Genomic DNA, 56,849 nt, shown 5'->3' on the forward strand with positions numbered 1-56,849 from the left:
CAACCATATAATGGCGAAAATGACTAACTTACGGTTTGCTTGGTGATGTCAAATTTAATAAATTTCAATAAAATCAATAATTTATGTAGTTGGCTTGGTTTTTGCTGAAAGTAAGCTGAGTGCCGAGACGAGCACACATTACGATAACTAAAAAATGCGGAGAATAATGATGAAACTGAACAAGCTTGCAATGACTGGGCTAGCAGGTTTAATGGCAATTTCGTTAAGCGGTTGTATCGTGGTTAGCGAACGTGGCTGGAGCGAAGGTGAAGCTCAGTACGATCATCAACAAGTTGAGCGTGACAATCGCCAGATGATTAGCAATCTAACGATGAATGCACGTTTAGACGACGTGCGTACGCGCATGGGGACTCCCGATTTTAACGAGCGTTGGAGTGAGAACGGCGATGACTATCAGGTGCTTTTCTACCGCACACAACGTCTTCATGCCGACGGCTTGACCACTAAAGATGAGTGTACTCCGATTGTATTTGTGAATGGTGAGCTTGCGGGAACCGGTCAAGTGGCACTCGACAAGGTGATGTAATCGGAGTAGGTTGGTGTTAGCACACTGTTTAACGGGAGAGCTGCTATGCCAACCGAAGTTGCCGTATCGACACAGGACGTTGAGCTTGTTGAACTGGATGTTTGCCAGCTCAATAGCGTAGCGTCCTTATTGTTTCAAACCTACCAAAATGATGCGCTGATGCAGCGGATTTTCCAAGTAGAAAAAGCCGATTATGCAAAGCGTCTAAGAGCTGCAATAAGGGAAGAGTTGATCGCCCAATGGGACAACGACCAGCCGATTATCGCGGCAATGCACGACGACGCGCTATTGGGCGTCGTCTGTCTGTCTAAAGTCGAACAGCAATTTGGTCCTGCAAGCCGTTGGAACTGGTACATTTCGATGCTACTGACAGCGGGCTGGGTAAGCACGCGTTACGTACTCGAGAAAGAACGCCAAATAAAATCACTATTAAAAGAGCAGCCGTGCTATTTGCTCTCTTTTATTGGTGTAGCAGAGCAGTACCAACACCAGGGAATAGGGCGATTGCTTTGCCAGGCGGCGGTGCAGGAAGCGGTCGAGCGCGGTGCGGTCAAGCAGTTAGCAGTATTTACATCTGACCAGCAACAGCAGGCATTTTTTAACCGGTGTGGGTTTTCGCAACAGCACGCACTTGACGTCCATGACGTACCCGGCGCACTGTTGACCCTGAGTGTTGATTAATGCGGTTCACGAAACGGTGGCAGATCGACGGCGATCAGCTGACTGTTATGTAGAGTCAATGTGCCCTCATAACGTGATGTACCGTCGCTGCTAAAGCCCATGACAAATGTGCTACGCCAGCCGGGCTGGCGCCCCTTGAATGACCAGCGTGTGTTGACCTTTTCTAGGTCTAACATCTGCAAACCTTGCTGTTTGCAGTACCACATGGCGTGTTGGTAAGCGTGCTCAGTCTGTCGGCGGTGTTGCCAAAATAGCCAAGCAACACACAACAGCATGAGAAATAAGAGAGCATCAAAAAGTGTGATCATGAAGCCTGCTGCGCCTTAAGCTGTAACAACTGTTGTTTAACGTCTGCTGATAATTCATCTTGCGCTATCTTTCTTAATACCAACGGGCGCAACTCGGGCAATGACACGGCATCCTCAAATAAGGCTTGAAACCATGCTTGCTCGAGCGCCGCAATGCGTTGCAAATAACGCCCAAGCACCGCGTCATTCTGCAATGCTGGCCACAGCCTTGCACCAATAACTGTCAGGGTGTTGGCGTCTAGCGGCTGTTCAAGTTGCTCGAATAGTCGCTTCTGTAATCGTTTGTCGTCGCTTACGCTCGCCAGCGCGCGCAGTGCGTACAAGGCCTGTGTGGTATCGGAGTGGCTCAGTTGCTCGATAAAGAAATCACGTAGTTTGGCCGGGATGAGGTGCTGCTCGAGTGCTTCGCACAAGTAACGTTGCACTGTGGGGGCATAATCGGTGTAACCTTTAGCGATTGCTTCGGCAAGTTGCGGTAAATTCATCAGACGTGCCGCACAGTCATGCAAACCTTGAACGCCAATGTGCTGCCAGTCATCATGTTTACCCATCAAGTACTCAGCCGTCGTATCAAAATACTGGCTCGGAGCCGCTTGGCGTTGCGATGAAATATGCGCATGCAGTGCCGCTCGTTGTGTTTCGCTTGGGGTAAATAAATAAGGGTTATGCTTAAGTTGCTCTTCCTGTTCCTCGGTGAGAGCATCGGTTATTTGTTGACCGAGTGCTGATACGACATACTCCAAGTATTGATCGCGCGCAGCGACATTAAGCAAACCGCGCTCATCAAGTGGAAATTTCAGAAACCAAAGGTAGTCGTGTTGGGGCTGCTTTTTATGACGGAACAAGATGGCGAGGTGTGCATGACGCGCAAGTGGATACGGATGCGGCTGTTGCTGGTGTTCAATAGCTGCAAAGGTATCCAGCGGAATTTCGCTAAGCCGACGACCAAGGTCAAATACCTGATACTCGGTATCGCCTGCTGCTAAAAAATCACCAATTGTTGCTATCTTATCAGTCACTAAACTTCTCCGTGCTTGAATTTCATTCAAATTTCAATCAGTATTGTCGCCATTATATCGGTTATCAAACCTAAAGTGGTAATGGAGTCTCCGATGGAGCAGTATCAAAAAGCGGCCCGACTACTCGATCGCATCGAGCGAGAGCTTAATAGTTTGGGTCTCTGGCAATCTGATCAGCCGCCCGTTGAGGCGCTCGATAGCCAGCAACCGTTCGCTATGGACACCTTGGAATTTCACCAATGGCTTCAATTCATCATGATACCGCGAATGTGGTCATTGATCGATGCAAAACAGCCGCTACCCGACTCAATAGCAGTCAGTCCAATGGCGGCGCATTCTTATCGCAATGCGATTGAACAACATGAGCAACTCATCGAATTAGTCCGCGAGTTTGATGTCCTGTTAAGCGGAACCGATCCGCTTCAAGACGATGTCTGAGCCCCCCGTTTTAACGATCGTCTATCAAGACGAGTATCTCGTAGTGATTGATAAGCCCAGTGGCTTATTGGTGCACCGTAGTTGGATAGCCTCAGATGCACAGCAGTTCGCGATGCAGATACTGCGCGACCAGATTGGCCAGCGTGTGTTTCCCGTCCATCGTTTAGACCGTCCGACCTCTGGGCTGCTGGTTTTCGCGCTGTCGTCGGAAGTGGCAAGAGCACTTAATGAGCAATTTGCTGAACGCGAGATAAAAAAGGTATATCACGCAGTCGTACGGGGTTATGTGGATGATGCTGGCATCATCGATTACGCGTTAAAGGAAGAACACGATAAGATAGCGGATAAGCAAGCACAAGCCGACAAACCAGCGCAGGAAGCGGTTACTGAGTACCAATGCAAGGCGCGGGTAGAGCTGCCTTTCAAAGTCAGTAAAAAACATGACACCAGTCGTTACTCGTTAGTGAAGCTGATGCCTAAAACAGGACGAAAACATCAGTTGCGTCGGCATATGTCGCATATTCGACATCCAATTATAGGCGACACACGGCATGGGGAGGGGCGTCATAATCGCTTCTTCCGTGACCACTTTGATTGCCATCGATTAATGTTGGCTGCCACCGAGATTGAGTTTACGCACCCCGTGACGGGTGAGACGTTAAACTTAGCGATTGACGTACCTGAGATACTCAAACGCCCGTTCCAAGCGTAACGGGCGTTTGCTGTTTTAAGGCAAGTTATTCAGCACTACGTAATAGTGCGTTGATACCGACTTTAGCACGTGTTTTGGCGTCAACACGTTTAACAATAATCGCTGCATATAGGCTATGAGAGCCGTCCGCAGAAGGCAATGCACCAGGCACAACAACGGCACCTGCAGGTACGCGACCGTATAGGATCTTATCGTTTTCGCGGTCATAGATACGCGTGCTTTGACCAATGTAAACACCCATCGAAATAACCGCGCCTTCTTCGACAATAACGCCTTCAACGATCTCAGAGCGCGCACCGATAAAGCAGTTATCCTCGATAATCGTCGGGTTCGCTTGAAGAGGTTCAAGCACACCGCCGATACCGACACCACCTGACAAATGTACGTTTTTACCAATTTGAGCACATGATCCTACCGTCGCCCAGGTATCAACCATGCTGCCGTCACCTACGTAGGCACCGATGTTTACGTAACTCGGCATGACAACCACGTTGCGTCCGATGAAAGCGCCTTTACGAACCATCGCAGGGGGAACAACGCGCATGCCTTCTGCGCGGAATCGAGCACTGTCGTAATCGGCAAATTTTGCGGGTACTTTGTCCCAAAAGCGAGTTTCGCCGCCTTCAATCAGGTCGTTATCGTTTAAACGAAATGACAGCAATACTGCCTTTTTGAGCCACTGATGAACAACCCACTCACCGGATATCTTCTCTGCGACGCGCAGTTCACCTCGGTCAATTTCATCAATGATGTAACGTACGACTTCGCGTAGCTCGTCGTCATCGGTGCGCGGTGAAATTTGATCGCGCTGCTCAAATGCATCGTTAATTAACTTTTTGTACTTTTCAAACGACATGGTTGCCTCGTTATCCATCTAAATCATTAATAATCTGTTGTTTAAGCGCCAATTTTTGCTCGTCCGAAAGAGCTTCTCCTCGGTTTGACGAGACAATAAATAAGTCTTCTGCTTGCTCACCTATGGTGGTAATTTTCGCCGCCAATAGGCTTACATCAAGGCGCTGTAAAATCGCCGCAAGTCGAGCCACAAGACCCGGTCTATCGAGCGCAACAAGTTCAAACGTGGTGCGTCCTCGATGCTTCACAGGCAAGAAGTTAACTTGTGTTTTGACACTAAAATTCTTTAACCGACGTGACAATGGCCGATTGTTTTTTGGCACAGTTCGTCGCTTATGCAAAACATCAAGGAGGTGTTGTTTAACTTCCTCAATCCGACGTGCTTCGGTGAGTGGCTTGCCATTGCGCTGTAGCAATACAAACGTATCCATCACAAAGCCATCGCGTGTCGCCAATATCTGTGCATCCAAAATATTGAGCTGCTGGCTATCAAGTACGCCGGCCACGGCCGCAAACAAATGCCCTTCGTCATGGTGATAAACAAATAATTCGGTTGTTCCGTAATTGTTTTCATCACCAATCAAAATCAGTGGAAGTTCATCATCCCTGAGCTGCAATATGTGTTGGGAGTGCCAACTAATTTGCTCAGCGGTATGCCGGAAAAAGTAGTCAGCCGTAAAGCGTCCCCACAACGCCAAAATGGCTTGTTTTTCGTAACCACCACTCAGCAATAAGGCCATTGCATTCGCTTTATTCTGCTGGATTTTATCACGAACGTCGAGTGTAGGTTTACTACTGTTTTGTTCTAATAAATAACGTGTAGCGTTATACAACTCTTCTAACAGGGTGGCTTTCCAGTTGTTCCATAATGAGTGATTGGTGGCACGAATATCGGCGACGGTAAGACAATATAAAAAGTCCAGCCGCTCGACCGTATCAACGATATTGGCGAACTCTTGTACTACCTCAGGATCATGGATGTCGCGTTTCTGTGCTGTCACTGACATGGTCAAGTGATGTTCGACGAGCCAGCTAATCAGATCGCTGTCATCTTGGCTGTAGCGATGTTGCAAGCAAAAGTTGCTGGCGTCCATCGCGCCCAGTTCGGAATGGTCGCCGCCACGACCCTTCGCGATATCGTGGAAAATCCCAGCTAAATATAAGCAGTGCCGACGAGTCATTTGCGCAACGCGTTCTTCGCAGAGCGGAAACTGACCCGCAAACTCGGGATCAGAAAAGCGATATAAATTGCGTACTAAACGAAAGGTATGCTCATCAACAGTGTACGCATGAAATAAGTCAAATTGCATTTGCCCAACTATCTGTTGCCATTGTGGCAGATAGCTGGCAATAACCCCGTGGTGGTGCATTAACGTGAAAGCACGTCCACAACCTGCTGGGTGTTCAATGAGGCGTTTAAACCAAAAGCGACAATCAGCATCATAGCTTAGCGGCTCGTTAAGCTGAGCACGCGCGTTGCGTAACTGACGAATGGTATGCGAATGAATACCCTCTATTTCAGGGTGCTCAGCAATGATAACAAACGCTCGAATTAACTGACTGTGATCGTTGAATACTTCATCGTGGCGGGCGCTGAGTAACTGTTGATTGATAGCAAAATGCTCGTCGATATCAACGGTATGATGCAGATCTTGAGGGCTCAAAATCGCCTGCTGAAAAAATTGCAGCAACATTTGATTCAATTCACTCACGCGCAATACGACTTTAAAGTAATCCTTCATCATCAGCTCAACGGAATGTTTTCCTTCATTGCCGTAGCCAAGACGTACTGCAACACCGGGCTGAAAATCAAATAGTAAGCGATCTTCGCGCTTGCCCACCTCAAGGTGTAGGGCAAACCGAATACGCCATAACCAGTTCATGCACTCGCGTAGCTCAACAAACTCATCGGCTGTCATGTACCCAAATTCGACTAAGCTCTCGTCAGAATGGGTTTGGAAATGACGTTTAGCAATCCAGCCAATGGTTTGAATATCGCGCAGACCACCGGGACTGGATTTAATGTTGGGCTCAAGGTTGTAAGATGTGCCGTGATACTGCTGATGACGTTGTTTTTGTTCGTCGAGTTTGGCTTGATAGAAGTCACGACTCGACCACGGGAACTCCGATAACAACTGTTGTTCGTATTCACGAATAAGCGCGTCGTCACCGGTGATAGGGCGACTTTCAATTAAGTTGGTCGCGGTCGTAATATCCTCGGCAGCGGCACTCAAACATTGCGCGACTGTACGCACAGAATGCCCGACATCGAGATGTAAATCCCATAAGAAAGTGACGAACTCTGATACGGCGCAGCGAGCCAGAGTGTCCTCGCAATCCACTAGAATAAGCAGATCAATGTCGGAGCCAGGATGAAGGGTATGGCGTCCATAGCCGCCGACGGCAATCAATGCCATCGGCTCATTGGTAAATTCAAATCGCTGCCAGAGCTCAGCAAGTAGTTGGTCAAAAAACTGTGCGCGGTGGTGAATGAGCTCGTCAATATCGGCGGTGACAAAGTGACCTTCGGACCAGCGATGATAATGCGCAATTAAATCGCGGTAGGCGCCCGCCTCAAATGGCATATTTGAGGCAGGCCAGTGTGCGTAAAAGTCCGCTTGCTCAGTGTTCATGTGGATTAGTCGCTGTGATGAATGACACGCGGCAAATCGGTTTCTTCCTCACGTAAGGTTAGTACCTCGACGCCATCTTCAGTAACGAGTAGGGTGTGTTCCCACTGCGCGCTAAGACTGCGGTCTTTGGTGAGGACCGTCCAACCATCTTTCATCAATTTGGTATGGCGTTTACCAGCGTTCAACATCGGCTCTATGGTAAAGCACATGCCTGGCTCCAATACTTCACCCGTACCTGCTTTGCCATAATGAAGTATTTGTGGCTCTTCATGAAATACTGCACCGATACCGTGACCACAGTATTCACGCACGATCGAGTAGTTGTGCTGTTCGGCAAATTTTTGGATGACTTCTGCAAAATCGCCCAGCCGGATACCGGGTTTGACCATTTTTATGGCGCGGTAAAGTGATTCTTGTGTCGTGCGAACCAGACGGTCAGCAAGAATGGATGGTTTACCCACCATAAACATTTTTGATGTATCGCCGTGATAGCCGTCTAGTTTCACCGTGACATCAATGTTCATGATGTCACCTTCTTTTAGTTTCTTCGGTCCTGGAATGCCGTGACACACACAATGGTTGACCGAAGTACAAATCGATTTAGGGAAACCGTGATAATTCAGTGGCGCTGGATAGGCGTTGTGCGCGACGATATAGTCGTGACAAATTTTATCGAGCTCTTCTGTGGTGACACCCGGTTTGACGTGTTCACCAATCATTTCTAATACGCTGGCAGCTAAACGTCCAGCAGCGCGCATTTTTTCGATTTCTTCCGGCGTTTTTATCGATATACTCATTAAATACGGTCTCTTAAATTTGCTACTTTTTTCATCGTTCACGCAGTCTACCAATTTACGCGGCGCTTAGCCATGCTCGGATGCGGATCAGCGGCACCCAATTTACTGCTTTTTAATTGCAGCATGGCTGGGGATATGGTATAAAATGCGCGCTTTTTAAAAGCAAAATTCACTTTAAATTTAAACCACACATATATCGACACATATCACGGGGTGCCCAATCGGGTCGTGCTATGGGGTATATGGAGGCTTAACCCCTACAAAAGGAAAAGTATTATGGCAAACGTGTCAATGCGTGACATGCTGAAAGCTGGTGTCCACTTCGGTCACCAAACTCGTTTCTGGAACCCAAAAATGAAACCATTCATTTTTGGCGCTCGCAACAAGATCCACATCATCAACCTTGAAAAAACTGTGCCTATGTTCAACGACGCGTTGAGCTACATGCAGCACGTTGCTTCAAACAAAGGTAAAATCTTGTTCGTTGGTACTAAGCGTGCAGCCGCTGAGCCTGTAAAGGAAGCAGCATTGAACTGTGGTCAGTACTTCGTAAACCACCGTTGGTTAGGTGGTATGTTGACTAACTGGAAAACCGTTCGTCAATCAATCAAGCGTTTGAAAGATCTTGAAACCATGAGCCAAGACGGTACTTTCGACAAGCTAACCAAGAAAGAAGCGTTGGTTAATACCCGCGAAATGGAAAAGCTTGAAAAAGGCCTTGGCGGTATCAAAAACATGGGTGGCTTGCCTGACGTATTGTTCGTAATCGACGCTGATCACGAGCACATCGCTATTAAAGAAGCTAACAACTTGGGTATCCCTGTTGTTTCTGTTGTTGATACTAACTCAGATCCAGATGGCGTTGACTACGTTATCCCAGGTAACGATGATGCAATCCGCGCAGTACAATTGTATTTAAATGCTGCTGCTGACGCGATCAAAGAAGCTAAATCAGCGCCAGTAGAAGCAAAAGACGCTGACGATTTTGTTGAAGCTACCGAATAATTGAGGATCTAACCATGGCAATTACTGCTGCTCAGGTAAAAGAACTTCGCGAGCGCACTGGCGCTGGTATGATGGACTGCAAAAAAGCATTGCAAGAAGTTGGCGGCGACATGGAAGCTGCGATCGAGCTAATGCGTAAAAGCGGTCAAGCAAAAGCGGCTAAGAAAGCAGGTCGTGTTGCAGCTGAAGGTGTTATCTTAGTTAAATCAGAAGGTAACCAAGCGACATTAGTTGAGCTTAACTGCGAAACTGATTTCGTTGCACGTGACGACAGCTTCTTGGCATTTGGCGAGAAAGTTATCAACGTGGCTTTCGCTAACAAAGAAAACGATGTTGAACAGTTGAAATCAGCTGACATCGGCGGCGAAACTGTTGATAAAACACGTGAAGACCTTATTGCTAAAATCGGCGAGAACATGAACGTACGTCGTGTTCAGACGATTGAAGAAGGTAACACTGTTGCTACTTATACCCACGGCGCACGTATCGGTGTAGCTGTTGCATTGAATGGCGGCGATGAAGACTTAGCTCGTGACTTGTGTATGCACGTTGCGGCGAGCAATCCTCAGTTCGTTAAGCCAGAAGATGTTGATGCTGAAGTCGTTGAGAAAGAACGTTCTATTCAGGTTGATATCGCTATGCAAAGCGGCAAGCCTAAAGAAATCGCTGAGAAAATGGTCGAAGGTCGTATGCGTAAATTTACCGGCGAAATCAGCTTGACTGGTCAGCCGTTCGTAAAAGACCCATCAATGACTGTTGGCGAATTGCTCAAGCAAGCGGGTGCTGATGTAGTCACATTCGTACGCTTTGAAGTGGGCGAAGGTATTGAGCGTAAAGAAGAAGATTTTGCTTCTGAAGTACAAGCTCAAGTGGCGGCGGCAAGCAAAGGTTAATTCTTTGTGCCAGGGTCCACAACCCCAATGTGAGTAATAGAAACCGCGTCTTGAGCGTTCAGGACGCGGTTTTTTTTGAAAAATGGATAGTGAGAGGCAAGCATGAGTACCCACCCAAAACCAGCATATCGACGTATTCTTTTAAAACTCAGCGGTGAAGCGCTAATGGGCGATGAGCCTTTTGGTATCGACGCTAAAGTTCTGGATCGCATGGCTCAGGAGATCAAAGAGCTCGTTGAACTCGGGATCCAAGTGGGATTAGTCATCGGGGGTGGTAATTTATTCCGGGGCGAAGGACTTGCGAAAGCTGGAATGAACCGAGTGGTTGGTGACCACATGGGAATGCTTGCAACAGTAATGAATGGTTTGGCAATGCGCGATGCGTTACACCGTGCCTTTGTCAATGCACGTTTGATGTCTGCGATTGAGCTAACAGGCGTCTGTGACAGCTATAATTGGGCTGAAGCGATCAGCCTGCTAAAATCCGGCCGTGTTGTTATTTTCTCAGCGGGTACGGGCAATCCATTCTTTACTACTGACTCTGCCGCGTGTTTACGTGGTATTGAGATCGAGGCTGACGTGGTATTAAAAGGTACCAAAGTGGACGGTGTGTATTCTGACGATCCGGTCAGTAATCCAGACGCAACGTTGTATCGCCATATTAATTATCAAGATGTGCTTCAGCAACAGCTAAAAGTGATGGATTTAGCCGCCTTTACATTGGCTCGCGATCATGAGTTACCGATTCGTGTTTTCAACATGAATAAGCCCGGTGCACTGAGATCCGTGATTCTAGGCGAAGAAGAAGGTACACTAATTAGCAAAGACGCTGAATAATCGAAATAGAAAGGGTAAAACAGTGATTAACGATATTATTAAAGACGCAAAAGAGCGTATGGAAAAAAGCGTAGAGTCGCTTCGCAGTCAAATGTCTAAAGTGCGCACAGGGCGCGCGCACCCGAGCATTCTTGATAGTGTCATGGTGAACTACTATGGCGTCGATACGCCACTTAAACAGCTCGCTAACATTACGACGGAAGATTCACGTACGTTGGCATTGACGCTGTTTGATAAGTCATCAACACAAGCCGTAGAAAAGGCAATTCTTACCTCTGATTTGGGTTTGAACCCTGCATCTGCAGGTGCGGTTATCCGTATCCCATTGCCGCCGCTGACCGAGGAACGTCGTCGTGACTTGGTTAAAATCGTGCGTGCAGAAGCGGAGCAAGCGCGTGTTGCAGTGCGCAACATCCGTCGTGATGCCAACAATGATTTAAAAGAACTGTTGAAAGAGAAAGAAATCACCGAGGACGAGGAACACTCGGCAGAGGACGATGTCCAAAAGCTAACCGACACATACGTTAAAAAGATCGATGAGTCGTTAAAAGCAAAAGAACAGGACTTAATGGAAGTTTAATTTCATTTCGTGCTCTAAATGACGCCGTGTAGTATCTATGCGGCGTTTTAATTATTGGCGGACAGCATGAAGCAATCTCCAACAATACAACAAGTCGTGCCCAAGCATGTCGCTATTATCATGGACGGTAATGGGCGTTGGGCAAAACAACAGGGTAAACGTCGAACCTTTGGACATAAAAAGGGCGCCGAAGCGGTAAGAAATACGGTGAGTTTTGCCCGCCGTAATGGGGTCGAGTCACTCACTTTGTTTGCGTTTAGCAGTGAGAATTGGAATCGGCCCGCGACAGAAGTTTCATTATTGATGGAATTATTCGTCAATGTACTAAAAAAAGAAGCTGACAAACTCAAACAAAATGATATTAAGCTTCAAATTATTGGCGATAAATCACAGTTTTCGAACCGTTTACGTAAACACATCGATAAAGCAGAGGCCATGACTGAAGCATGCCAAGGCATGACCTTAAATGTTGCCGCAAACTACGGTGGACAATGGGATATTGTACAAGCATCGAGGAAACTGGCTGATGCTGTTGCGAGTGGCGAACTCACCGCATCGCAAATTGATGAGAGTACATTCGAGCGTTATTTATGTTTAGCGAATCAACCCAAGCCTGACCTGCTGATTCGCACAGGTGGGGAGCAAAGGGTCAGTAATTTTTTGCTATGGCAAATAGCGTATGCAGAATTTTATTTCACCCCGATATTATGGCCCGACTTTGACGATCAGGCATTTGCCAATGCCATTGCTGAATTCGCGCGACGTGAGCGCCGTTATGGCCTGACCAGTGAACAAATCGAGCAGCTCGTTGAAACGATGAACGCGCGTGTAGAGGACTGAATTTTTGCTTAAACAACGAATTTTAACAGCCGTTATACTAATACCTGTCGCGCTGTATGCGGTGTTTTTATTGCCGCTGTGGGGCTTTTCCTTATTCATTCAAGCGGTACTGATGCTCGGAGCCTGGGAATGGGCGCCATTAATGGGTTTGACTAAGATCCGTTCACGTATCGCTTATACCGCAACAATTGGTGTGATTATAGGTGCGCTGAGCTTAGCAGTACCTTTCGATCATTTGTGGCAAGCCGGCACCCTGAATGACGTCATTTACACGACTATTGCGGCGGGTGGCGTTTGGTGGGTGTGTGCGCTCGCTCTGGTGGTGAACTATCCATCGAGTCGCCGCATGTGGTCAAGAACACGCTCGATAGTTGGCTTGTTCGGTATGTTGATTTTTATCCCCACGTGGGCAGCGCTGGTTACGGTACGCTCAATTAATATAGACGTTCAACCATACTTTGGCGGCTGGGTCGTCCTGTTTATCTTATTATTAGTTTGGGCGGCAGACGTGGGCGCTTACTTTGCCGGCGTTCGTTATGGCCGCAATAAGATGATGCCATCAGTGAGCCCAGGTAAGACAATGGAAGGTTTATGTGGCGGTGTTACCTTGGCGTTCATCGTGATGATGGTGGTGTCGCATTGGACGCAAATTCCCGCAGATCAATTTACCGGTTATTATCTAACGGGGCTATTTACGGTCGTGGCGTCTGTATTTGGTGATTTAAACGAGAGTATGTTTAAACGCAGCGCAGGTGTTAAGGACAGCGGCTCTATTTTACCGGGTCATGGTGGCATCTTAGATCGTATCGACAGTCTAACGGCCGCTGTGCCTGTATTTACGCTCGCGTACTTGGAGTTTTTACGTTAGCTATGAGCCAATCGATTACAATTTTGGGCGCAACGGGTTCTATTGGTAAAAGTACGCTCGATGTGATTGCGCGTCACCCTGAAAGTTATTCTTTATTTGCGGTGACGGCTAACGGCAATGTCAGTGCGATGGTCGATATTGTTAACCGCTATCAACCACAATACGCCGTGATGGTTGAAGATAACGCCGCTGAGCAATTGCGCGCACAGTTACCTGCTGACACTCGCACTCAAGTGTTAGGCGGTGCTAATGCATTAACCGAAGTGAGTGAATGTAACGAGGTCGACGTGGTGATGGCAGCGATTGTCGGCGCCGCAGGGTTGACGCCAACGCTCGCAGCAATTAATCAAGGCAAACGTGTTTTACTTGCCAACAAAGAAGCGCTGGTGGTGAGTGGTGAGCTGTTTATCAACGCGGCTCGTCAAAGTGGAGCGCAGATTCTCCCCGTTGATTCGGAACATAATGCGATATTCCAGTGCCTACCTGATCTTGCGCAGCAGCAAGTAGGGCATATGCAGTTGACCGATCACGGTATCGATAAATTGCTGTTGACGGGGTCTGGCGGGCCTTTTCGACACACGCCTATTGAGCAGTTAGCGCAGCAAACCCCTGAACAAGCGTGCAAGCATCCCAACTGGTCGATGGGACAAAAAATATCTGTTGATTCGGCGACGATGTTGAACAAGGGATTAGAGTACATTGAGGCGCGTTGGTTGTTTAATTGCCAACGCGACCAACTGGATATCGTGATCCATCCTCAAAGCGTTATTCATTCAATGGTTCAGTACATTGATGGTTCTGTGATTGCGCAAATGGGAGAACCGGATATGCGTACACCCATCGCTCACGTTTTAGGTTTTCCTGATCGTATTCGCAGTGGTGTAAAAGGGCTCGACTTCATGGCACTGGGCGAATTGAGTTTTATGCCAGTCGATTTTACTCGATACCCTTGCTTGAAATTAGCGATTGATAGCTGCTGGCACGGACAGTCGGCTACCACCATATTGAATGCGGCGAACGAAGTCGCTGTTGCCGCTTTTTTGAATGGTCAGATTCGTTTTACTGACATTGCTGAAGTCTGTGATGCAGCTCTACAGAATTTAAACTCGGTTCATGTAGATTCAGTCGAGGCACTCATGACAATTGATGCGCAAGCCCGTCGGGCCGCATCACAACGCGTGGAGCAAGTTGTTTATGCTTGATTGGTTATGGTACGCCGCTTCATTTGTGGTCACCCTGGGCATTTTAGTGTCATTTCATGAATTTGGACACTTTTGGGTGGCACGTCGTTGTGGTGTAAAGGTACTCACCTATTCGGTTGGCTTTGGTAAGGCTATCTGGTCACGGGTGGCACGTGATGGGACCCGTTATCAGGTGGGGATTATTCCGTTAGGTGGCTATGTACGGATGCTCGACGAACGCGTTGATGAAGTCAGCGAACAAGATAAATCGGTTTCGTTTAACGCGCAGTCGGTGTACAAGCGATTTGCGATCGTAGCGGCGGGACCCATTGCTAATTTTATTCTGGCCGTTGCCGTATTATGGCTGATGTTTGGTATTGGTGTCCCGACGGTTAAGCCTATTATTGGTGACGTTGAGCCAGGTTCGATCGCTTCACAAGCATCCTTTGTCGAAGGCAGTGAAATTGTTAAGGTCGACAGCGTAGAGGCGTACGATTGGCAACAGGTCCAACTGGGTTTAATGAGTGCGATTGGTAACGATCAGTTGTCGATCACCGTGCGTAGCCCTGATGGTGAATTACAGCAAAAGACACTAAATATCCAAGATTGGCAGTTCGATCCCGAGACGGAAACCACGTTCGGTAGCTTAGGCATTCAAGTTTATCGACCGAACGTTTCGACGACCTTGGCGCAGGTTGTTGATGATTCACCAGCGCAGCAAGCAGGTCTGCAAACGGGTGATAAAGTATTGGAACTTAACGGACAGGCGTTAGAGAGTTGGCAGACGTTGACTAGCACTATAGCGCAGTCAGCCGGTGTCGAGTTAAGATTAACCATAGAACGCAACGGCGTTACGCAAAAAATAACTGTTATCCCCGGTGAACGCGAACGTGGTTCTGATGTCATAGGTTACCTAGGCATCGCCCCAGAGGTAGGAGAGTTACCCCAGGGCTATGTGTTCAACCATCAATATGGTATTGTCGGTGGTTTAGTGAAAGGCGCTGAGCAGACATGGGAGCTCATGGTTGTTAGCGTCAAAATGATTGGAAAATTAATCACGGGCGATGTGTCCGTTAAAAATCTCGCTGGTCCTCTAAGTATAGCTGAGGGTGCTGGCGTCAGTGCAAGTAGCGGGTTCGTTTACTTTCTCAGCTTCCTTGCTCTGTTAAGTGTAAATTTAGGGATAATCAATCTGGTACCTTTACCCATGCTTGATGGGGGTCATTTGGCGTTCTTTATCGCTGAGTGGGTGAGAGGAAAGCCGGTGTCTGATAAAGTTCAGGACATCTGTTATCGGATTGGTGGTGCGTTAGTGTTTGCATTAATGATAGTCGCCATAAGTAATGACATCATGCGCTTCGCATTCTAATTCAAAGTCAACAATAAGTAGCTAGTTATAATGACGTTTAAAAAGCTGTTAGTGAGTGCCATGGTTGCAGCGGCGGTTTCGCCCGCAGCGCAAGCACAAGATGAATTTGTTGTCCAAGATATCGAAGTTAAAGGTCTACAACGTGTGGCACTAGGTGCTGCGTTGACCTACATTCCTGTTCGGGTTGGCGATGAAGTGTCTGAACTGCAAATTCGCAGTGCGATCAAGTCACTTTATTCTTCCACTCACTTTGATTATATCGAAGCGGTGCGTGATAACGGCACCCTGATCTTTCGTGTAAGCGAGCGTCCGACGATTGCTCAAATTACATTTGAAGGTAACAGTGATATTAAGGACGAGCAGTTAGAACAGAGCCTACAAGATAACAATATCGTTGAAGGCGAGCCGCTAGACCGTACAACGATCTCTGGTATCGAAAAGGGTCTTGAAGACTTTTACCAAAGTGTCGGTAAATACAATGCGGATGTTGATCTTGAGGTCATCGAGCTGCCACGTAACCGTGTCGAGTTGCGCATGAACTTCGAAGAGGGCGATGCGGCTGAGATTGCGCAAATCAATATCGTAGGTAATAAAGCCTTTCCTGACGAGTTACTGCTGGATACGTTTGAGTTGAGTGATGATTTACCTTGGTGGAATATTATTGGCGAAAAACGTTATCAAAAAGAGCAGTTGAGCGGTGACTTAGAGACACTCGAGTCCTATTATCGCGACCGTGGTTATCTTCAGTTCCAGATCGAGTCTGTACAAGTCTCCGTAACGCCTGATAAAGCCGGTGTTTACATTACGATTAATGTGAAAGAAGGTGAGAAATATTACGTCAGCGAAACCGATGTCATTGGCGATCTTAAAGGTCACGACGACATCGTTAAGCGCTTGACGACGATTAAGGAAGGCGCACTTTATAATGCTGCGCAAGTGACTTATATCGAAGACCTGGTGAGTCGTTTTTTCGGTGGCTATGGCTATGCGTACCCAGAAGTCCAAGCGATGCCTGAACGCAATGATGAAGATAAAACGGTTAAATTAACCTTCTCAGTTAATCCGGGTAACCGTGTCTATGTGCGTCGCATTGCCTTTGAGGGTAATTCAACGACTCAGGACGAAGTGTTACGCCGCGAAATGCGTCAGCTTGAAGGGGCTTGGTTGTCCGATAATAAAGTTGAACAAGGTAAGGTGCGTCTTGAGCGACTTGGTTTCTTTGAGACGGTTGAATCATCGACAGAAAAAGTAGATGGCGAAGCCGACCAAGTGGATGTCACATACAAGGTGAAAGAGCAGCCTTCAGGCTCATTTAACGCGGGTATTGGTTACGGCGACTATTCAGGTTTGCAGCTAAACGCAGGCGTTCAGCAGAATAACTTCCTAGGTACCGGTAACCGCGCCGGTATTAATATCTCGACGAGCCGCTTCCAGAAGAACTTCAGCGTGTCTTACACCGACCCATACTTTACGACTAACGGCGTTTCGTTGTCGGGGCAATTGTTCTTGAGCGAGTTCGACGCAGGTCGTGCCGAAAACCTTATACGCTATAATCAACGCACCTATGGTGTAGGTACGAATATTGGCTTCTCTGTCGATGAAATTAACAGCTTCAACTTTGGTGTGGGTTACAAGCGCCAAGAAGTGACCAATGTCGATGGCTACGAACAGATTCGTAAGTTCTATCAAGCATTCCTTGATCCAGAAAGTCCTGATTCGGGAGTCGGTTTTGACATTTATGACTTTACCGCAGGCTGGTCACGTGTAACGCTAAATAGAGGTACTTTCCCGAGCGCGGGGTCATCACAACGTGCGTCATTTGAAATTTCTGCACCATTTAGTGATATTCAGTACTTCCGTCTAGGGTATGATTTTAAATATTATTGGCCGCTGTCCGACGATCAGCAGTGGACGTTACTGACTCGCTTCAACGTCGGTTACGGCAATGGTTATGGCGACGATGATTTCGGTAATGATTACTTGTTACCGTTCTGGGAGTCGTTCCGTGTTGGTGGACAAGGTGACTTACGTGGCTTTGAACCAAACACTGTAGGCCCACGTGCTATCTACAGTTATGCGGATCAAGTGTCGACACCACCTGATTGGACAGGTTTGCCGGGCGGTTATCCAGCAGGTTCTAACGCCGAATCCATTACGGTGAGCCGCTTTGCCGTAGGTGGTAACGCGAAAGTAGTCGGTGGTGTTGAGCTTATCGTGCCGACGCCGTTTATTGATGAAGGCATGCGCAATAGTGTTCGCACAAGTGTTTTTGTCGATGTAGGCACCGTGTGGGATACAGAGTTTGACTACGATAAGTACAAAGGCTTAGATTTAATAGGTCAGAGTCAACCACTCAGTGACTACAGTGATCCGGGCGACTTCCGAGTATCGGCGGGTGTTTCGGTACAATGGATTTCACCGATGGGACCTTTGACTTTTTCGTTAGGTCGAGCGCTTAAAGAAGTCGAAGGTGATGAAACTCAGGTATTCTCGTTCAACATCGGTACAACATTCTGATAAAGTATCGGTGTAGACTGTTCAACGCGTAGTATGCGCACCAAAAGAACAACAAATTTTTTGAGGAGTTAATTTTGAAAAAGCTATTTAAAACAACCGTTGCAGCGTTAGCTGTATCAAGTGCAATGTTCGCGGGTGCAGCAAGTGCCCAGCAGAAAATCGGCGTTGTCGATATGATGCAGGTGTTCCAACAACTGCCACAGCGTGAGCAAATTTCTCAGCAGTTGCAAACTGAGTTTCAAGATCGCTTCGAAGAAATGCGTCAATTGGAACAAAAAATCCAAGAATTACGCCAGAAGCAAGAGCGTGATGCGTCGGTAATGTCAGCTGACGAGAAAACGCAATTGAACCGTGAACTTGAGCAGTTAGTTGCTGAAGCACAGCTTAAAAGCAAAGCGTTGCAAGAAGACACTCGTCGTCGTCAATCAGAAGAGCGTGATGAGCTGTTAGGCAAGGTACAAAATGCAATCAACTCAGTTGCAGAAGCAGGGGATTACGACTTGGTTCTACAAAGCAACGCGGTTGCGTTCATGAAGTCAGATAATGACCTGTCTGCAAAAGTTGTCGAAGAAATGAGTAGTAACTCGGGTAACTAATTAATGACAGAATACTCTTTGAAGCAGTTAGCAGAGTATGTTGATGGTGAGGTTCGCGGCGACGCGAACCTTGTTGTTACTGGGGTAGGTACTTTACAGTCCGCATCGACGGCGCAGATTGCGTTTTTAGCGAATAGCCGCTACAAAAACCAGCTTGAGACAAGTCAGGCCGGTGCGGTGATCCTTTCTCCCAAAGATGCCGAAGACATGCCCGCCATCAATGCTATTGTGGTAAGCAATCCGTATGCAGCGTTTGCGAAGGTCGCTCAGCGTCTAGATACAACACCAGCGCCTGCTAAAGGTATCGCTGAAACTGCAAAGGTACACCCAAGTGCTGAGTTGGGTGAAAACGTTGCGTTGGGCGAATATGTTGTAATCGAAGCGGGTGCTGTCATTGGTGATAATGTCGCGATTGGCGCGCATACCCACATCGGTCCTGAAGTGAACGTGGGGGCCGGTACCAAGGTCTGGTCAGGGGTTCATATTTATCACCGTTGTGTCATCGGTGCTCAATGTAATATCCACTCAGGTGCGATTATTGGCGCCGACGGGTTTGGCTGGGCACCCGAAAATGGTCGCTGGTTAAAAATCCCTCAAATTGGTCGCGTAATTATTGGTGATAATGTTGAGATTGGTGCGAGTACGACCGTCGATAGAGGTGCGCTCGATGATACTGTCATCAGTAACGGCTGTATCATTGACAACCAATGTCAAATTGCCCATAACGTATTCATTGATGAGAATACCGCCATTGCCGGATGTACGGTGCTGGCAGGTAGTTGCCGTATTGGTAAGCGTTGTATGATTGGTGGCGCCTCTGCAATAAATGGCCATATCAGTATTTGTGATGACGTGCAAATCATGGGATTTGCGATGGTCATTAAAGAAATTACCGAACCCGGTGTCTATGCCTCAGGTATTCCGGCGACTCACCACCGTGAGTGGCGCAGAAATGGCGCGCGTTATCGTCAATTAGATGACCTGTTTAAGCGTGTAAAAGGCATTGAGCAAGAGCTGCAAAAAATTAAGTAAAGGGAGAGGATGTTGAAAGCCACTGATTCTGGATTTGATATTCAAGGTGTACTCGACTTACTACCGCACCGGTATCCATTCTTACTGGTCGATCGTGTTATTTCGTGTGACTGCGAGAAAGAAATTCACGCACTTAAAAATGTGAGTTTTAATGAACCCATGTTTAACGGCCACTTTCCAGGTAACCCTATTTTTCCAGGGGTGTTGTTGCTAGAGGGCTTAGCGCAAGCCGCAGGTCTATTGGGTTTCCGTATCACCGAACAAAAGTCGACTGCCAACGATCTTTACTTATTTGCGGGTATCGATAATGCGCGTTTTAAACGCCAAGTGGTGCCGGGTGATACGATTCACTATCACGTCACGTTTGAAAAAGAGCGTCGTGGTATTTGGAAATTCTCGGGTCGTGCTGAAGTCGATGGCGAGCTGGCTGCGAGCGCCGATATTATTTGTGCGAGAAGGGAAGTCTAGTGATTCACGAAACGGCTATTATCGATCCGTCTGCCAAATTAGGTAACAATGTCTCCGTTGGACCTTGGACGATTATCGGTGCCAACGTCGAGATCGGCGACGACTGTGACATTCGCTCCCATGTTGTCATTAAAGGTCCAACAAAAATTGGCGCGCGCAACACCATTTATCAGTTCGCTAGCGTCGGAGAGGACTGCCAAGACAAGAAATACGCGGGTGAGCCAACGCGTTTGGAAATTGGCGACGATAATGTCATTCGCGAGTCGGTTACTATTCACCGAGGCACCATTCAAGATGAGGGTGTAACGCGTATTGGCGATCGTAACTTGCTCATGGCGTACGTACATGTTGCGCACGACTGCGTGATTGGCAACGACAATATTTTTGCCAACTTAGTGACCTTGGCGGGTCATGTCCATGTAGGCGACCAAGTGATTCTTGGTGGTTTAACGGGTGTGCATCAATTTTGTAAAATCGGTTCGCATGCTTTTGCAGCAGTGAACTCAATCGTGGTGCAAGATATTCCGCCGTTTGTGATGGCGCAAGGGCACAACGCGCGCCCCCGTACCATCAATTCTGAAGGTTTGAAACGTCGACAATTTAGCGAACCAGAAATTCGTAATATTCGCCGCGCTTATAAACTGCTTTATCGGTCGAGCTTAACGGTCGAAGAAGCATTACAACAGATTGCTGCGCTTGAAGAACCTAAGTTGACAGGCTTTATCGAGTTCATCGCGAACTCTCAACGAGGCATTATTCGACCCTAATGGATAACGTACAAACGCCGGTTAAAGTGGCCTTAGTGGCAGGTGAGCACTCGGGCGATATTTTAGGGGCAGGTGTTATGGTAGCGCTTAAATCGCGCTACCCACACATTGAATTCGTTGGGGTCGGCGGTCCTTTAATGGAACAACAAGGGCTGTCATCGTTTTTCCCGATGGAAGACCTGGCGATCATGGGGTTGGCAGAGGTCGTTCGTCACCTACCCAAACTGCTTAAGCATCGCAAGCGTTTAGTAGAGTTTCTGCAGCAACAAAAGCCCGATGTATTCATCGGCATTGATGCGCCTGATTTTAATCTCACTGTTGAAAAGCGCCTTAAAGCATCAGGTATTAAGACGATACACTACGTCAGTCCTTCGGTATGGGCGTGGCGTAAGGGTCGTATCAAAGGTATTAAGCAGGCGGTAGACCATGTTTTATGCTTACTGCCGTTCGAAAAGCAGTTTTATGACGCGCATCATCTGCCCGCTACCTTTGTGGGTCATCCGTTAGCCGACGCGATTCCACGTCAGACCGATAAAGCCGATGCGCGAGCGCTATTGAACTTGCCGATAGCGGGGCAATATATTGGCGTGCTGCCAGGTAGTAGAAAGGGTGAACTTGCACGCATGGCACCGGTATTTCTGCAGGTGTGTAAAGCGCTAAAGAAAGATCGCCCAGATCTTAAATTTATCGCCCCCATGGTGAATCAGGCACGCGCCGATGAGTTCACTGCTCTTGTTGCTGAAGCCAATATGCAAGCTGATGTCGAGATTTGTGTGGGGCGCAGTCGTGACGTGATGAGTGCGTGCGATTACTTGCTGCTGACATCCGGCACCGTTGCGCTCGAAGCGCTATTAATTAAGCGACCTATGGTTGTTGCGTATCGTTTTACTTGGTTGTCTTATCAAGTCATAAAGCGGCTTTTTCACGCACCATTTTTCTCTCTACCTAACCTACTTGCTGGACGTGCAATCGTACCTGAGCTTGCGCAAACCGATGCCAGCGTTGAACGCATTACAGCGCATATGACGCAATTGTTATCCGAGGATAATCACGCATTGATCGAGCAATTCGATACGATCCACCAACAGCTTGACCAGTCTGCGAGCGAGGTTGCAGCAGATGTCGTGGTTAACATTCTAAAAAATTGAATGTAATAGCGGAAATTATGCGCTAATAATCCTAAAAAATATGATCTACTATAAATCCAATTCAATCACTTGGAGATGAATCATGGGTTTATTAGTCGAAGGTAAATGGCACGACAAATGGTACGACACCAAAAAGCACGGTGGTCGTTTTGTTCGCAGCGAGTCACAATTCCGCAATCACATTGAGCAGGGCGGGCAGTTTCCGCCTGAGTCGGGCCGTTATCATCTATACGTTTCCTACGCGTGTCCATGGGCGCACCGAGCACTCATTTTTAGAAAGCTAAAGGGCTTAGAGTCGCATATTGACGTTTCTGTAGTGCACCCGCTGATGCTGGAAAATGGCTGGGAGTTCTCAGATGCACCGCTTAACGACCCGCTTTATCAGTCGGATTTCATGTACCAATTGTATTTAAAGGCTGATCCGAACTATTCAGGGCGAGTCACCGTGCCTGTGTTATGGGACAAGAAGACTGAAACCATCGTAAATAATGAATCGGCAGAGATTATTCGCATTTTTAATTCGGCATTTAATGAATTAACAGGCAATGACTTGGATTTTTATCCCGAACCGCTGCGTGAAGAGATTGATTCAGTGAATGAGCGGGTTTACCACGATATCAATAATGGTGTGTATAAATGCGGTTTTGCGACAGAGCAAACGGCTTATGAAGAAGCGTTTAAGGCATTATTTGACGCATTAGATTGGGTAGAAGAGCGTCTGCAGCATCAAGACTACCTTGTGGGCGATCAGTTGACCGAGGCGGATTGGCGATTATTTACTACGTTAGTGCGGTTTGACGCGGTGTACTTTGGTCACTTTAAAACAAATAAATACCGCATTCATGACTACCCTAAGATGAGTGGGTATCTTAGCCGCTTGTTCAATCACCCAGGCGTCGCAGACACGGTCGTCATGGATCATATTAAACGCCATTACTATGGCAGCCACAAAACCATTAATCCCACGCAGATTGTGCCGGTGGGACCTGAGTTATCATTTTAGGAGTGGGTATGAGTATCGTAAAACGCGTTAAAGGCGTAGCAGCGCAAGATGGTGCTGGCGTTAAACTGTCGCGCATCATCAATCAGCCTGCATTTAAGCATCAAGACCCGTTCTTGATGCTTGATGAGTTTCGTTCTGATAATCCGGATGATTACATTGCCGGTTTCCCGCCGCATCCGCACCGTGGTTTTTGTACCCTGACCTACATGTTGGCTGGCCAAATGGCACACGAGGATTCGGTTGGTAACAAAGGGTTAGTGGGTGCCGGCGGCGTGCAGTGGATGAAAGCGGCTCGAGGCATCATTCATGCAGAAATGCCCAAGCAAACCGATGGCTTAATGTGGGGCTTCCAGCTTTGGATAAACTTGCCCGCAAAACATAAAATGGATGATCCAGAGTGGTACGATTATAAAGCGAACGTCATTCCAGAGGTGCCGTTAGAGCATAGTACTTTGCGGCTGATTGCGGGTCACTATGGTGAGCACCAAGGACCTGTCTCGTTGCCTGAACAACGCTTTTTTATCGCTGATCTGCGCTTTAATCAAGCGGGCGAGGAGCACATCGAATTGGCGCAGCATACCACCCAACTACTGTATGTTTACCAAGGTACGATAACGCTCGACGGTAAACGCGTTGAACGCGGTGAGCTCGTGGTGTGGGACAGCGAAACGTCCAACATCTCTGTCACGGGCGAGCAAGACAGTGGTGTGATGCTGTTATTAGGTGATGCGATTGGTGAGTCGATCAGCCAATACGGGCCTTTTGTGATGAATACACCACAAGAAATCGAGCAAGCGATTCGCGATTACCAACAAGGCACGTTAACCAAGGCCTAGCTCAGGTTGAACCGCGCGGTCTGTTTGATTAAGTGCTGGTAGCGCGCTGCATGTGAGCTCGAAAGAGCCATCCCTTGCAGCGTGCGCAAACACGACAAGCACTCTTTTTTGAGGAAACCAATTTCATTGTCAGAGTTTGCTTCCGCACAATAACGAACAGCGGCTTGAATAAAGTTAAGTGCTGCGCCACTGTTTAACGGAGCCATTTTCAAGGCTTCTCTGAAGCTATTAAGGGCCTCTTTGTAATGCCTATCCTCATACTCGCGAATTCCTTGTTCGTGCATATCACGAAATTGGGCACGTCTTCCCTCAGAGCGGGAAACACGGTCACGCAGCAAGCGCTGGGTGTATTCGTCGACAGAAAACAACTCTTGATATTGCTGCATGATGTCATCGGCTTTTTCAAACTCACCTAAATCCATCAAAATCGCTACTACATCAAAGCTTATTTCTTCTGGTAGTTTATTCCCGGCTGCTAAGTCATCGCCAACAACATGATTGAGACGGCTCTGTGCTTCCCGAAGACGACCATTAAAGGAATCAATCCGTGACAGGAGAATAGATTCGATCGTTTCAAAAGAGACATCTGAATACACCAAGTTTTCATCAAAGCGGGCACGCTGGAGTTCCATCGTCGCTTCGGTTTGATATTTAGCAATTTGTTGGCGTGTTTCGGCATGCTCTGCGGCATCTAAAATTGCGCGCAAATAGTTACATAAATGCTGAACATTTCGATATACAGAAGTGCGTGCAATTTGCAGCACATTATTCATCGCCTGTTTAGCTATTTCATAATTCTCTGAGTCTCTGGCAATCCGTGCCAGCAACGTTTGTCGTTCGATAGAGAAAGGCGCCATGGTGATTGCCACACGGGCGCTATCAAGCGCATCGCTAAGTGAAGACTTAATCAAGTAACAGCGGGTTTTTAAATCATGTGCTTCAATTGCATTAGGCATTTTCTTGATTACCGATGCAATTAGCTCTAGTGCTTCGTCGGGACGTTGCTGTAACAGGCGGGTTTCAGCCTGCTTTAAGCGTGCCCAGCTTTGCCCTCCATCAGCAAGAAGTTGTTCAATCGCCGCGTCCGCCGCATCGAGTTGGCCCACTTTATTGTAGAGTTCGATTTGCAACTTCTGACAATACGGCGCATAACGACTTTGCGCATTGATGTGTTTTTGGCACGCCTCAATACATTGTTCGTAATTCTTACTGTAAAGTGACTTAAATACGTCTCTAAGCCACATTCTACGCTTGTAAGCGCGCAGTAAACGGGCACGTAGGACACGATGTGAAAAGGGTTTTGTGAGGTAGTCGTCCGGTTGTAACTCAAGCGCGCTTAAGACCATAGGACGGGTATTATCACCTGTGATGATAAAAAATAGTGTCTCTGGCTTGAGCATCTGACGTTGCCGTAGCTCTTCGAGTACCTGACGACCATTTTTACCACGCCCTAAATTATAATCGACGAGTAAAATATCATAAGGACGGCGAGCGTAAGCGGCGATACCTGCTTCACCTGTGCGTTTGGCGTCGACCTCTTTGGCACCTAAATTAATCAATAATCCTTTCAACATGACTTGAAAGGCTTTTTGATCTTCAATAATCAGGACACGCTTGTCTGATAAATCCAGTGCTTCGCTCATACCGTACATAACTTAAGGAAAGTTGTTTTCAGCATACTGTTAAATAGCGACTATGTTAAGCTCCGAATGGCGCTAACTAAGTAATATTTTGCAGATTAGTAAAGAGTGGATTTTTATGAATGCAGCACGGATCGTCGATGGGCGTATAGAGTGGGTAAATAGTGAACAAACGCAAGCACTTGAGAGTTATCAAGTAAGAATCGAAATTAGCCATGCAGGCATTAATCGGGCAGATTTAATGCAAGTGGCGGGCGCTTATCCTCCACCCCCCGGAGCGTCGGATATCCCTGGTTTAGAATGCAGCGGTCGCATAATAGAGGTCGGTCATGATGTTGAGGCGTTCAGTGTGGGTGACGAAGTCTGTGCACTGTTGGCTGCGGGTGGTTATGCCGAGCAGGTTTTAGTCGATCAACAACAAGTGTTACCACTGCCAAAGGGCTGGAGTCTGGAGCAAGGTGCTGGTTGGCTGGAAACCTTTGCAACAGCATTTTTAAACGTATTTCAATTGGCGCGTGTTAAAGCCCACGAGCGTGTATTAATTCATGCAGCGGCTGGTGGTGTCGGGACTTCGTTGATTCAACTATGCCGAGAGAAAAATATTGAAACCATCGCGGTTGTGGGTACTGATGAAAAGCAGCGGTTTTGTCGTAAGTTAGGTGCAAGATTGTCACTTAACCGCCATCATGAACGTGACTGGCAGCAACTCGACGATGACGGCGTTGACGTTATCCTCAATCCAATTGGCGGTGACTCGATCGCACGAGATCAAGGCTTTTTGAACACCGAAGGACGCATTGTACTGATTGGGTTGATGGGCGGACGCGAGGGTCAAGTGGACTTCGGGCGTATGCTCATGAAGCGTCAACGTATTATTGGCTCAACTTTGCGAGCGTTATCGTCACAGCGTAAGGGAGCGATTTTACGCGAGCTTTGGGACGAGTTTGGAGAAGCTTTTAGTGCACACCGAGTGATGCCGATATTGGACAAGGTGGTCGCCGCGGATGAAGTAAACGAAGCAATGGATTATATTCGAGAGAATAGAACGTTTGGGAAAGTCATTCTGAAGATGTAAGACCACTCTTAAAAAAAGTGGTGGAGGGGGCAGGATTCGAACCTGCGAAGGCTGAGCCGTCAGATTTACAGTCTGATCCCTTTGACCGCTCGGGAACCCCTCCATCAGAAGAGCGCGTATGATAGCAACCTGAATTCGGTTGTAAAGGGATAACTAAAAAAACTCATCATTTCTCATCGTTTGCCGATAACTCGTGTATGTGAGTTAGCGGAGTGTCCAATGCAAGCGGTACGAGAAATACAACTCGATCCTTTTGTTGAAAAAGCAGAGACGTTTGCCAATCAAGCGCTTAATAGCGGCTTTGCGGCAACGTTTGCGTATTGGGTATCAACACTAAATGAGCAGCCATCGATCGACGGAGCTAGGCTATCTGAGCCGAATTGGCAACGTCGCATTGGCGCAGCTCGTCCTCGCCCACTCGGTGCAGCCATAGGCTATAAAATACCAGCGGGTGTTCACAGCACAGTAAGTGAGCTTTCGCATCAGCGCTTATCCGATGCACTCCTGCCGCAGCCGTTAGTGTTGGACGCCTCGCCCAACCGGTTACCCATCGAGCTAATAGCTAACTTGGATTGGAAAACTCGCCAACGCCGTCAACGAGCGACTTTACCGAAGCGAGAACCTGCTCGTAGAAACAATCCTTCGCGTCTATATGATGTTTTGCAATCAATGGGTATAGAAGATCAGCAACCGCTCATGTAAGCTGATAACCATTCAGTTGTTGGTATAAAGAATGGGCATGAAAATTCACCCACACGATGCGGAGCGTATTGAGCAGTTTATCGAACATTTATGGCTGGCTCATGGTGTAAGCGAAAACACGCAAGCTGCGTACCGCAGCGATCTGAAGAAATTTTGTGAATTTTTGTCTGAACAACGCGTAGGACTGACACAAGTAAGCGCTCAAGCGGTGCAGGACTATCTATTATGGCGGCGAACTCAGGGATTATCGCCTCGCAGTACGTCACGCTTTTTGAGTGCTATGAAAAAACTCACGCCCTTTGCGCTCAAAGAGGGCTGGTTTAGTAGTGACCCCGTCGCGAAATTGAAACGCCCCAAGATGAGTCCATCGGTGCCACATTCGTTGACTGAACAGGATGTGTTGGCATTATTAGCGGCGCCAAATACCGAGACCCCCATCGGTTTGCGCGATCGGGCCATGCTTGAAGTACTGTATGCATCGGGTTTGCGGGTCACCGAACTGGTGCGATTGCAGTATGACCAAGTGTCATTACAACAAGGCTTAGTAAGAGTGGTTGGCAAGGGTGATAAAGAGCGGTTAGTGCCATTGGGAGAAGAAGCGGTTGAGTGGTTATCCCGTTACTTAAAGCATGGAAGGACTGCGCTTAGCGACCGTAGCTCAGGCTGGGTGTTCATTACCCAGCGCGGCACCTTACTTACGCGACAAGCATTTTGGTATCGCATTAAAGCCTACGCGGAACAGGCGCATATTCGTGCTCATCTCTCACCGCACACGCTGCGTCACGCTTTCGCTACCCATTTACTGAATCATGGTGCCGATCTACGCGTGCTGCAGATGTTGCTGGGACACAGTGATTTATCGACAACACAAATTTATACACAAGTAGCAAAAGAGCGCTTGCAACAAATGCATGCGGCGTTCCATCCAAGAGGTTAATTGAGGTCAATATGAAGTTGGGTCATACGGTTAAAACCATTGCGTTTTCGCTTTTATTTGTCGCCTTCACTGCGAACGCAAATGAGCAGTTGGATACGAGCAAACTCAAACAGTTGGGTGTTGAGGTCTTGAGTATTAAAGAATCCGGAATGCCTGGTGTGTACGAGCTATCGACCAATCAGGGGATTGTCTATTTATCTGAGGATGGTGAGTATTTATTGGCGGGCAGTCTTTACAAACTGACCGAGGGCGGCCCCGAAAACAAAACCGAACAAGCGCTGCAATCGCTACGCAAACGCAAGGTCGCCGAGCATCAAGACGAGATGATTACTTACAAATCGTCTAAAGAAAAACATGTCATCACCATTTTTACCGATACCACGTGCGGTTACTGCAAACGGTTACATAACAATTTAGGCAGCTATCTGGATAAAGGCATCACCATTCAATACTTAGCGTTTCCACGTGGTGGCTTGGGCTCACAAGGCGGGCGTGAATTGCAACAAGCGTGGTGCTCAAAAGATGCTGGCGAAGCGTTATCGTCATTGTTTAACGAACAGTCTATCAGTGCAACCACGCGCTGTGAGAACCCGGTTGGTCAACATTATCAACTCGGACAAATGCTCGGTGTTACGGGCACTCCCGCACTGATTTTGCCGAACGGACGTATGCTTGCTGGACTGCGCGGTGCCGATGCGATTATTGCTGAAATTGAAGCTGCACAATAACGATGGCTTTGAAGTTAGTAAAACGCTATGGCAGTGCATCCGCTGAAGGTTTACCCGCCGAATGGCCTGACATTATCAGACAGGTTCTCGCGCATCGAGGGGTGACCACACCCGAGCAATTGAACCTTACGTTGCGCGGTATGGCACATTTCTCTCAGCTGCGCGGCATTGAGGAAGCCTGTGACGCGTTGTTAGATGCACGTACCAAAGGCGAGGCGATAGTAATCTGTGGTGACTTTGATGCCGATGGTGCCACGAGTACGGCGCTATTGATGTCAGCATTACCACAAATGGGTTTTACCAAGGTCAGCTATCGCGTACCCAACCGTATGACAGAGGGATATGGCCTATCGGCAGCGATCGTCGATCAGTTGGCCGCGCAACAGGTTGGTTTAATTCTGACGGTTGATAATGGTATAGCCGCTCATGAGGCTGCGGAGCGCGCCGCAGAGCGGGGAATAAAGTTAGTCATCACGGACCATCACCTTGCCCCCGCGACGTTGCCACAAGCCGCTGCGATTGTGAATCCGAATCAACCAGGGTGTGATTTTCCAAGCAAAGCGTTGGCGGGTGTCGGGGTTGCCTTTTACTTACTAGCGGCGCTGCGCGCACGCTTACGTGAAGCGGGTGAACCAACACCGAAGTTAGCCGACTTCTTGGATTTAGTGGCATTAGGCACGGTCGCCGATGTTGTTCCTCTTGATAAAAATAATCGTATTTTAGTTCAGCAGGGGTTGAGCCGAATAAAAGCAGGGCAATGCCGTGCCGGTATACGCGCATTGATTGAACAAAGTGGTCGCGATATCGCCAAGTTGCAAGCGAGTGACCTTGGGTTTGCGATCGGTCCTCGGATTAATGCCGCCGGCCGCCTTGATGACATTAGTTTAGGTATCGAATGTCTACTCGCCGGGTCGGAGAGGGCGCAGTCGCTCGCTCAAACGCTGTGCGATTTGAATACGCAGCGACGAGAAATCGAGGCTGATATGAAGGCCGAAGCCGAGTCGATTGTCAGTCAACTGCAGCTCGATAACCAAGGTCAGCTGCCAAATGTCATCGTATTGTATAACGAACAATGGCACAGCGGGGTCATCGGCATCGTTGCAGGACGGGTTAAGGAACGCACTCATCGCCCAGTCATTGTGTTTGCAAAAGAGAGCGAGACCCATCTCAAAGGCTCGGCACGTTCAATCGACGGCGTACACATACGCGACCTTTTAGAGCGCGTCGATACTCAGTTTCCCGATATCATCGAGCGTTTTGGTGGTCACGCGATGGCCGCTGGTTTATCGCTACCTGAAGCACAGCTCAGTGCCTTTGAAACGGCCGTCTCGCAAGCGGCTGTGGATTGGCTGACAGAAGAGGTTGTACAGCCTGTCATTTGGTCTGATGGGGCATTATCGGATGCGCAGTTAAACATTGAGTTCATTCAACAGCTCGATGCACTCGGGCCGTGGGGACAAAAGTTTCCAGAACCGATGTTCGATGGTGAGTTTCGGATCTTACAGCAACGTATCGTCGGCGAACGTCATCTGAAACTGGTGGTGCAGACCCAAGAAGGGGGAATTTTTGATGCTATTTCATTTTATTGTGACCTTGAGCAGTGGCCCAATCACCAGTGTCAGTGGGTTGAACTTGTATACAAGCCACAATTGAATTCTTTCCGAGGGCGTACTTCGGTGCAGTTGTTGGTGGAGCAACTGCGCGCTTTGCGGTAAAATACCCGTTTATGCCAATTAAACAACGAAGGGTCCTGTGATGTTTGAGACAAACGCCACTTATAACGCCATTAAAGAGATGCGCTCACGCAGTGAGGCGCTCAGGGGGTATCTTTGACTACGCTCACAAGAAAGAGCGCTTAGAAGAAGTTACTCGAGAACTCGAACAACCTGAAGTATGGGATGATCCGCCGAAGGCACAGAGTCTCGGCAAGGAACGCGCTGCGTTAGAGCAAGTCATCGAGACGCTCGACAACTTAGAGCAGGGGCTTGAGGATATCGAAGGGTTGGTTGATTTGGCTGTAGAAGCTGAAGATGAAACCACGTTCAATGAGGCAGAAGAAGAGCTAGAACAACTGTTAACGCAGCTTGAAGCGCTTGAATTCCGTCGTATGTTTTCGCGTGAAAATGACTCATCGGATTGCTACTTAGACATTCAGTCAGGCTCAGGTGGAACAGAAGCCCAAGACTGGGCCAATATGTTGTTGCGCATGTATTTGCGTTGGGCAGAAGCGCATGAGTTTAAAACCGAGATTACTGAGCTTTCAGAAGGCGAAGTGGCTGGCATTAAATCAGCTACCGTGCGCATCGCAGGCGAGTATGCGTATGGTTGGTTGCGTACCGAGACAGGCGTTCACCGCTTAGTACGTAAATCACCTTTTGACTCAGGTAACCGTCGGCATACGTCCTTCGCGTCGGTATTCATTTATCCGGAAGTCGATGACGACATCGAAATTGAAATCAACCCGGCTGATTTGCGAATTGACACGTATCGAGCGTCAGGTGCCGGTGGTCAGCACGTTAACCGTACCGATTCTGCCGTGCGTATTACGCATGAGCCAACGGGGATTGTGGTGCAGTGTCAAAGTGACCGTTCGCAACACAAAAACAAAGACTCAGCAATGAAGCAGTTAAAAGCAAAACTGTATGAGTTAGAGATTCAAAAACAGAACGAGGATAAGCAGGCACTCGAAGATTCAAAAGCTGATATCGGCTGGGGTAGCCAAATTCGTTCATATGTACTCGATGATGCGCGTATCAAGGATTTACGCACGGGTGTCGAGAATAGAAACACACAGGCAGTGCTAGATGGTGCGCTCGACCCATTTATCGAAGCCAGCTTAAAAAGCGGTCTGTAGCTAAGTTAAGTCGCGATAGTAACGTATTCGAAGAGGAAGCAAGATTATGACAGATAAGTCACAAACGCCGGAAGTTGATGTAAACGAACAAATCGCGCAACGAAAAGCGAAGTTGGCGGCGATTCGTGAGAAGGGCGTTGCCTTTCCTAATGATTTTCGCCGTGATTCACTTGCCGAAGAATTACACGCTCAGTATGACGACGCCGAAAAAGAGTCACTCGAGCAACAAGGTGTGCGTGTAAAAGTTGCCGGTCGTATGATGACGCGCCGTATTATGGGTAAAGCTAGCTTTGCAACCATTCAAGATATGTCGGGCAAAATTCAGCTTTATGTAGCGCGTGATAACCTGCCCGAAGGTTTTTACAACAGCGAGTTTAAAAAATGGGATTTAGGCGATATCGTCGGCGCCAGTGGTGTTTTGTTTAAGACGGGTACAGGTGAGCTTAGCGTACTTGTTGATGATGTGCGTTTGTTAACCAAAGCACTGCGCCCTCTACCGGATAAATTCCATGGGTTAGCGGATCAAGAAACGCGCTATCGCCAACGTTACCTTGATTTGATTACCAATGAAGAATCTCGTAACACTTTTCTCGTGCGTTCTCGCGTCATTGACTACATCCGTCGTTACCTCAACGAGCGTCAGTTCCTTGAAGTCGAAACACCGATGATGCAAACCATCCCTGGTGGTGCGTCTGCGCGCCCATTCTCAACTCACCATAACGCGCTAGACATGGAGCTTTTCCTGCGTATTGCACCGGAGCTCTACCTTAAGCGTTTAGTGGTCGGTGGCTTTGAGAAAGTGTTCGAAATTAACCGTAACTTCCGTAACGAGGGTCTATCGACGCGTCACAACCCTGAGTTCACCATGTTGGAGTTCTACTGGGGCTACGCAGATTACTTCGACTTAATGGATATGACGGAAGATATGCTGCGTGGTATCGCTCAAGACGTGTTGGGTTCAACCACCTTTGAAAGTGCCGGTGTCACTTATGATTTCGGCCAACGTTTTGAGCGCATGACGGTATTAGAGGCAATTATCAAGTATATGCCTGAAGTCACTGAAGAACAGCTCAATGACCGCGAACAAGCGACCGCTATTGCCGAGAAAGTCGGTGTTGAGGTTCAGTCCGCTTGGGGCTTAGGCAAAATTCAAATCGAAATTTTTGAAACGGTCGCTGAGCATCGTTTGATCCAACCAACGTTCATTACAGCTTATCCAGCCGAAGTGTCGCCGTTGGCGCGCCGTAACGATGACAACCCATTTGTCACCGACCGCTTTGAGTTCTTTGCGGGCGGACGTGAGTTAGCGAACGGCTTCTCGGAGCTGAATGATGCTGAAGATCAGGCGCAACGTTTCCGTGATCAAGTGGAAGCTAAAGAAGCGGGTGACGACGAAGCGATGTTCTACGATGAAGACTATGTCACTGCGTTGGAGCATGGTATGCCACCGACGGCGGGTGAGGGTATTGGTATCGATCGTTTGGTGATGCTGTTAACGGATTCATCGACCATCCGTGACGTGCTCTTATTCCCACATATGCGTCCTAAAGCAGATTAAGTCCAAAATAATCTAACAGCCACCCTTGTCGGGTGGCTTTTTTTTAGTCTACCATTTAATAAATTAGAAAAAAGAAACAAGGAACCGTTCTTTATTATTCAATTTTATTAAACGTTAGGTAATGGAGACTGAATGTACCATTTAGAGTTTGACACCCCGCTGGGTCACATGGTGGCGATGGCTAATGAAGCCCATTTGACGGGTCTTTACTATAAAGATCAGAAGAATGTGCCCGATTTGACCGAGTCGGTCGTCAATCATAAGCATCCTGTGTTGATGCAAACGCGAGCGCAATTAGAAGAGTATTTTGCTGGTTGCCGACAGAAGTTCAGTTTACCACTGCGCGTAAAAACCACTGATTTTCAAAACCAGGTGTTATCAACACTTCGCGATATCCGTCCTGGCGATACGCTGTCTTATAAGTGTATTGCGGAGCGTATCGGGCGTCCCAAAAGTGTTCGAGCAGTCGCTAATGCAGTGGCAAGAAATCCCTTTATTATCGTTATTCCTTGTCATCGAGTGATAGGTATCAAAGGCGAGTTGAGAGGGTTCTCGGCTGGAATTCATCGAAAGCAAGCGTTGATTGAGCGTGAGCAAAAATTAAGGGGCGAATAAATCGCCCCTTAATCGAATGAACCGTTAATCACTCCGTGATTAGTGGTCTTCACCGTCTGTGTGAACGTGACCGTGCTCAAGCTCTTGCTCGGTTGCGTCACGTACTTCAACAACTTCAACATCAAAGTTAAGGTTCACACCAGCGAGTGGGTGGTTACCGTCTACAGTGACTTCGTCGTCGTTAACTTCAACGATGATGACAGATTGGTCACCTTGGTCAGTGCTTGCACGGAACTGCATACCTGGCTGCACATCGTTTTCACCGAACAGGTTGCGTGGAACTGTTTGGATCAAACCTTCATGACGCTCACCGTATGCTTCTTCAGGACCGATTTCGGCAGTAAATTTCTCGCCGATTTCTTTACCTTCCAATGCATTTTCTAAACCTGGGATCAGCATGCCTCGGCCATGGATAAAGCTCAGTGGATTGCCTTCCTTAGACTGATCCAATGTTTGACCTTCAGCTGTCTTAACAGTGTAATGGATGGCGACCACTTTATTCGGGGCAATTGCTTCGCTCATAATAGTTAACCTAATTGATAAGGCAGTGTGTGTATTTCCAAGAGACTATCGTCGTCACCTTGCAAACGGAGCGGAGTACCTACCTCAATATCTATTGGTAATACCGCTAAACCATCCACTTGGGTGTCGGTACGATTCACTGCCATAATTATCGTACCTCCTCGACGCCAATTATCACTCACTTTCCGTTCAACCTGCGAGCCCGCCTTTACGGGGTTTTGTGCAGAACCGCTGACACGGAACAGTGCGCGTTTTTGTTTACCCAAGTAACGCATTCGGGCAACAGTCTCTTGGCCGATATAACAACCTTTCTTAAAATCAATTCCGTCCCACGCTTGCACATTAAGCATTTGTGGCACGAATTGTTGCGCAAGTTCACCAACGACCTGAGGGCGCACTCGTTCAATTTCAAGGGCATCCCACAATTTTTCGTCAGAATTGCACGTAATTTCTGTTCTATATACTAGCACGAACTGATGAGGTTCGCTGCCAACCTTGATTTGAGCCAATAACTCGCTTTCCTGTGGCGCGGCAAAATTGTCATGTTCGGTGGCTGCACCAACAAGGCAAATATCAGCGGTTTTGTCTTCAAAAGATACTTTATTAAACACACCGTATTTTTGAAACTGCGCCAGTGAAGCTGCCATTGCAGAGTGATTCATCACAAGCCAAAACTCATTATCTGCGTAGCAATAAAGCCAAAATACACTCAGCGTTTTACCTGTTGGCTCGCAGTGAGCTGAGAAACACACGTCACCGGGTTTTAAACCATTCAGGTTACAGGTCAGTTGCCCCTGAAGAAAACTGCGTGCATCGTCGCCGTTTACGGACAATACGCCATAGCGGGTTAACGGACATAACACCGTATCCTGTTCGGAAGCGTGCTCTGACATGACTTTGCTCATTTAAAAGGCTCCTTTAATTGCCATGTCATGCTAATATGAGGCTATTGAATTTGAATTCAAGGCTGGGAGTAAAAATGTTCACATTAAAGCAATCCGAAGAAGCATTAAAAGACAAGCGTCGGCTTAAATGGGCGTGTCGTCGTGGAATGCTCGAACTGGATGTGTTATTCGAACCCTTCGTTGACGAAGCTTATGACCATTTGAGCGATGACGACAAAGCGGTGTTTCGTCGCCTTGTTACCTGCGATGACCCGGATCTATTCGCTTGGTTCATGGGCCATAAACAATGTCCCGATGCGGAACTTCAGCGTATGGTTGATCTCATGCTGGCACGCGTTAAGGTCTAGTTTATGGTGCACTTGCAGTCCGGCGACAGACTGCTATCCGTCAGTGAAGATGCGCTGCAGTGGTGGGTCGACGGTGAACATTGGCAGGGCACGTTTGCCTGGCAGTGTCTTTTTAACACATGGTTGCTTATTCGGTTGACTCAAAAATCGACGCACGGCAAAAAGCAAACACTGTACTTTTGTTTTTATCGTAGGCAATTAACGCCGGCGCTTTGGTGTCAGCTCCGGCGTTGTCTTGAATGCCGTTTATAAGTGTTGCGGCACTAACTTGGTGGGCTTTGCGTTCGGGTCAAGATCTGGATAATCGAGCGTGTAATGCAACCCTCGACTTTCTTTTCGCGCAAGCGCACTGTGCACAATGAGCTCGGCAACTTGCACGAGGTTACGCAATTCAAGCAAGTTATTACTCACCTTAAAGTTACTGTAGTAGTCGTGTATTTCTTGCTGCAATAGCTGAATTCGATGCAACGCACGCTCTAGACGCTTGGTTGTTCTCACGATACCTACGTAATCCCACATGAACAGACGCAACTCGTGCCAGTTATGCTGAATAACGACTTCCTCGTCTGAATCACTGACTTGGCTGTCATCCCATGCAGGAAGATGATCCACCACCGGCGTTTCGTGGCTTTGCTCTAAAATATGTTGCGCAGCAGCGCGTGCGAATACTAAACACTCAAGTAACGAGTTACTCGCCATGCGGTTGGCACCATGAAGTCCTGTGTACGCAACTTCGCCTACGGCATATAAACGCGGCAGGTCAGTTTCGGCGTTGAGGTTAGTCGTAATCCCCCCACAGGTATAATGAGCCGCGGGAACCACAGGGATGGGCTGTTTACTCATATCAATGCCCAAACTGAGGCATTTTTCAAAAATAGTCGGGAAGTGGTGGCGCAGAAACGCCTCAGTTTGATGCGAAATATCCAAATACATGCAATCCGCACCTAAACGTTTCATTTCATAGTCGATTGCCCGCGCGACGACATCGCGTGGTGCCAACTCAGCAGCTTCGTGAAAGCTGTCCATAAAACGACTGCCGTCGGGGCGACGCAAGACCGCACCTTCGCCACGTAATGCTTCAGTCAGCAAAAAGCTTTGCGCATTAGGGTGATACAGGCAGGTTGGGTGAAATTGGTTAAATTCCATATTGGTAACACTACAACCCGCACGCCAAGCCATAGCAATCCCGTCACCGCTGGCAATATCGGGGTTACTGGTGTACTGGTATACCTTACTTGAACCGCCAGTAGCCAACACCACAAAGCGTGCGGCGGCCGTCTCGACGCGCTCGAGCTTGCGGTTCCACAAGTATGCGCCGTAGCAGCCAGGCTCGCGCTGGAGTCGACGCCCGGTAATCAGATCCACGGCATTAAAACGCTCAAGCACTTTAATATTGGGGTGCGCCAATACTTTGCTTTGTAATGTTGTTTGTACCGCTTTTCCGGTCGCATCAGCGGCGTGCAGAATACGTCGATGGCTGTGACCACCTTCCTGATTCAGGTGATAGGTAGGAGAATCTGCTTTTGATTCAACCTGATCGAAGCCTACGCCTTCATCAATCAACCATTGCAATGCTTCGCGTGCATTGCGTGTGGTAAACTCAACTGTCTCGCGCTCACACAAACCAGCGCCAGCAATGAGGGTATCTTCGACGTGGCTTTCAATACTGTCCGATTCGTCGAATACGGCCGCGATTCCACCTTGTGCATAATAGGTGGAGCCTTCGGTCAGTGGTCCTTTGCTAACAATAATCACTGAATGGTGGTCTGCTAGCTGCAGGGCGGTCGTCAGACCCGCTGCACCCGAACCAATGACAAGAACATCTGATTGATAATTTGCTGCAGGTTCCATAAAGTACTCATTAAGGATTTTGCTCGATTTTACGCAAACTGAAAATTTTTGCGAACTTTTTACGAGCACGGCGGTCAGAACTTACGAATACATGAGCCGCCAGTGCTATGTAGTGATTAGCAAGGGAGAAAAGGCTCGGATGAGCGAACAAATGACGGACCAACAGCTGGTCGAACGTGTACAAAAAGGTGATAACCGCGCATTCGACTTATTGGTGAAAAAATACCAACACAAAGTCATGAGCTTGATCTCCCGTTATGTGAAACAACAAGGTGATGTGGCAGACGTGGCGCAAGAGGCGTTTATAAAAGCTTACCGCGCGTTACCCAATTTTAGAGGCGAAAGTGCATTCTATACTTGGTTATATCGTATAGCCGTTAACACTGCGAAAAATCATCTAGTTTCACAAGGACGCAAGCCACCTGCATCAGATGTTGATGCAGAGGATGCAGAATATTATGAGGGTAGCGGCGCACTAAAGGATGCGGGGAGTCCCGAGCATCAGCTGTTAACGGATGAAATTCAAACGGTGGTGTTGCGCGCTATTGATGAATTACCAGAAGACCTTAAACGAGCAATCACATTGCGTGAAATAGAAGGTTTAGGGTACGAGGAAATCGCTGTCGAAATGGATTGCCCAATTGGTACGGTAAGATCCCGTATATTCAGGGCGAGAGAGGCTATCGACAGCCAATTAAAGCCGTTGCTAGAACGGTAATTAATAGAGGAATCTTTATGTCTAAAGCCCATTTATCCAACGACACGTTAGAGTCAGCAGACGACCGCCAAGAATATTGGTCGGCGTTGTTTGATAGTGAACAAGATGCTATCGAACAGGCGGACTTAGACGCGCAGTTGGAAGATGCAGAGCAAAGCGAACGGTGGTATCGGTACGGTGTCATTAGAAGCGCCATGAAAGGCGAGCTTAATCACAACGGTCCGTTAGATATTAGCGCTGCTGTCGCTGCTGAAATCGATGCAATGCCTGCTGCAAGTAATGAGGTTAAGTCAGACAATCTCGTGCAAGCGCATACGTCTTCACGTTCTGCCGCGGCGCGCAAAGCCGCGATGCGTTGGTTTAATCCAGTTGCAAAAGTAGCTGTTGCAGCAGGAGTGGCGGCGGTTGCGCTGGTGACAGTGCAGACCTATCAGACCCCCGGGGATGCATCAGGTGTTGATCAACCGTCCATTCTGACAAATCCTTTAGGTGCGCGTGAACCCGTGAGCTTTAGTCCAAATTCGACACCTGCGACTGCAACGCATCAAGCCGTTGAGCAGTCAATGCGACGCCAAGCACAATCGTATATGATTGATCATCAACAACAAATTATGATGTTGGGCGGTGAAGCGGTGAACGACGAAAATGATACTGAAGATGCTGAAAAAGTCAGTCAACAGGACCCACAATCGCCGCAGTAATTAAGGAATGGCTATGAAATTGGGTGTTTGGCTTATATCACTTACGCTGGCGTTGCTCTCGGCTTCGCCAGCGTTTGCACAACAAGAGCCGGAAAAGATATCGCACAGTGATGGTGTGCGTTGGTATAACTTTATGTCGGACGCGCTGAACGGGCGTAATTTCGAGGCATCGTTAGTCTACGTGGTGGGCGAACGTATTGAACCCTATCATTGGTTGCACGCCGTTGAACCTGATGGCGAACAACTCGAGTTAATTGTACAAATGAACGGCTCCGGATTTCGAGCCTTGAGGATCGGTGACCGTGTGTCACACTTTCATCCCGCAGCCCGCGATTATTCTCTCCGCGCAAGCTCAATCAATCATCTTATTCCGCCCGCGTTTAGCCAGAGCTTTGAGCAAATTCAAAGTTACTACCGTGTAGTGGCGGTCGGTGGTGCGCGAGTTTTGGACAGAAAAGCGCAGCATATTCGTCTCATCAGTAAACATGACAATCGGTTTGGCTTCTCCGTGTGGGTTGATCGTGATTCGGGCATGCCACTAAAGATGATGATGATGAATGAAGAAGGTGTCCCTATTGAACAAGTGCAGGTCACCAGTTTGGCGCTACGTCAAGATCCAAGCCCGCTGTTAGAAGAGCTTAAACGACTCTCTATGCCGCCGTTAATTCAACTTTCAACCCGCAGCCATCAAATGCAGACTGACATGCAACCGACATGGCAGCCCGAGGGGTTTCGGCTGGTTGACAAAAAACATCATCAGCTAGCGGTCGATAACACCCCAGTCGACCATTACTTGTTTACCGACGGTTTGACTGAATACTCAGTTTATATTGCGCCCCGTGGCTTAGAGCAAACAACGGCAATGAGTGTCGTGGGCAGCCAAAATTTGTATACTGAACCACGCAATGATGTGATAATTACGGTTGTGGGGCAGATACCCATACAAACGGCAAAACGCATTGTGGCAGAGGTACAGTGAATCATGAAAGAACTTGCACAAGTGGTGGCGGTCGATGGTCAGCGTGTGACTGTCTCGACGCAACTGAAAAGTGCGTGCTCTGGCTGTGAGCAGAACACCACCTGTGGCGCAGGTATTTTAAGCAAGGTGTTCTCTGATAGGCATTCAACCTTTGTAGTTAAAACCGAGTCACCTGTCGCCGTGGGTGAGTATGTTGAGTTATCGATTCCAGAACAGCAAGTGACACGTTTCGCGTTGTTACTTTATGGCTTGCCCGTGGTAACACTATTGCTGTTTGCAAGTGTGCTTACCTCACTCACTGCAATGACCGAGGGCTATATCATTCTACTCTCATTTTCTGGCTTTGCAGTCAGTTTTGTGGCTCTGCGTTTGTGGTTCCGCCTCCGAGATGTGCGCGTAAATCAGTTGCTCGTTGTGAGCACGCCCGCGCACCCCAGCCCGTGAAAACCGATAAATATCTTTAGTCTTGCCGCTAACATCGGTATGATCAGGCCAGTTTTGAATTTGCTTCGAGCCAAAGTTGCTCGCTGATTTTTTGTAGAGGTGTATCAATGCCGGATAAGGCGTTTAAGCAAAGTAATATCAGAAACTTTTCTATTATTGCGCACATTGACCATGGTAAGTCGACGTTATCAGACCGACTCATACAACATTGTGGCGGCTTGACCGATCGCGAAATGGCCGAGCAGGTGCTTGACTCCATGGATCTTGAGCGCGAGCGTGGTATTACGATTAAAGCGCAAAGTGTTACCTTGCACTACACTGCAAAAGACGGTGAAACCTACCAGTTGAACTTCATCGATACGCCAGGACACGTCGACTTCTCTTATGAAGTATCGCGTTCGCTGGCAGGCTGTGAAGGTGCGTTATTGGTGGTTGATGCGGCGCAAGGCGTAGAGGCACAGACGCTCGCTAACTGTTACACAGCGATCGATATGGATCTCGAAGTCGTTCCGGTTCTGAATAAAATTGATTTGCCACAAGCCGATGCCATGGGCGTTGCGCAGGAAATAGAAGATATCGTAGGTATCGAAGCGGTCGATGCGGTGCAATGTTCAGCAAAAACCGGTATCGGTATTGAAGAAGTACTTGAGCGTATTGTTAAACAAATTCCGCCGCCCAAGGGTAATGAAGACGACGCGTTACAGGCGCTGATTATCGACTCCTGGTTTGATAACTATCAAGGCGTTGTGTCATTGGTGCGTGTTAAAAACGGGACATTGCGCGCAGGCGATAAAATGACTGTGATGTCGACGGGGCAGTCACATCAAATTGATAAAGTCGGATTTTTTAATCCTAAGCCTCATGAAACGGGGGTGTTACATACCGGTGAAGTGGGTTTTGTTATTGCCGGCATTAAAGATATTTTGGGTGCGCCGGTCGGTGATACATTGACCAACACGCGTAACCCTGCAAAAGCACCAGTACCTGGTTTTAAGAAAGTAAAACCACAGGTATACGCGGGGATGTTTCCGATCAGTTCTGATGATTACGAGGCGTTTCGTGATGCCCTCGGTAAATTATCGCTAAACGACGCATCCTTGTTTTATGAGCCAGAGAACTCGGCTGCACTGGGCTTTGGTTTCCGTTGTGGTTTCTTAGGCATGCTACACATGGAAATCATTCAAGAGCGTCTTGAGCGCGAATATGACATTGATTTGATTACCACGGCGCCGACTGTAGTTTATGAAGTAGAAACCAAATCAGGCGATATCGTTAAAGTTGATAACCCGGTTAACTTGCCACCGGTAAACGATATCGAAACCATATTTGAGCCGATTGTTGAAGCCAACATTCTTGTGCCGCAAGAGTTTGTCGGTAACGTTATCACCCTGTGTGTCGAGAAACGTGGTATGCAAACCGCGATGAACTACCACGGCAAGCAAGTGGCTGTCACCTATGAAATGCCGATGGCCGAAGTGGTGATGGATTTCTTTGACCGACTCAAGTCTACCAGCCGCGGATATGCGTCACTGGACTATCATTTTAAGAAGTTCCAAGCCGCTGACATGGTGCGCGTTGATATCCTAATCAACGGCGATCGTGTTGATGCCTTAGCCTTGATTGTGCACCGTGAACATGCTGAGTCTCGAGGTCGCATGCTGGTGGATAAGATGCGTGAGCTGATCCCGCGGCAACAGTTTGATATCGCAATTCAGGCGACGATTGGTACGCATGTTATCGCTCGCTCGACCGTTAAGCAGTTGCGTAAGAACGTAACGGCCAAATGTTACGGCGGTGATATTAGTCGGAAGAAGAAACTACTGCAGAAGCAGAAAGAAGGTAAAAAGCGCATGAAGAACCTCGGTAACGTCGAAGTGCCGCAGGAAGCGTTTTTAGCAGTGTTAAAAGTAGGCAAATAGCGCTAAAAAGAGAACAATAAGGGAAACAGGCTGATGGCCAACTATTTTTCGATTATCTTAACGGTTGTAACGTTAATTGCTGGCGCATTGTGGTTATTTGATGCGCTCGTTTTAAAGAAGAAGCGAGCGGCAGGTGAGCCGCAAAATTCGATAACCGAGTTTGGCCAATCGGTCTTTCCCGTCCTTGCCATTATCCTTGTGGTTCGTACGTTTTTGTACGAACCTTTTCAAATTCCCTCAGGTTCAATGATGCCGACCTTGTTAAAAGGCGACTTCATTCTGGTTGAGAAATACGCATATGGTCTGCATGACCCCGTTTTTCAAAAAGAAATCGTCGAAACCGGAAAGCCTGAACGGGGTGACATTGCGGTCTTTAAATATCCGCTCGAGCCGAGTATTGACTATATTAAACGTGTGATTGGTCTGCCCGGTGACCGGATTATTTACCGCGATAAAAGTTTATATATTGAACCGAAGTGCAAAGCAGGCGAAAACTGCAACGCCATTCGAGTTGAAAATGTTATGGTTGATAACGCGCCTGTGTACTATTCTGGAGGTAGCGCGTTAACAACATATGAGGCAGATTTAGGGTCGGTCAAGCACCGTATCTTGTTGGATTCAAGAGTGAGTCCACGAGTGCCTTATTACTTTAAACAAGCAGGTACGCAGCCAACGGAGTTCGTAGTGCCAGAAGGGCATTACTTTGCCATGGGTGACAACCGAGACAACTCTGAGGACAGTCGCTATTGGGGCTTCGTTCCCGAGGAAAACCTCGTTGGTAAAGCGGTATTTATGTGGATGAGCTTTGAGATGGATCGCAGTAGCGAGAGTATTTTGCCGCAATGGGTGCCTACGGGAATAAGATTTGAGCGTTTAGGGAGTATTGAGTGAGTTTACCAAAACCACCGTTAACTCAGTTAGAACAAATAATTGGCTATCGATTTGAGCGTCAAAGTTTATTAAAGCAAGCATTAACGCATCGCAGTGCGCATGCGAACCACAACGAACGTCTAGAGTTTCTTGGCGATTCGATTCTCGGCGTGGTGATCGCCGAGGCCTTATTCAGTCGTTTTCCTAAAGTTGCGGAAGGCGATCTGAGTCGTATGCGCGCCGCTATTGTATGCGGGCGATCGTTGGCGCGATTAGGCAAAAAAAAGGGCTTAGGGGATTATTTATCCCTCGGTCAGGGCGAATTAAAAAGCGGCGGTTATCGACGTGAATCGATTTTAGCCGACGCGATGGAAGCGATTATCGGGGCGATATTTCTTGATAGCGACATGGACACGGTTAAGCAAGTCGTACTGGGATGGTTTGAAGAGCAATTAGAGACCATTAAGCCCGGTGCCAGCCAAAAAGATCCAAAAACACGCTTACAAGAATGGTTACAAGCACGCCAGCAACCGTTGCCAGAATATGATGTGATGGCGACGCAGGGTCAAGCACACAACCAACAGTTTACCGTTACCTGCACCATCGAAGGACTCCCAGAACCGCTATTAGGCACGGGAACCAGCCGTAGAAAGGCTGAGCAAGCAGCGGCAACGTCCGCATTAGAACAGTTACAGGTATCTTGATGAATCTAGATGATATGCTCAATAACGCCTTAGGTGGCGCTGGGCAAATTGATGAGAATAAGCAGTGCGGCTTTGTCGCAATTGTTGGTCGACCCAATGTCGGTAAATCGACCATGCTGAACCGTATACTGGGCCAAAAGGTCAGTATTACGTCGAACAAGCCACAGACAACGCGACACCGTATTTTAGGTGTTGATACCGAGGGTGATTATCAAACCGTTTACGTTGATACGCCAGGCATGCATCTTGAAGAACCTCGGGCGATTAACCGTGTCATGAATCAAACCGCATCATCGGCGCTCAAAGACGTCGACTTGATTTTGTTTGTCGTCGAGAACACACGCTGGAACGATGATGATGTCATGGTGTTGGAAAAGCTGAAAAACACTCAGACGCCGATTGTCCTTGTGGTGAATAAAGTTGATCAAATAAAAGACAAAAATAAGTTGTTGCCACACCTACAATGGTTAAGCCAACAACTCAGCGTAAAAGAAATTATTCCTGTCTCGGCAAAAACCGGCGACAACTTAGAGCCTTTGCGCGATATCGTTAAAGGCTTTTTGCAAAGTGGCTATCACTTTTATCCAGCCGATTATGTAACCGATCGCTCGGTACGCTTTATGACAGCCGAGATTATCCGCGAGAAGTTGATGCGCTTTACCGGCGAAGAGCTACCCTACGAAACGACGGTTGAGATTGAACAGTTTGGTCAATCTGAACGTGGCACGCATCATATCCACGCATTGATCTTAGTCGAACGCGAAGCTCAAAAGCGGATGGTGATTGGTGAGAAGGGTCAAAAGCTGAAGACCATCGGTACCGAGGCTCGTAAAGACCTTGAACGTCTGCTTAACAATAAAGTGTTATTAAAGCTTTGGGTTAAAGTAAAGTCGGGCTGGTCAGATGACGAACGTGCGCTGAAGAGCCTAGGCTACCGAGAGGACTAGCGAGCGATGCAACCAGCGTTTGTATTACATCGCTGGGATTACCAAGAGACCAGCCTCATTATTGACTGCTTTAGTCAGGAGGAGGGTCGCGTTCGCTTGCTAGCGAAGGGCGCTAAACGCAAGAACTCCAGTTGGAAAGGCGTTTTGCAACCTTTTATCCCGCTTAACGTGCAATGGGGCGGTCGTGGCGAGCTCAAGACCTTGACTCACGCCGACGCCTTGTCTCAAAGCTACGATCTGCGCAGTGATTTTCTTTACAGTGGTTTTTACATCAACGAGCTATTACAGCGCGTGCTACCACAACAGGTTGCTGTGCCAGGGCTGTTTGAATGTTACCCCCTCATTTTGCAGCGCCTTGCCGATAAATACCCTATTGAATCCACCTTGCGCTGGTTTGAATGGCAGTTGCTTGATGAACTGGGGAGTGTGTTTGAGTGGCCGCAAGTCGAACACAAACAGGTGCTACCCGACACTTTATTTTTTCGTGGTGGTAGTGGGTTTAGTGCCGACTATATTGATAGCGATTGCGTCACCATACGGCGCGATGAAGCCATTGAGCTTGGGCAATTAGACTGGCTCAATGATCCACTTTCAGACCAGCAACGATACAATCTTAAACGCATTATGCGTCACGCGTTAGCACCTTTTATTGGTGACAAGCCGCTGCGCGCACGCGCGTTATTTAAACGTTAGGAGTCACGATGAAAAATATTCGTTTAGGCGTCAATATCGATCACGTCGCCACCGTGCGCAACGCGCGTGGTGTGAGTTACCCTGACCCGGTCACCGCGGCTGCGATTGCAGAGCAGGCGGGTGCTGATGGCATCACCATCCATTTGCGCGAGGACCGTCGTCACATTACCGATCGCGATGTCGCACTGTTGCGCCAAACACTCAACGTACCGATGAACCTCGAAATGGCGTGCACTGACGAGATGATCGGGATCGCGCTGGAGACCCAACCGACATACTGTTGTCTTGTGCCAGAAAAGCGCGAAGAGCTTACCACCGAGGGGGGCTTGGATGTTGCCGGTCAACAACAACGCATTACCGCGGCTGTTGATCAGCTCGCGAATGCAGGCATTCAAGTCTCACTGTTTATTGACCCTAATCATGCGCAAATCGATGCGGCAAAGGCAACTGGAGCGCCAATTGTTGAACTGCACACCGGTGCTTACGCGGAAGCTGAGACTGAACAGCAGCGCGATCGCGAGTTTGCGTTAATTGCACAGGCAGCCGCTTATGCCGAGAAACAGGGTTTGCAGGTCAATGTGGGGCATGGACTTCACTATCACAACACCCTTGAGATCGCACAAATTCCGCAAGTCGTTGAGTTGAATATAGGCCACTCAATTATTGCGCGTGCTGTACTCGTTGGCTTAGATCGCGCAGTACGTGACATGAAGGCGATTTTAGAGCGCGCTCGCTAATGGCAATTTACGGCATAGGTACAGACATGATTGCGGTGGCACGAGTGGAAAAATCACTTGCGCGCGGCAACGGCTTGGTGAAGCGGGTGTTAACCGAGTACGAACAGGCAGTGTGGACTGAACACCGTGCTCCAGCCGATTTCTTAGCCAAACGGTTTGCTGCCAAAGAGGCCTGCGCTAAGGCGTTTGGTACCGGCATTGCGCAGGGATTATCGTTCCAACATATGGAAGTGCGTAATAATGCGTTAGGCCGTCCCGAGTGGGTGTTCTATGAGCAAGCAAAACAATGGTGTGAGCAACAGGGTATTGCCCGTGCTCATTTAAGTATCAGTGATGATAGTGGTTTTGCTATCGCAACAGTAATTTTAGAAACGGATAGCTAAACAATGGCGCAGTTTTTTAAGCCCCCATCTCGACGTACTAAGACAGTTTCTTCCCAAGTTCTGAGTGGCACTGCTGATGCACTTGATCATCAGGGACGTGGCGTCATTCGAGTTGCTCATGGCGGTAAAAGCCGCACCTACTTTGTGCCGCAGGTACTGCCAGGCGAAACAGTACGTTTTAAGGTGACCGGACAACAAAATACCACCTTGGTTGCGCGTGAAAACGAGGCGCCAGAGCGGCGGTCAGCACCGTGTCCGTATTATGCCCAGTGCGGTGGCTGTGACTTGCAGCATCTGGATGAAGACTCGCAACGACAGCACAAGCAGCGCGTGGTCAGCGAGCTATTCACAAAAATGGCCGGGATGAATACGGAGTTACCCTGGCAACCTACGTTGACCGGTGATGACTGGCACTATCGCCGCAAGGCACGCTTAGCCATTTATCAGCGCTCGACCGCGCAACCCATGCACTTGGGTTTTCGCGCCCGAGCCAGTAAACACATTGTTGATATTCCTCAGTGTGCAGTGCTCGACAGTACGCTTAATCGACTGCTAGCAGAATTTCGCCAGCTCATCGAAACCGCACAACTAGGGCCGCACTTGGGTCATGTCGAGCTGATTAAAGCGCCGCTGGCGCAATTATGCTTACGAATCACGCGTTCGCTCAGTGGCGAGCAAACGCAAGCGCTACACGATTTTGCGGCACGTCACCAATGCGCACTGTGGCTGGATGACGGCGAGCAGTTAAATTCATTGACGGACACTCAGGCGTGTCATGATACGACGCTGGATGGTGATCGATTGGTGTTTATGCCTGGCGACTTTATTCAGGTTAACCCGAAAGTGAACCAACAAATGGTGGCGCAGGCATTGGCGTGGCTCGCACCGCAAGCGGGCGATGAGGTGCTTGACCTATTTGCTGGTATTGGTAACTTCACACTACCTTTGGCGCGCCGTGCGAAGTCGGTCACCGCCGTCGAAGGGGTTACTCAGATGACACAGCAATTAGCGGCAAATGCTAAGGCGGCTGATATCCATAATGTGAACGCGCAGACATTTGATTTAAGTACCGAGCATGTGGGTCGGTTGCTGAAAAAAGGCTTTCAACGCATTTTACTCGACCCAGCACGAGCTGGGGCAGAAGCTGTCTGTCAGATGATTGCTGCGTTGCCTGTCGACAAAAAACCTGAACATATCGTGTATGTATCTTGTGCGCCCAATACCCTTGCGCGAGACAGCCGCTGGCTTCTGGATAACGGTTACCAGATGACACACATCAGTTTAGTTGACATGTTTGTTCAAACACATCACATTGAAACAATGGTGAGCTTCAAAAAGGTAGTATAAAGTCATGGTCCATGTTCGCAGTACACATGTTGATGATCCGCAATATCAGGACGCGGCTCAACACTGGTTAGTCAGTGTCAAAGATGTCAGCACACTGGAAGATACCGCGAACATGCTAACAAGTCGCTATCCGGAATATGCTGACGCCTTGCTCAAAGGCAAAGAGATGGTGGAAATTCTAGCACCACTTAACCTCGATACCGAATCGTTGTTAGCCGCGCTCTATGCCCCCTTAGTGGATAAAGCCAAGCTCAGTATTGATGATTTACCGATTCAGCGTTCACTGAAGGTGCTGCTGAGTAACGTGCAACAGATGCAAAGCATCTCTGAGCTGCAGTCTTTTCAACATGGCCAACCTGATGGCGCGCAAATCGATAACGTACGTCGTATGTTATTGTCGATGGTCGAAGACGTTCGCGCCGTTCTAATCAAGCTTGCGGAGCGTATCTGCTTCTTGCGAGAAGTCAAAAGCGCCGATGAAGAAACACGCGTACTCGCGGCTAAGGAGTGCGCGGAAATCTACGCACCTCTTGCAAATCGCCTAGGCATCGGCCAGCTCAAATGGGAGCTGGAAGATATTGCGTTTCGCTACTTGCACCCTAAAACGTATAAAAGTATTGCCCAGCAACTTGATGAGCGGCGGCTCGACCGGGAAAGTTATATCCATGACTTTGTCGAAAATTTGCAAAGCGCGCTAAAAGAGCAAGCAATAGAGGCGGATGTTTATGGTCGCCCTAAGCACATCTTTTCGATCTGGCGCAAAATGCAGAAAAAGCACCTAAGCTTTGAGCAGTTGTTTGATATTCGTGCCGTGCGCATTTTGACGCACTCGTTAAAAGACTGTTATGCCGCGCTAGGTGTTGTGCATTCGCGTTGGCGGCACTTAGCCTCGGAGTTTGATGACTACGTCGCCACACCCAAACCAAACGGCTACCAATCGATTCACACCGTGGTGGTGGGGCCGGATAATAAGAACGTTGAGATTCAAATCCGTAGTCATGAAATGCATGACGATGCTGAGCTCGGTGTCGCGGCTCATTGGATGTATAAAGAGGGCGCGCAAGCGGGTAAACGGCACGGCTTTGAAGAAAAAATTGCATGGTTACGCAAACTGTTGGCGTGGCATGAAGACATGGCGGGTAGCGACTCGTTAGTCGAAGAGATACGTTCACAAGTATTCGAAGACCGCGTGTACGTGTTTACCCCTAAAGGTGAGGTCATTGATTTACCCGCGGGCTCGACACCGCTCGACTTCGCCTATTACATTCATAGTCAGGTGGGTCACCGCTGTGTCGGTGCAAAAATTGATGGGCGTATCGTGCCGTTCACCTACCAACTACAAAACGGTGACAAAGTCGAAATACTGACACAAAAAAATGCCCAGCCGCGCCGTGACTGGTTAAATCCACAAATGGGCTATCTGCACTCGTCTCGTGCCCGTAGCAAAGTACACACGTACTTTAAAAAGCAAGACCGTGATAAGAATTTGCAGGCGGGTAAAGAACTGTTAGAGCAAGAGCTTAGCAAACATAATTTACCGTTAAACGAGGCGAATAAGGCGCTCGAGCGGTTTAATGTCGCGCATTTAGATGATCTGTTGGCGGCGATAGGCGCGGGTGATGTTCGTCTGCACCAAGTAGTTAACTTCTTAAAGCCCGCACCGAGTGAGGAACAGCAGCTCGCACGTATTAAAAAGCGCAGTGCACAATCAAGTAAACCGCTAGGTGGGACATCGGAAGTCACCATCGAAGGTATTGGTAACTTGATGATGCAATTCGCACGCTGTTGCCAGCCTATACCGGGTGAGTCCATTCGCGGCTTCATCACGCAAGGGCGTGGGGTGTCGGTGCATCGACAGGATTGCGAGCAACTACAGCATTTACTGTCACAACACCCCGAGCGCGGTATCGAAGTGTCATGGTCTGATCGCACACAGAAAGAATATCGCGCATCGGTACGTATTTCCGCACTGGATCGCAATGGTCTGTTGCACGATATTACCAGTGTATTGGCAAACGAAAAGGCAGCGGTTTTGCAAATGGACAGTGAGTCTGATGCGCAATCCCAGTCTGCCACTATTTGGCTTAAGTTAGCGGTTAAAAACAATCAGGCGTTGCAAAAAATCATACAGCACTTACGTCAATTACCAGGCATTGAACAAGTACAAAGGAGTTAGGTGGTATGCAAGCAGTGGGCATCGAAGCACTCAAACAGGTCATGCAGCAGTTACGCGATAAGCAACACGGCTGTCCGTGGGATCTTAAGCAAACATTTGAGTCATTGCTGCCCTATACCATCGAAGAGACCTATGAGGTGGTCGACGCGATTAACAGCGGCGAGCGCGCGGCGATGAAAGATGAACTCGGCGACCTGTTGTTTCAAGTGGTGTTTTATGCGCAGCTTGGCGAGGAAGAGGGTAGCTTTGACTTTGATGCAATTGCTCAACATACCGCAGATAAGCTAATACGACGTCATCCCCATGTATTTGAGCAAACCGAAGGTGCTTTATCCGATGCCGAGATTAAGCAGCAATGGGAAGCGATTAAACAGCAGGAGCGTAAAAGCCAACACGCCGATACCGTATTTAAGGATATTCCGAGCCAACTACCGAGCGTACTTAAGGCCGCTAAAATTCAAAAACGGGCCGCCTCGGTAGGCTTTGACTGGACTGAAGAAGAACCGATTTATGCCAAGGTTCAAGAGGAAATCGAAGAGGTGCGCTCAGCAGAGAACGATGATCACCTCGAGGAAGAAATCGGTGACTTATTATTTGCTGTTATTAATCTTGCACGCCATAAGCAGGTTAATCCCGAGCGCGCCTTGCAGCGTGCTAATAATAAATTTATACAACGTTTTCAGGCGATTGAACAGACCCTTCGCGCACGTGAGCAAGCCGCTGATGAGTTGAGCTTAGAACAGCTAGAAGCGCTTTGGCAAGAGGTTAAATCAACGCAAAAGTGATGCTTTTGTTTGTAGAAATGGGCGCGCTTAGGTATACTATTTTCCCGTCTTAAGAAATCCCTACATTGACCTGACCAACTGGGTAACACATGGCGACAAATTATATTTTCGTAACCGGCGGCGTTGTATCCTCGCTGGGGAAAGGTATTGCTGCAGCTTCACTGGCTGCGATTCTTGAAGCACGGGGCCTGAATGTCACCATTCTAAAGCTCGACCCTTATATCAACGTTGATCCGGGCACGATGAGCCCGATCCAACACGGTGAAGTCTTTGTCACCGTCGATGGCGCTGAGACTGACCTCGACTTGGGTCATTACGAGCGTTTCATCCGTACTCGCATGACGAGTCATAATAACTTCACCGCAGGACGTGTTTACGAGGACATTATTCGCCGTGAACGCAAAGGTGAGTTCCTCGGCGCGACCATTCAGGTCATTCCGCATATCACCAATGAAATCAAGCGCCGCATCATTGAAGGCGGTAAAGGATCAGATATCGCGATCATTGAGATTGGCGGTACTGTGGGTGATATCGAATCACAGCCTTTCTTAGAGGCGATTCGTCAGTTAGGTACTGAGGTGGGCCGCGACCACACGCTATTCATGCATTTAACCTTAGTGCCATTCCTAGGCGCTGCGGGTGAAGTAAAAACTAAGCCAACGCAACACTCAGTGAAAGAACTGCGCTCGATTGGTATTCAGCCCGATGTATTAGTATGTCGCTCTGACCGCTCGCTGCCGCCATCTGAGCGCTCAAAAATTGCGTTATTTACCAATGTCGAAGAAAAAGCCGTCATCGGTTTGCGCGACGTTGACAGTATTTACAAAATTCCTTCAATGCTGAAATCTCAGGGCTTAGACGAGATAGTGACACACCGCTTCCGTCTTGATTGTCCAGAAGCCGATCTAAGCGAATGGGAACAAGTTCTATATCAAGAGTCTAATCCTAACGGCGAAGTCACCGTCGGTTTCGTTGGCAAGTATGTCGAATTGCCCGACGCGTATAAGTCCGTTAATGAAGCGCTTGCGCACGCGGGGTTAAAAAATCGCCTTACAGTGAATATTCGCTATATCGATGCCCAAGACATCGAGACCAAAGGTACCAGTAAACTCGCTGATGTAGATGCTATTTTGGTGCCCGGTGGCTTTGGTGATCGGGGAATCGATGGCAAGCTAAAAGCAGCTCAGTATGCACGCGAAAACAACATTCCGTATTTAGGCATCTGCTTAGGTATGCAAGTTGCGCTTATCGAATATGCGCGCAATGTGGCAGGCATGAAAGATGCGAACAGTACCGAATTTGCACCTGATTGCAAACAACCGGTGGTCGGCTTGATCACTGAGTGGATGGATGCCAATGGTCAAAAAGAGCTGCGTGATGAAAGCTCTGACTTAGGCGGCACGATGCGTTTAGGCGCACAAGAGTGTCATCTAGAAAAAGGCTCTAAAGCAAGCAAAATGTACGGCGCTGAAGTGATTGAAGAACGTCACCGCCATCGTTATGAAGTCAATAATAACTATATCGAAGCGTTAGAAAAAGCGGGACTGAAGTTCTCTGGCTTTTCGCATGACAAACGCCTTGTTGAAGTCGTTGAAATTCCAGAACACCGCTGGTTTATCGCGGTTCAGTTCCATCCGGAATTTACTTCGACCCCGCGTGATGGTCATGGCTTATTTAAAGGCTTTATCGAGGCCGCAGGTCAGTTTAATAAAGAGCGTTTAGGCTAATTAATAAGGATTTTATAATGAGCACAATTACCCGTATTGTTGCGCGTGAAATCATGGATTCACGCGGTAACCCAACGGTAGAAGCAGACGTTTATTTAGAGTCAGGTCACATGGGCCGCGCTGCGGCACCCAGTGGTGCTTCGACAGGTTCACGTGAGGCGCTTGAACTGCGCGATGGCGACAAAAGCCGTTATCTAGGTAAGGGCGTTGAACAGGCGGTTGCTAACATTAATGGCGCGATTGCCGAAGCCTTACGTGGCGCTGAAGCGGTTAACCAAAACGCGATTGATGAAATTATGTTGCGTTTAGATGGCACCGATAACAAGGAAAAACTGGGCGCCAACGCTATCTTGGCGGTTTCTTTAGCGGTAGCTAAAGCGGCAGCAGCGTATAAAGGCATGCCGTTGTATCAGCACATTGCTGAGCTTAACAACACGCCTGAAGAATACAGCATGCCATTGCCGATGATGAATATCCTCAACGGTGGTGAACACGCCGATAACAACGTTGATATTCAAGAGTTTATGATTCAGCCTGTCGGTGCTTCGAGCTTTAAAGAAGGTTTGCGTATCGGTGCTGAAATCTTCCATGCGTTGAAAAAAGTGCTTCAGCAGCGTGGTTTAAGCACTGCTGTTGGCGACGAAGGTGGCTTCGCGCCGAACTTAGGTTCTAATGAAGAAGCGCTACAAGTCATCGTCGAAGCCGTTGAAAAAGCGGGCTATCGCATGGGTGACGATGTAACGCTTGCACTGGACTGTGCTGCATCTGAATTTTACAAAGACGGCCAGTACAACCTGAGCGGCGAAGGCAAATCCTTCGATGCAGAAGGTTTTGCGAGTTACTTGGCTGAGCTCTGTGATCGCTATCCTATTATCTCAATCGAAGATGGCTTAGATGAATCGGACTGGGATGGTTGGAAAGTATTAACCGAGAAGTTAGGTGATCGCGTGCAACTCGTAGGTGATGACCTATTTGTAACCAATACACGTATCCTGCAAGAGGGTATCGATAAAGGTATCGCAAATTCAATTTTGATTAAATTTAATCAGATTGGTAGTCTGACAGAAACCTTGGCAGCGATCGAAATGGCACGTAAAGCAGGTTACACTGCTGTAATCAGTCACCGTTCGGGTGAAACTGAGGACGCAACCATTGCAGATTTAGCAGTTGGCACAGCCGCCGGTCAAATTAAAACAGGCTCGCTTTGCCGCTCAGATCGTGTAGCCAAATACAATCAATTGCTACGCATTGAAGGTGAGTTGGATGGCAAAGCGCCATACCGCGGTCGACAAGAAGTCAAAGCTGGATAATTCGCAAGCCGACATTTTTCAGCCTATAGCAGAGCACAGCGATATCGCTGAGCTCTGCTCGGCTTTGTACGAAAGAACATTAATTCAACTCTCGCAAGAAGACATCGATGCCAGCTTATTGCGTCGACGTTTAGCCAGTCTCCCGTTTTATGTGCGTCATGCAGCGCATGGTTCGCTACAGGCCGCCCAATATAGCCCTCTCCAGCTTGATGCTCAAAACGCCAGTTGGCAAGCCGCACAGGCAACCACATGCCCGACGAGTACAGGTACGGCACAAAAGCAACATGCGTGGTTTAAGCAACATGCGGCGTTGGGACTTGTCGTGCCCGTGCGTTATGAAACCAACGAATTTAAGACCATTGTGCTTGATAGTATTGACCGAGTCGACAGTACTCACCAGCGTGTGCACTTGAATTATCAGGGGTGGTTTAGTTTTAGCGGAGAAGGGGACTCACCCGACTTAACTTTGCTTAAGCCAACCAAGCGCATCATGACCGCCGCATGTTGTGGTCATCAGTGGAATCATCGGGGGCGTATTAACCCCCGCACGCTGACATTACGTGAATTACTTTTAGTCGCCACCCTAGACTGGCGTCAGTTTAAGGTGGCGCTTAAAATAGCCCGTTAGATGCCGTTTGCTTCCATTTCGATGCGTGATGCAGCACCGTAAATTAGACTTGCATCACCTTCAAGCTCTCCCTCTGGGGTTGTCGTTGGCCACAGTTCATCAAGACCTTGAATGACATTACGCGTTTCTTCGATAGCGTCCTCGGCACCCGCACGTTGCGCCTCAGACAATGCGTCCAAACGGCTTAACGCGATTTGCTGAAAACCATAGGCGTCTTGGAACTCATGCACGTTGACCACTTGGTTTTGTTTAATGCCAATGGCATATTCATCCGCAGAAGTAAGCAGCATACTGGCGATACTTTTTAATACCTCACCAGCGCTCATCGATGGCAAAGGTTCATTCGCGCCAATCGCTTCTTTTAATGCGGCGTAATGTGCCATCACGGTCGCTTTATCAGCATCATTATTAACGCTGTCAGCCAAGTCGCTAAGCGGTTCAGCAAAACCGGGTAGGTCGCGGGCTTCAAATGCACTCACCAACCCGGCATAGAGCTCATCTCCTGGATGTTTCATGTGGGTTTTTGCCATAGCTAAATGGCCTTGCTCATACAGCTTCATGCCGACCCAGAGGTGACCCCTTATCAAACCAAGTTGCGCTAAAAATGCGGCATCGTTGGTGGTTAAATCGACATTGACCGCGCCTTCACCTTCACCTTCCATCATCGGGCCGGGTGCAGCAAGTAAAGTCGCTGGCGCTAAGCTTGCATGCGGACTGGTGGTTGCAGCTGCGCCCTGACTAATCACCATCGACGCCCCAATGGCAGAACTGACGGCGATCCAACTCTTGCGTTTTTCTCTCATCATGGAATCCTTGTTTTTGCTCAATACTATTTCAGCTATAATCTCAAAAATGATAACTATTCGCAAATAAAAGGTATGTCCTGATATGATTATCCATTTACAGCAAGTCATCGACAAACCCACGATTGATGTGATTAATGAAAAACTGGTTAAACATACCTTTACCGATGGCAAACTCTCCGCAGGCGCTGGTGCAAAATCAGTCAAAAATAACCAACAACTGAGTGTCGATCAAAAAGCGCAAGGTGTGGTCGACTTTACGCTACAACGGATGCTCAGGAATCCGTGGGTGGAGGCCGCATTACGGCCTAAAACCATCGCCCGCAGCATGATCAATCGCTATCAACGCCAACAAAGTTACGGTTTGCATGTGGATGATGCGTTGATGAACCAAGCTCGGACAGACATATCCTTTACTCTGTCATTATCATCACTCGATGAGTATGAGGGGGGAGCATTGACCATGGAGGACCATAGTGGTGAACGCAGTTGGCGATTAGACGCGGGAGATATATTGATTTATCCTAGTCACTTCGTGCATCAGGTCGAACCTGTTACCAGTGGTCAGCGGACCGCGTTAGTGGGTTGGTGCCAAAGCTGGGTGAAGGACGCACACCAGCGAGGATTATTGTTTGATATGCAGCGGGCTGTGACACAGGAGTTTGAGGCGCGTGGACGCAGTGAGCAGTATCTCTTGCTTTCAAAGAGTTATCAAAACTTGCTACGAATGTGGATGGATTAATGAGCGGATCACGATACAATGGTACTCATAGTGATGTTTAAGTGGATTACAACTAGGGATTTTGACTGTTGCTAAATAAGTTAAAGGGACTACAACTTAATTTACTGCACGGTTTGTTGGCGGTTGTACTACTCGGCGGTATTATCTGTGTCGAGTGGGTGGTCGGTGTTACGACGACACAGTATCAACAAATGAAAAGTAATAAAGCGACCACTGAGCTCGTTGGTATCCGCTCGCAAATGGAACAGTTATTCGGTGAAGCATCACGCGCAGCATTCGCTTTCTCCTCGTACTTCTCAGTTCAACCCGTGACCGAGCCGGTTAATACACGGTTGTTAGCGGTTTCGGTGCTCAAAGAAAGCCCCGTAGTCAAACGCGTTTCGGTGTGGCGAAACCAAGAGCTACTGTTTGCCTATCCCCTTACACCGGCTATGAGCCTTTGGACATCCGATACACCAGACGAATATGACGTCACCTCGCCATCCAGTCAGCTATTTGAGCACTACGAGGTGTCAGCACCACGACTGGTCGAGAACGGCGCGTTGGCGGTGGATGTCACGCTCCCCATTTAT

60 protein-coding genes and 1 tRNA gene (2 of these 61 running past the window's edge) are annotated in these 56,849 nt (G+C 48.2%); 50 read left to right on the forward strand and 11 right to left on the reverse strand.

Features of this window, described 5'->3' with window-relative positions; translation table 11 throughout:
• From DFP83_RS01670 to DFP83_RS01680, 3 genes are all read left to right on the forward strand, one after another.
• Nucleotides 1-27, forward strand: the 3' end of a protein-coding gene (locus DFP83_RS01670) for a SecY-interacting protein Syd (protein WP_110572527.1). Its footprint begins 543 nt before the window's first position; the window shows 27 of its 570 coding nt (coding positions 544-570); its start codon lies off the left edge, out of view; the stop codon is at nt 25-27.
• 139 nt (nt 28-166) lie between these two features.
• Nucleotides 167-547, forward strand: coding sequence for a DUF3192 domain-containing protein (locus DFP83_RS01675; RefSeq protein ID WP_241971558.1), 381 nt, complete (start codon nt 167-169; stop codon nt 545-547).
• Between the two features lie 45 nt (nt 548-592).
• Complete coding sequence (locus DFP83_RS01680) at nt 593-1,228, forward strand: GNAT family N-acetyltransferase (protein ID WP_110572529.1); 636 nt, start codon at nt 593-595, stop codon at nt 1,226-1,228.
• Here the strand turns inward: DFP83_RS01680 and DFP83_RS01685 are convergent.
• A complete protein-coding gene (locus DFP83_RS01685; protein WP_110572531.1) occupies nt 1,225-1,536 on the reverse strand; it encodes a DUF3301 domain-containing protein in 312 nt (103 codons plus the stop codon). The two genes, DFP83_RS01680 and DFP83_RS01685, sit on opposite strands and share 4 nt — an antisense overlap.
• Entirely contained in the window at nt 1,533-2,555 is a 1,023-nt protein-coding gene (locus DFP83_RS01690; protein ID WP_110572533.1) for a DUF3549 family protein, read from the reverse strand. The genes DFP83_RS01685 and DFP83_RS01690 overlap by 4 nt, the downstream gene beginning before the upstream one ends.
• 93 nt (nt 2,556-2,648) lie before the next feature.
• Between DFP83_RS01690 and DFP83_RS01695 the strand changes: the two genes are divergently transcribed.
• Together DFP83_RS01695 and truC are read left to right on the forward strand one after the other, a co-directional pair.
• The gene (locus tag DFP83_RS01695; RefSeq protein WP_110572535.1) at nt 2,649-2,993 is read left to right on the forward strand and encodes a YqcC family protein; all 345 of its coding nucleotides are present in this window, start codon (nt 2,649-2,651) and stop codon (nt 2,991-2,993) included.
• Complete coding sequence (truC, locus tag DFP83_RS01700; protein WP_110572537.1) at nt 2,986-3,705, forward strand: tRNA pseudouridine(65) synthase TruC; 720 nt, start codon at nt 2,986-2,988, stop codon at nt 3,703-3,705. Before DFP83_RS01695 ends, truC begins: the two co-directional genes overlap by 8 nt.
• A 25-nt stretch (nt 3,706-3,730) precedes the next feature.
• On the opposite strand, the gene dapD is transcribed toward truC, so the two are convergent.
• From dapD to map, 3 genes are read right to left on the reverse strand one after another with little or no spacing between them, the layout of a single operon-like run.
• On the reverse strand, nt 3,731-4,561 hold the full coding sequence (gene dapD, locus DFP83_RS01705) for a 2,3,4,5-tetrahydropyridine-2,6-dicarboxylate N-succinyltransferase (protein WP_110572872.1): 831 nt from the start codon (nt 4,559-4,561) through the stop codon (nt 3,731-3,733).
• 10 nt (nt 4,562-4,571) lie between these two features.
• Entirely contained in the window at nt 4,572-7,193 is a 2,622-nt protein-coding gene (gene glnD, locus DFP83_RS01710) for a [protein-PII] uridylyltransferase (protein WP_110572539.1), read from the reverse strand.
• Between the two features lie 5 nt (nt 7,194-7,198).
• Nucleotides 7,199-8,032 carry a type I methionyl aminopeptidase gene (gene map / locus DFP83_RS01715; RefSeq protein WP_275540947.1) on the reverse strand — a complete coding sequence of 278 codons (834 nt, stop codon included), beginning with the start codon at nt 8,030-8,032 and terminating at the stop codon, nt 7,199-7,201.
• 234 nt (nt 8,033-8,266) lie between these two features.
• Between map and rpsB the strand changes: the two genes are divergently transcribed.
• The 16 genes from rpsB to DFP83_RS01795 all read left to right on the forward strand — a co-directional run bounded on the left by rpsB (nt 8,267) and on the right by DFP83_RS01795 (nt 23,930).
• Entirely contained in the window at nt 8,267-8,995 is a 729-nt protein-coding gene (rpsB, locus tag DFP83_RS01720; protein ID WP_110572543.1) for a 30S ribosomal protein S2, read from the forward strand.
• A 14-nt stretch (nt 8,996-9,009) separates the two neighbouring features.
• Nucleotides 9,010-9,888 (forward strand): translation elongation factor Ts, encoded by an 879-nt coding sequence (gene tsf, locus DFP83_RS01725; RefSeq protein ID WP_110572545.1) that lies wholly within the window; start codon nt 9,010-9,012, stop codon nt 9,886-9,888.
• A 102-nt stretch (nt 9,889-9,990) separates the two neighbouring features.
• The gene (gene pyrH, locus DFP83_RS01730; RefSeq protein WP_110572547.1) at nt 9,991-10,725 is read left to right on the forward strand and encodes a UMP kinase; all 735 of its coding nucleotides are present in this window, start codon (nt 9,991-9,993) and stop codon (nt 10,723-10,725) included.
• Nucleotides 10,726-10,783: 58 nt separating this feature from the next.
• Nucleotides 10,784-11,305 (forward strand): ribosome recycling factor, encoded by a 522-nt coding sequence (gene frr, locus DFP83_RS01735; protein ID WP_420843779.1) that lies wholly within the window; start codon nt 10,784-10,786, stop codon nt 11,303-11,305.
• A 66-nt stretch (nt 11,306-11,371) separates the two neighbouring features.
• A complete protein-coding gene (gene uppS / locus DFP83_RS01740) occupies nt 11,372-12,145 on the forward strand; it encodes a polyprenyl diphosphate synthase (RefSeq protein WP_110572551.1) in 774 nt (257 codons plus the stop codon).
• 4 nt (nt 12,146-12,149) lie between these two features.
• The gene (locus tag DFP83_RS01745; protein WP_110572553.1) at nt 12,150-13,013 is read left to right on the forward strand and encodes a phosphatidate cytidylyltransferase; all 864 of its coding nucleotides are present in this window, start codon (nt 12,150-12,152) and stop codon (nt 13,011-13,013) included.
• A gap of 2 nt (nt 13,014-13,015) precedes the next feature.
• Nucleotides 13,016-14,215 (forward strand): 1-deoxy-D-xylulose-5-phosphate reductoisomerase, encoded by a 1,200-nt coding sequence (gene ispC / locus DFP83_RS01750; protein WP_110572555.1) that lies wholly within the window; start codon nt 13,016-13,018, stop codon nt 14,213-14,215.
• Nucleotides 14,208-15,563, forward strand: coding sequence for a sigma E protease regulator RseP (gene rseP, locus DFP83_RS01755; protein ID WP_110572557.1), 1,356 nt, complete (start codon nt 14,208-14,210; stop codon nt 15,561-15,563). The genes ispC and rseP overlap by 8 nt, the downstream gene beginning before the upstream one ends.
• A gap of 30 nt (nt 15,564-15,593) precedes the next feature.
• Entirely contained in the window at nt 15,594-18,080 is a 2,487-nt protein-coding gene (bamA, locus tag DFP83_RS01760) for an outer membrane protein assembly factor BamA (RefSeq protein WP_110572559.1), read from the forward strand.
• Nucleotides 18,081-18,154: 74 nt separating this feature from the next.
• The gene (locus tag DFP83_RS01765; RefSeq protein WP_110572561.1) at nt 18,155-18,676 is read left to right on the forward strand and encodes an OmpH/Skp family outer membrane protein; all 522 of its coding nucleotides are present in this window, start codon (nt 18,155-18,157) and stop codon (nt 18,674-18,676) included.
• Between the two features lie 3 nt (nt 18,677-18,679).
• Entirely contained in the window at nt 18,680-19,708 is a 1,029-nt protein-coding gene (lpxD, locus tag DFP83_RS01770) for a UDP-3-O-(3-hydroxymyristoyl)glucosamine N-acyltransferase (protein WP_110572563.1), read from the forward strand.
• A gap of 9 nt (nt 19,709-19,717) precedes the next feature.
• Nucleotides 19,718-20,176, forward strand: coding sequence for a 3-hydroxyacyl-ACP dehydratase FabZ (fabZ, locus tag DFP83_RS01775; RefSeq protein ID WP_110572565.1), 459 nt, complete (start codon nt 19,718-19,720; stop codon nt 20,174-20,176).
• Nucleotides 20,176-20,943: an acyl-ACP--UDP-N-acetylglucosamine O-acyltransferase gene (gene lpxA / locus DFP83_RS01780; RefSeq protein ID WP_110572567.1), complete on the forward strand. Its 768-nt coding sequence runs from the start codon at nt 20,176-20,178 to the stop codon at nt 20,941-20,943. The genes fabZ and lpxA overlap by 1 nt, the downstream gene beginning before the upstream one ends.
• Nucleotides 20,943-22,091 (forward strand): lipid-A-disaccharide synthase, encoded by a 1,149-nt coding sequence (lpxB, locus tag DFP83_RS01785; protein ID WP_110572569.1) that lies wholly within the window; start codon nt 20,943-20,945, stop codon nt 22,089-22,091. The genes lpxA and lpxB overlap by 1 nt, the downstream gene beginning before the upstream one ends.
• Before the next feature lie 82 nt (nt 22,092-22,173).
• Entirely contained in the window at nt 22,174-23,094 is a 921-nt protein-coding gene (locus DFP83_RS01790) for a glutathione S-transferase family protein (RefSeq protein ID WP_110572571.1), read from the forward strand.
• A gap of 8 nt (nt 23,095-23,102) precedes the next feature.
• Nucleotides 23,103-23,930 carry a pirin family protein gene (locus tag DFP83_RS01795; RefSeq protein WP_110572573.1) on the forward strand — a complete coding sequence of 276 codons (828 nt, stop codon included), beginning with the start codon at nt 23,103-23,105 and terminating at the stop codon, nt 23,928-23,930.
• On the opposite strand, the gene DFP83_RS01800 is transcribed toward DFP83_RS01795, so the two are convergent.
• A complete protein-coding gene (locus DFP83_RS01800) occupies nt 23,927-25,573 on the reverse strand; it encodes a response regulator (protein ID WP_110572575.1) in 1,647 nt (548 codons plus the stop codon). The genes DFP83_RS01795 and DFP83_RS01800 overlap by 4 nt on opposite strands.
• A 115-nt stretch (nt 25,574-25,688) precedes the next feature.
• Between DFP83_RS01800 and DFP83_RS01805 the strand changes: the two genes are divergently transcribed.
• Nucleotides 25,689-26,645 carry an NAD(P)H-quinone oxidoreductase gene (locus DFP83_RS01805; RefSeq protein WP_110572577.1) on the forward strand — a complete coding sequence of 319 codons (957 nt, stop codon included), beginning with the start codon at nt 25,689-25,691 and terminating at the stop codon, nt 26,643-26,645.
• 18 nt (nt 26,646-26,663) lie between these two features.
• On the opposite strand, the gene DFP83_RS01810 is transcribed toward DFP83_RS01805, so the two are convergent.
• Nucleotides 26,664-26,748 (reverse strand) — tRNA-Tyr (locus DFP83_RS01810).
• A 116-nt stretch (nt 26,749-26,864) separates the two neighbouring features.
• On the opposite strand from DFP83_RS01810, the gene DFP83_RS01815 reads away from it, so the two are divergent.
• The 7 genes from DFP83_RS01815 to DFP83_RS01845 all read left to right on the forward strand — a co-directional run bounded on the left by DFP83_RS01815 (nt 26,865) and on the right by DFP83_RS01845 (nt 34,039).
• Entirely contained in the window at nt 26,865-27,347 is a 483-nt protein-coding gene (locus tag DFP83_RS01815) for a hypothetical protein (protein WP_110572579.1), read from the forward strand.
• 31 nt (nt 27,348-27,378) lie between these two features.
• Entirely contained in the window at nt 27,379-28,284 is a 906-nt protein-coding gene (gene xerD / locus DFP83_RS01820) for a site-specific tyrosine recombinase XerD (protein ID WP_181416349.1), read from the forward strand.
• An 11-nt stretch (nt 28,285-28,295) separates the two neighbouring features.
• Nucleotides 28,296-29,012, forward strand: a complete 717-nt coding sequence (dsbC, locus tag DFP83_RS01825) for a bifunctional protein-disulfide isomerase/oxidoreductase DsbC (RefSeq protein ID WP_110572581.1) — start codon at nt 28,296-28,298, stop codon at nt 29,010-29,012.
• 2 nt (nt 29,013-29,014) lie between these two features.
• The gene (recJ, locus tag DFP83_RS01830) at nt 29,015-30,727 is read left to right on the forward strand and encodes a single-stranded-DNA-specific exonuclease RecJ (RefSeq protein ID WP_110572583.1); all 1,713 of its coding nucleotides are present in this window, start codon (nt 29,015-29,017) and stop codon (nt 30,725-30,727) included.
• Nucleotides 30,728-30,767: 40 nt separating this feature from the next.
• A protein-coding gene (gene prfB / locus DFP83_RS01835; protein WP_110572585.1) for a peptide chain release factor 2 occupies nt 30,768-31,866 on the forward strand; the annotation gives its coding sequence in 2 pieces (ribosomal slippage) (nt 30,768-30,842 and nt 30,844-31,866; 1,098 coding nt in all).
• A 46-nt stretch (nt 31,867-31,912) separates the two neighbouring features.
• Nucleotides 31,913-33,424 (forward strand): lysine--tRNA ligase, encoded by a 1,512-nt coding sequence (lysS, locus tag DFP83_RS01840; RefSeq protein ID WP_110572587.1) that lies wholly within the window; start codon nt 31,913-31,915, stop codon nt 33,422-33,424.
• Between the two features lie 132 nt (nt 33,425-33,556).
• On the forward strand, nt 33,557-34,039 hold the full coding sequence (locus tag DFP83_RS01845; RefSeq protein WP_110572589.1) for a methylated-DNA--[protein]-cysteine S-methyltransferase: 483 nt from the start codon (nt 33,557-33,559) through the stop codon (nt 34,037-34,039).
• 39 nt (nt 34,040-34,078) lie between these two features.
• Here the strand turns inward: DFP83_RS01845 and DFP83_RS01850 are convergent, their stop codons facing one another.
• Nucleotides 34,079-34,561 carry an FKBP-type peptidyl-prolyl cis-trans isomerase gene (locus DFP83_RS01850; protein ID WP_110572592.1) on the reverse strand — a complete coding sequence of 161 codons (483 nt, stop codon included), beginning with the start codon at nt 34,559-34,561 and terminating at the stop codon, nt 34,079-34,081.
• Nucleotides 34,562-34,566: 5 nt separating this feature from the next.
• The gene (ygfZ, locus tag DFP83_RS01855) at nt 34,567-35,466 is read right to left on the reverse strand and encodes a CAF17-like 4Fe-4S cluster assembly/insertion protein YgfZ (protein WP_110572594.1); all 900 of its coding nucleotides are present in this window, start codon (nt 35,464-35,466) and stop codon (nt 34,567-34,569) included.
• 74 nt (nt 35,467-35,540) lie between these two features.
• Between ygfZ and DFP83_RS01860 the strand changes: the two genes are divergently transcribed.
• Both DFP83_RS01860 and DFP83_RS01865 read left to right on the forward strand, forming a co-directional pair.
• The gene (locus DFP83_RS01860) at nt 35,541-35,813 is read left to right on the forward strand and encodes an FAD assembly factor SdhE (RefSeq protein WP_110572596.1); all 273 of its coding nucleotides are present in this window, start codon (nt 35,541-35,543) and stop codon (nt 35,811-35,813) included.
• A gap of 3 nt (nt 35,814-35,816) precedes the next feature.
• Nucleotides 35,817-36,065 carry a hypothetical protein gene (locus DFP83_RS01865; RefSeq protein WP_110572598.1) on the forward strand — a complete coding sequence of 83 codons (249 nt, stop codon included), beginning with the start codon at nt 35,817-35,819 and terminating at the stop codon, nt 36,063-36,065.
• Here the strand turns inward: DFP83_RS01865 and nadB are convergent.
• Nucleotides 36,060-37,664 carry an L-aspartate oxidase gene (nadB, locus tag DFP83_RS01870; RefSeq protein ID WP_110572600.1) on the reverse strand — a complete coding sequence of 535 codons (1,605 nt, stop codon included), beginning with the start codon at nt 37,662-37,664 and terminating at the stop codon, nt 36,060-36,062. The two genes, DFP83_RS01865 and nadB, sit on opposite strands and share 6 nt — an antisense overlap.
• Before the next feature lie 139 nt (nt 37,665-37,803).
• On the opposite strand from nadB, the gene rpoE reads away from it, so the two are divergent.
• From rpoE to DFP83_RS01955, 17 genes are all read left to right on the forward strand, one after another.
• Nucleotides 37,804-38,382, forward strand: a complete 579-nt coding sequence (gene rpoE / locus DFP83_RS01875) for an RNA polymerase sigma factor RpoE (RefSeq protein WP_110572602.1) — start codon at nt 37,804-37,806, stop codon at nt 38,380-38,382.
• A gap of 17 nt (nt 38,383-38,399) precedes the next feature.
• The gene (locus DFP83_RS01880; RefSeq protein ID WP_110572604.1) at nt 38,400-39,083 is read left to right on the forward strand and encodes a sigma-E factor negative regulatory protein; all 684 of its coding nucleotides are present in this window, start codon (nt 38,400-38,402) and stop codon (nt 39,081-39,083) included.
• A 13-nt stretch (nt 39,084-39,096) separates the two neighbouring features.
• Nucleotides 39,097-40,062, forward strand: a complete 966-nt coding sequence (locus DFP83_RS01885; protein WP_181416350.1) for a MucB/RseB C-terminal domain-containing protein — start codon at nt 39,097-39,099, stop codon at nt 40,060-40,062.
• Nucleotides 40,063-40,065: 3 nt separating this feature from the next.
• Complete coding sequence (locus DFP83_RS01890) at nt 40,066-40,506, forward strand: SoxR reducing system RseC family protein (protein ID WP_110572608.1); 441 nt, start codon at nt 40,066-40,068, stop codon at nt 40,504-40,506.
• A 107-nt stretch (nt 40,507-40,613) separates the two neighbouring features.
• On the forward strand, nt 40,614-42,425 hold the full coding sequence (gene lepA, locus DFP83_RS01895) for a translation elongation factor 4 (RefSeq protein ID WP_110572610.1): 1,812 nt from the start codon (nt 40,614-40,616) through the stop codon (nt 42,423-42,425).
• 33 nt (nt 42,426-42,458) lie between these two features.
• Nucleotides 42,459-43,316: a signal peptidase I gene (lepB, locus tag DFP83_RS01900; RefSeq protein WP_110572612.1), complete on the forward strand. Its 858-nt coding sequence runs from the start codon at nt 42,459-42,461 to the stop codon at nt 43,314-43,316.
• The gene (gene rnc, locus DFP83_RS01905) at nt 43,313-43,999 is read left to right on the forward strand and encodes a ribonuclease III (protein ID WP_110572614.1); all 687 of its coding nucleotides are present in this window, start codon (nt 43,313-43,315) and stop codon (nt 43,997-43,999) included. The genes lepB and rnc overlap by 4 nt, the downstream gene beginning before the upstream one ends.
• Nucleotides 43,999-44,946, forward strand: a complete 948-nt coding sequence (gene era / locus DFP83_RS01910; RefSeq protein ID WP_420843776.1) for a GTPase Era — start codon at nt 43,999-44,001, stop codon at nt 44,944-44,946. Before rnc ends, era begins: the two co-directional genes overlap by 1 nt.
• A gap of 6 nt (nt 44,947-44,952) precedes the next feature.
• Entirely contained in the window at nt 44,953-45,639 is a 687-nt protein-coding gene (gene recO / locus DFP83_RS01915; protein WP_110572616.1) for a DNA repair protein RecO, read from the forward strand.
• A gap of 8 nt (nt 45,640-45,647) precedes the next feature.
• Nucleotides 45,648-46,376 carry a pyridoxine 5'-phosphate synthase gene (pdxJ, locus tag DFP83_RS01920; RefSeq protein WP_110572618.1) on the forward strand — a complete coding sequence of 243 codons (729 nt, stop codon included), beginning with the start codon at nt 45,648-45,650 and terminating at the stop codon, nt 46,374-46,376.
• Nucleotides 46,376-46,759, forward strand: coding sequence for a holo-ACP synthase (gene acpS, locus DFP83_RS01925; RefSeq protein ID WP_110572619.1), 384 nt, complete (start codon nt 46,376-46,378; stop codon nt 46,757-46,759). Before pdxJ ends, acpS begins: the two co-directional genes overlap by 1 nt.
• Before the next feature lie 3 nt (nt 46,760-46,762).
• A complete protein-coding gene (gene rlmD, locus DFP83_RS01930; protein WP_110572621.1) occupies nt 46,763-48,106 on the forward strand; it encodes a 23S rRNA (uracil(1939)-C(5))-methyltransferase RlmD in 1,344 nt (447 codons plus the stop codon).
• Between the two features lie 4 nt (nt 48,107-48,110).
• The gene (gene relA / locus DFP83_RS01935) at nt 48,111-50,282 is read left to right on the forward strand and encodes a GTP diphosphokinase (protein WP_110572623.1); all 2,172 of its coding nucleotides are present in this window, start codon (nt 48,111-48,113) and stop codon (nt 50,280-50,282) included.
• Between the two features lie 5 nt (nt 50,283-50,287).
• Nucleotides 50,288-51,067, forward strand: a complete 780-nt coding sequence (mazG, locus tag DFP83_RS01940) for a nucleoside triphosphate pyrophosphohydrolase (protein ID WP_110572625.1) — start codon at nt 50,288-50,290, stop codon at nt 51,065-51,067.
• An 89-nt stretch (nt 51,068-51,156) separates the two neighbouring features.
• Nucleotides 51,157-52,794: a CTP synthase gene (locus tag DFP83_RS01945; protein ID WP_110572627.1), complete on the forward strand. Its 1,638-nt coding sequence runs from the start codon at nt 51,157-51,159 to the stop codon at nt 52,792-52,794.
• A 17-nt stretch (nt 52,795-52,811) separates the two neighbouring features.
• A complete protein-coding gene (gene eno, locus DFP83_RS01950) occupies nt 52,812-54,104 on the forward strand; it encodes a phosphopyruvate hydratase (protein WP_110572628.1) in 1,293 nt (430 codons plus the stop codon).
• On the forward strand, nt 54,058-54,732 hold the full coding sequence (locus tag DFP83_RS01955) for a hypothetical protein (protein ID WP_110572630.1): 675 nt from the start codon (nt 54,058-54,060) through the stop codon (nt 54,730-54,732). Before eno ends, DFP83_RS01955 begins: the two co-directional genes overlap by 47 nt.
• On the opposite strand, the gene DFP83_RS01960 is transcribed toward DFP83_RS01955, so the two are convergent.
• Nucleotides 54,729-55,538 (reverse strand): hypothetical protein, encoded by an 810-nt coding sequence (locus DFP83_RS01960; RefSeq protein WP_241971559.1) that lies wholly within the window; start codon nt 55,536-55,538, stop codon nt 54,729-54,731. The two genes, DFP83_RS01955 and DFP83_RS01960, sit on opposite strands and share 4 nt — an antisense overlap.
• Before the next feature lie 82 nt (nt 55,539-55,620).
• Here DFP83_RS01960 and DFP83_RS01965 point away from each other — a divergent pair, with 82 nt between their 5' ends.
• Complete coding sequence (locus tag DFP83_RS01965) at nt 55,621-56,277, forward strand: Fe2+-dependent dioxygenase (RefSeq protein WP_110572634.1); 657 nt, start codon at nt 55,621-55,623, stop codon at nt 56,275-56,277.
• Nucleotides 56,278-56,345: 68 nt separating this feature from the next.
• Nucleotides 56,346-56,849, forward strand: the 5' portion of a protein-coding gene (locus tag DFP83_RS01970; RefSeq protein WP_110572636.1) for a sensor domain-containing diguanylate cyclase. The gene runs 828 nt beyond the window's last position; only the first 504 of its 1,332 coding nucleotides appear in the window; its start codon is at nt 56,346-56,348; its stop codon lies off the right edge, out of view.

The organism is Idiomarina fontislapidosi, assembly GCF_003226255.1.
Classification (GTDB): Bacteria; Pseudomonadota; Gammaproteobacteria; order Enterobacterales; family Alteromonadaceae; genus Idiomarina; species Idiomarina fontislapidosi.

Bases quoted from the DNA above. Each gene is read 5' to 3' on its own strand.
- DFP83_RS01675 (WP_241971558.1), top strand. From the start codon at position 167: ATGATGAAACTGAACAAGCTTGCAATGACTGGGCTAGCAGGTTTAATG.
- DFP83_RS01680 (WP_110572529.1), top strand. From the start codon at position 593: ATGCCAACCGAAGTTGCCGTATCGACACAGGACGTTGAGCTTGTTGAA.
- DFP83_RS01685 (WP_110572531.1), bottom strand. From the start codon at position 1,536: ATGATCACACTTTTTGATGCTCTCTTATTTCTCATGCTGTTGTGTGTT.
- DFP83_RS01695 (WP_110572535.1), top strand. From the start codon at position 2,649: ATGGAGCAGTATCAAAAAGCGGCCCGACTACTCGATCGCATCGAGCGA.
- truC (WP_110572537.1), top strand. From the start codon at position 2,986: ATGTCTGAGCCCCCCGTTTTAACGATCGTCTATCAAGACGAGTATCTC.
- dapD (WP_110572872.1), bottom strand. From the start codon at position 4,561: ATGTCGTTTGAAAAGTACAAAAAGTTAATTAACGATGCATTTGAGCAG.
- glnD (WP_110572539.1), bottom strand. From the start codon at position 7,193: ATGAACACTGAGCAAGCGGACTTTTACGCACACTGGCCTGCCTCAAAT.
- rpsB (WP_110572543.1), top strand. From the start codon at position 8,267: ATGGCAAACGTGTCAATGCGTGACATGCTGAAAGCTGGTGTCCACTTC.
- tsf (WP_110572545.1), top strand. From the start codon at position 9,010: ATGGCAATTACTGCTGCTCAGGTAAAAGAACTTCGCGAGCGCACTGGC.
- pyrH (WP_110572547.1), top strand. From the start codon at position 9,991: ATGAGTACCCACCCAAAACCAGCATATCGACGTATTCTTTTAAAACTC.
- frr (WP_420843779.1), top strand. From the start codon at position 10,784: ATGGAAAAAAGCGTAGAGTCGCTTCGCAGTCAAATGTCTAAAGTGCGC.
- uppS (WP_110572551.1), top strand. From the start codon at position 11,372: ATGAAGCAATCTCCAACAATACAACAAGTCGTGCCCAAGCATGTCGCT.
- ispC (WP_110572555.1), top strand. From the start codon at position 13,016: ATGAGCCAATCGATTACAATTTTGGGCGCAACGGGTTCTATTGGTAAA.
- rseP (WP_110572557.1), top strand. From the start codon at position 14,208: ATGCTTGATTGGTTATGGTACGCCGCTTCATTTGTGGTCACCCTGGGC.
- bamA (WP_110572559.1), top strand. From the start codon at position 15,594: ATGACGTTTAAAAAGCTGTTAGTGAGTGCCATGGTTGCAGCGGCGGTT.
- lpxD (WP_110572563.1), top strand. From the start codon at position 18,680: ATGACAGAATACTCTTTGAAGCAGTTAGCAGAGTATGTTGATGGTGAG.
- fabZ (WP_110572565.1), top strand. From the start codon at position 19,718: ATGTTGAAAGCCACTGATTCTGGATTTGATATTCAAGGTGTACTCGAC.
- lpxB (WP_110572569.1), top strand. From the start codon at position 20,943: ATGGATAACGTACAAACGCCGGTTAAAGTGGCCTTAGTGGCAGGTGAG.
- DFP83_RS01790 (WP_110572571.1), top strand. From the start codon at position 22,174: ATGGGTTTATTAGTCGAAGGTAAATGGCACGACAAATGGTACGACACC.
- DFP83_RS01795 (WP_110572573.1), top strand. From the start codon at position 23,103: ATGAGTATCGTAAAACGCGTTAAAGGCGTAGCAGCGCAAGATGGTGCT.
- DFP83_RS01800 (WP_110572575.1), bottom strand. From the start codon at position 25,573: ATGAGCGAAGCACTGGATTTATCAGACAAGCGTGTCCTGATTATTGAA.
- DFP83_RS01805 (WP_110572577.1), top strand. From the start codon at position 25,689: ATGAATGCAGCACGGATCGTCGATGGGCGTATAGAGTGGGTAAATAGT.
- DFP83_RS01815 (WP_110572579.1), top strand. From the start codon at position 26,865: ATGCAAGCGGTACGAGAAATACAACTCGATCCTTTTGTTGAAAAAGCA.
- xerD (WP_181416349.1), top strand. From the start codon at position 27,379: ATGGGCATGAAAATTCACCCACACGATGCGGAGCGTATTGAGCAGTTT.
- dsbC (WP_110572581.1), top strand. From the start codon at position 28,296: ATGAAGTTGGGTCATACGGTTAAAACCATTGCGTTTTCGCTTTTATTT.
- recJ (WP_110572583.1), top strand. From the start codon at position 29,015: ATGGCTTTGAAGTTAGTAAAACGCTATGGCAGTGCATCCGCTGAAGGT.
- lysS (WP_110572587.1), top strand. From the start codon at position 31,913: ATGACAGATAAGTCACAAACGCCGGAAGTTGATGTAAACGAACAAATC.
- DFP83_RS01845 (WP_110572589.1), top strand. From the start codon at position 33,557: ATGTACCATTTAGAGTTTGACACCCCGCTGGGTCACATGGTGGCGATG.
- DFP83_RS01850 (WP_110572592.1), bottom strand. From the start codon at position 34,561: ATGAGCGAAGCAATTGCCCCGAATAAAGTGGTCGCCATCCATTACACT.
- ygfZ (WP_110572594.1), bottom strand. From the start codon at position 35,466: ATGAGCAAAGTCATGTCAGAGCACGCTTCCGAACAGGATACGGTGTTA.
- DFP83_RS01860 (WP_110572596.1), top strand. From the start codon at position 35,541: ATGTTCACATTAAAGCAATCCGAAGAAGCATTAAAAGACAAGCGTCGG.
- DFP83_RS01865 (WP_110572598.1), top strand. From the start codon at position 35,817: ATGGTGCACTTGCAGTCCGGCGACAGACTGCTATCCGTCAGTGAAGAT.
- nadB (WP_110572600.1), bottom strand. From the start codon at position 37,664: ATGGAACCTGCAGCAAATTATCAATCAGATGTTCTTGTCATTGGTTCG.
- rpoE (WP_110572602.1), top strand. From the start codon at position 37,804: ATGAGCGAACAAATGACGGACCAACAGCTGGTCGAACGTGTACAAAAA.
- DFP83_RS01880 (WP_110572604.1), top strand. From the start codon at position 38,400: ATGTCTAAAGCCCATTTATCCAACGACACGTTAGAGTCAGCAGACGAC.
- DFP83_RS01885 (WP_181416350.1), top strand. From the start codon at position 39,097: ATGAAATTGGGTGTTTGGCTTATATCACTTACGCTGGCGTTGCTCTCG.
- DFP83_RS01890 (WP_110572608.1), top strand. From the start codon at position 40,066: ATGAAAGAACTTGCACAAGTGGTGGCGGTCGATGGTCAGCGTGTGACT.
- lepA (WP_110572610.1), top strand. From the start codon at position 40,614: ATGCCGGATAAGGCGTTTAAGCAAAGTAATATCAGAAACTTTTCTATT.
- lepB (WP_110572612.1), top strand. From the start codon at position 42,459: ATGGCCAACTATTTTTCGATTATCTTAACGGTTGTAACGTTAATTGCT.
- era (WP_420843776.1), top strand. From the start codon at position 43,999: ATGAATCTAGATGATATGCTCAATAACGCCTTAGGTGGCGCTGGGCAA.
- recO (WP_110572616.1), top strand. From the start codon at position 44,953: ATGCAACCAGCGTTTGTATTACATCGCTGGGATTACCAAGAGACCAGC.
- pdxJ (WP_110572618.1), top strand. From the start codon at position 45,648: ATGAAAAATATTCGTTTAGGCGTCAATATCGATCACGTCGCCACCGTG.
- acpS (WP_110572619.1), top strand. From the start codon at position 46,376: ATGGCAATTTACGGCATAGGTACAGACATGATTGCGGTGGCACGAGTG.
- rlmD (WP_110572621.1), top strand. From the start codon at position 46,763: ATGGCGCAGTTTTTTAAGCCCCCATCTCGACGTACTAAGACAGTTTCT.
- relA (WP_110572623.1), top strand. From the start codon at position 48,111: ATGGTCCATGTTCGCAGTACACATGTTGATGATCCGCAATATCAGGAC.
- mazG (WP_110572625.1), top strand. From the start codon at position 50,288: ATGCAAGCAGTGGGCATCGAAGCACTCAAACAGGTCATGCAGCAGTTA.
- DFP83_RS01945 (WP_110572627.1), top strand. From the start codon at position 51,157: ATGGCGACAAATTATATTTTCGTAACCGGCGGCGTTGTATCCTCGCTG.
- eno (WP_110572628.1), top strand. From the start codon at position 52,812: ATGAGCACAATTACCCGTATTGTTGCGCGTGAAATCATGGATTCACGC.
- DFP83_RS01955 (WP_110572630.1), top strand. From the start codon at position 54,058: ATGGCAAAGCGCCATACCGCGGTCGACAAGAAGTCAAAGCTGGATAAT.
- DFP83_RS01960 (WP_241971559.1), bottom strand. From the start codon at position 55,538: ATGATGAGAGAAAAACGCAAGAGTTGGATCGCCGTCAGTTCTGCCATT.
- DFP83_RS01965 (WP_110572634.1), top strand. From the start codon at position 55,621: ATGATTATCCATTTACAGCAAGTCATCGACAAACCCACGATTGATGTG.